Annotated in this window: 54 protein-coding genes and 1 pseudogene (1 of these 55 running past the window's edge); 47 read left to right on the top strand and 8 right to left on the bottom strand. The window is 43.1% G+C overall.

Features of this window, described 5'->3' with window-relative positions:
- Positions 1-435, top strand: the final stretch of a protein-coding gene (locus AB5916_RS06455; RefSeq protein ID WP_368189823.1) for a family 78 glycoside hydrolase catalytic domain. It extends 2,424 nt beyond the left edge of the window; only the last 435 of its 2,859 coding nucleotides appear in the window; the start codon falls outside the window, past its left edge; its stop codon occupies positions 433-435.
- 57 nt (positions 436-492) lie between these two features.
- Here the strand turns inward: AB5916_RS06455 and AB5916_RS06450 are convergent, their stop codons facing one another.
- Positions 493-1,494: a LacI family DNA-binding transcriptional regulator gene (locus tag AB5916_RS06450; RefSeq protein WP_368189821.1), complete on the bottom strand. Its 1,002-nt coding sequence runs from the start codon at positions 1,492-1,494 to the stop codon at positions 493-495.
- Positions 1,495-1,722: 228 nt separating this feature from the next.
- Between AB5916_RS06450 and AB5916_RS06445 the strand changes: the two genes are divergently transcribed.
- The 19 genes from AB5916_RS06445 (at position 1,723) to AB5916_RS06355 (ending at position 26,118) form a co-directional block, all read left to right on the top strand.
- Positions 1,723-2,628 (top strand): ribokinase, encoded by a 906-nt coding sequence (locus tag AB5916_RS06445; protein ID WP_368189819.1) that lies wholly within the window; start codon positions 1,723-1,725, stop codon positions 2,626-2,628.
- Positions 2,629-2,730: 102 nt separating this feature from the next.
- A complete protein-coding gene (locus tag AB5916_RS06440; protein ID WP_368189817.1) occupies positions 2,731-3,750 on the top strand; it encodes an SPFH domain-containing protein in 1,020 nt (339 codons plus the stop codon).
- Positions 3,751-3,752: 2 nt separating this feature from the next.
- Positions 3,753-3,956, top strand: a complete 204-nt coding sequence (locus AB5916_RS06435) for a PTS ascorbate transporter subunit IIC (RefSeq protein ID WP_158422061.1) — start codon at positions 3,753-3,755, stop codon at positions 3,954-3,956.
- A gap of 288 nt (positions 3,957-4,244) precedes the next feature.
- Positions 4,245-4,460, top strand: a complete 216-nt coding sequence (locus AB5916_RS06430; protein ID WP_368189815.1) for a hypothetical protein — start codon at positions 4,245-4,247, stop codon at positions 4,458-4,460.
- A gap of 117 nt (positions 4,461-4,577) precedes the next feature.
- Complete coding sequence (locus tag AB5916_RS06425) at positions 4,578-5,840, top strand: serine hydrolase (protein ID WP_368189813.1); 1,263 nt, start codon at positions 4,578-4,580, stop codon at positions 5,838-5,840.
- A 146-nt stretch (positions 5,841-5,986) separates the two neighbouring features.
- Positions 5,987-6,826: a S1 RNA-binding domain-containing protein gene (locus AB5916_RS06420; protein ID WP_158422062.1), complete on the top strand. Its 840-nt coding sequence runs from the start codon at positions 5,987-5,989 to the stop codon at positions 6,824-6,826.
- Positions 6,827-6,868: 42 nt separating this feature from the next.
- The gene (locus AB5916_RS06415) at positions 6,869-10,336 is read left to right on the top strand and encodes a DNA polymerase III subunit alpha (protein ID WP_368189810.1); all 3,468 of its coding nucleotides are present in this window, start codon (positions 6,869-6,871) and stop codon (positions 10,334-10,336) included.
- 346 nt (positions 10,337-10,682) lie between these two features.
- Entirely contained in the window at positions 10,683-11,687 is a 1,005-nt protein-coding gene (gene pfkA / locus AB5916_RS06410; RefSeq protein ID WP_158422064.1) for a 6-phosphofructokinase, read from the top strand.
- Between the two features lie 34 nt (positions 11,688-11,721).
- Positions 11,722-13,080: a TrkH family potassium uptake protein gene (locus AB5916_RS06405; RefSeq protein WP_368189808.1), complete on the top strand. Its 1,359-nt coding sequence runs from the start codon at positions 11,722-11,724 to the stop codon at positions 13,078-13,080.
- 10 nt (positions 13,081-13,090) lie between these two features.
- On the top strand, positions 13,091-13,738 hold the full coding sequence (locus tag AB5916_RS06400; protein WP_368189806.1) for a TrkA family potassium uptake protein: 648 nt from the start codon (positions 13,091-13,093) through the stop codon (positions 13,736-13,738).
- A gap of 18 nt (positions 13,739-13,756) precedes the next feature.
- Positions 13,757-14,548 carry a TrmH family RNA methyltransferase gene (locus AB5916_RS06395; RefSeq protein ID WP_368189804.1) on the top strand — a complete coding sequence of 264 codons (792 nt, stop codon included), beginning with the start codon at positions 13,757-13,759 and terminating at the stop codon, positions 14,546-14,548.
- Between the two features lie 12 nt (positions 14,549-14,560).
- Complete coding sequence (locus tag AB5916_RS06390) at positions 14,561-15,001, top strand: NfeD family protein (protein ID WP_158422067.1); 441 nt, start codon at positions 14,561-14,563, stop codon at positions 14,999-15,001.
- Positions 15,002-15,004: 3 nt separating this feature from the next.
- Positions 15,005-15,943 (top strand): SPFH domain-containing protein, encoded by a 939-nt coding sequence (locus AB5916_RS06385; protein ID WP_368189801.1) that lies wholly within the window; start codon positions 15,005-15,007, stop codon positions 15,941-15,943.
- Between the two features lie 60 nt (positions 15,944-16,003).
- Positions 16,004-17,005 (top strand): ornithine carbamoyltransferase, encoded by a 1,002-nt coding sequence (argF, locus tag AB5916_RS06380; protein WP_158422068.1) that lies wholly within the window; start codon positions 16,004-16,006, stop codon positions 17,003-17,005.
- A 74-nt stretch (positions 17,006-17,079) separates the two neighbouring features.
- The gene (locus AB5916_RS06375; protein ID WP_368189799.1) at positions 17,080-17,808 is read left to right on the top strand and encodes a biotin--[acetyl-CoA-carboxylase] ligase; all 729 of its coding nucleotides are present in this window, start codon (positions 17,080-17,082) and stop codon (positions 17,806-17,808) included.
- Between the two features lie 109 nt (positions 17,809-17,917).
- On the top strand, positions 17,918-18,262 hold the full coding sequence (locus tag AB5916_RS06370) for a DUF6145 family protein (protein ID WP_158422089.1): 345 nt from the start codon (positions 17,918-17,920) through the stop codon (positions 18,260-18,262).
- A 5-nt stretch (positions 18,263-18,267) separates the two neighbouring features.
- The gene (gene dusB / locus AB5916_RS06365; protein ID WP_158422070.1) at positions 18,268-19,239 is read left to right on the top strand and encodes a tRNA dihydrouridine synthase DusB; all 972 of its coding nucleotides are present in this window, start codon (positions 18,268-18,270) and stop codon (positions 19,237-19,239) included.
- Positions 19,240-19,266: 27 nt separating this feature from the next.
- Positions 19,267-20,481, top strand: a complete 1,215-nt coding sequence (locus AB5916_RS06360; protein WP_368189796.1) for a M20/M25/M40 family metallo-hydrolase — start codon at positions 19,267-19,269, stop codon at positions 20,479-20,481.
- Between the two features lie 357 nt (positions 20,482-20,838).
- Complete coding sequence (locus tag AB5916_RS06355) at positions 20,839-26,118, top strand: Ig-like domain-containing protein (protein ID WP_368189795.1); 5,280 nt, start codon at positions 20,839-20,841, stop codon at positions 26,116-26,118.
- 164 nt (positions 26,119-26,282) lie between these two features.
- On the opposite strand, the gene AB5916_RS06350 is transcribed toward AB5916_RS06355, so the two are convergent.
- From AB5916_RS06350 to AB5916_RS06340, 3 genes are all read right to left on the bottom strand, one after another.
- Positions 26,283-27,527 (bottom strand): lipopolysaccharide biosynthesis protein, encoded by a 1,245-nt coding sequence (locus AB5916_RS06350; RefSeq protein ID WP_368189794.1) that lies wholly within the window; start codon positions 27,525-27,527, stop codon positions 26,283-26,285.
- A 98-nt stretch (positions 27,528-27,625) separates the two neighbouring features.
- Positions 27,626-28,840 carry a Coenzyme F420 hydrogenase/dehydrogenase, beta subunit C-terminal domain gene (locus AB5916_RS06345; protein ID WP_368189793.1) on the bottom strand — a complete coding sequence of 405 codons (1,215 nt, stop codon included), beginning with the start codon at positions 28,838-28,840 and terminating at the stop codon, positions 27,626-27,628.
- 9 nt (positions 28,841-28,849) lie between these two features.
- Positions 28,850-29,941, bottom strand: a complete 1,092-nt coding sequence (locus AB5916_RS06340; protein ID WP_368189791.1) for a polysaccharide pyruvyl transferase family protein — start codon at positions 29,939-29,941, stop codon at positions 28,850-28,852.
- 430 nt (positions 29,942-30,371) lie between these two features.
- Between AB5916_RS06340 and AB5916_RS06335 the strand changes: the two genes are divergently transcribed.
- From AB5916_RS06335 to AB5916_RS06290, 10 genes are all read left to right on the top strand, one after another.
- Positions 30,372-31,319, top strand: coding sequence for a glycosyltransferase family 2 protein (locus AB5916_RS06335; RefSeq protein WP_158422076.1), 948 nt, complete (start codon positions 30,372-30,374; stop codon positions 31,317-31,319).
- A gap of 197 nt (positions 31,320-31,516) precedes the next feature.
- Complete coding sequence (gene greA / locus AB5916_RS06330; protein ID WP_158422077.1) at positions 31,517-31,999, top strand: transcription elongation factor GreA; 483 nt, start codon at positions 31,517-31,519, stop codon at positions 31,997-31,999.
- A gap of 73 nt (positions 32,000-32,072) precedes the next feature.
- Positions 32,073-33,998, top strand: coding sequence for a lysine--tRNA ligase (lysS, locus tag AB5916_RS06325; protein WP_368189790.1), 1,926 nt, complete (start codon positions 32,073-32,075; stop codon positions 33,996-33,998).
- Positions 33,999-34,380: 382 nt separating this feature from the next.
- Entirely contained in the window at positions 34,381-34,638 is a 258-nt protein-coding gene (locus AB5916_RS06320; RefSeq protein WP_288937077.1) for a DUF6462 family protein, read from the top strand.
- Positions 34,628-34,855: a DUF6462 family protein gene (locus tag AB5916_RS06315; protein ID WP_118519756.1), complete on the top strand. Its 228-nt coding sequence runs from the start codon at positions 34,628-34,630 to the stop codon at positions 34,853-34,855. The genes AB5916_RS06320 and AB5916_RS06315 overlap by 11 nt, the downstream gene beginning before the upstream one ends.
- A gap of 25 nt (positions 34,856-34,880) precedes the next feature.
- Positions 34,881-35,666: a ParA family protein gene (locus AB5916_RS06310; protein WP_288937081.1), complete on the top strand. Its 786-nt coding sequence runs from the start codon at positions 34,881-34,883 to the stop codon at positions 35,664-35,666.
- Positions 35,656-36,558 (top strand): ParB/RepB/Spo0J family partition protein, encoded by a 903-nt coding sequence (locus AB5916_RS06305; RefSeq protein ID WP_343019472.1) that lies wholly within the window; start codon positions 35,656-35,658, stop codon positions 36,556-36,558. Before AB5916_RS06310 ends, AB5916_RS06305 begins: the two co-directional genes overlap by 11 nt.
- A gap of 76 nt (positions 36,559-36,634) precedes the next feature.
- Complete coding sequence (locus tag AB5916_RS06300; protein ID WP_288937085.1) at positions 36,635-37,627, top strand: DUF6017 domain-containing protein; 993 nt, start codon at positions 36,635-36,637, stop codon at positions 37,625-37,627.
- 14 nt (positions 37,628-37,641) lie between these two features.
- Positions 37,642-37,938, top strand: coding sequence for a hypothetical protein (locus AB5916_RS06295; protein WP_343019471.1), 297 nt, complete (start codon positions 37,642-37,644; stop codon positions 37,936-37,938).
- A 7-nt stretch (positions 37,939-37,945) separates the two neighbouring features.
- The gene (locus AB5916_RS06290; RefSeq protein ID WP_343019470.1) at positions 37,946-38,350 is read left to right on the top strand and encodes a hypothetical protein; all 405 of its coding nucleotides are present in this window, start codon (positions 37,946-37,948) and stop codon (positions 38,348-38,350) included.
- Positions 38,351-38,413: 63 nt separating this feature from the next.
- Here the strand turns inward: AB5916_RS06290 and AB5916_RS06285 are convergent, their stop codons facing one another.
- Positions 38,414-39,367 (bottom strand): hypothetical protein, encoded by a 954-nt coding sequence (locus tag AB5916_RS06285; RefSeq protein ID WP_343019469.1) that lies wholly within the window; start codon positions 39,365-39,367, stop codon positions 38,414-38,416.
- A gap of 146 nt (positions 39,368-39,513) precedes the next feature.
- Between AB5916_RS06285 and AB5916_RS06280 the strand changes: the two genes are divergently transcribed.
- Together AB5916_RS06280 and AB5916_RS06275 are read left to right on the top strand one after the other, a co-directional pair.
- The gene (locus AB5916_RS06280) at positions 39,514-40,176 is read left to right on the top strand and encodes a hypothetical protein (protein WP_343019468.1); all 663 of its coding nucleotides are present in this window, start codon (positions 39,514-39,516) and stop codon (positions 40,174-40,176) included.
- A gap of 12 nt (positions 40,177-40,188) precedes the next feature.
- A complete protein-coding gene (locus AB5916_RS06275) occupies positions 40,189-40,389 on the top strand; it encodes a hypothetical protein (RefSeq protein WP_343019467.1) in 201 nt (66 codons plus the stop codon).
- 141 nt (positions 40,390-40,530) lie between these two features.
- On the opposite strand, the gene AB5916_RS06270 is transcribed toward AB5916_RS06275, so the two are convergent.
- The 3 genes from AB5916_RS06270 to AB5916_RS06260 form a co-directional block, all read right to left on the bottom strand.
- On the bottom strand, positions 40,531-41,184 hold the full coding sequence (locus tag AB5916_RS06270; protein WP_343019466.1) for a CpXC domain-containing protein: 654 nt from the start codon (positions 41,182-41,184) through the stop codon (positions 40,531-40,533).
- 65 nt (positions 41,185-41,249) lie between these two features.
- Complete coding sequence (locus tag AB5916_RS06265; RefSeq protein WP_343019465.1) at positions 41,250-41,774, bottom strand: ImmA/IrrE family metallo-endopeptidase; 525 nt, start codon at positions 41,772-41,774, stop codon at positions 41,250-41,252.
- Positions 41,775-41,857: 83 nt separating this feature from the next.
- Positions 41,858-42,316, bottom strand: coding sequence for a helix-turn-helix transcriptional regulator (locus tag AB5916_RS06260; protein ID WP_343019464.1), 459 nt, complete (start codon positions 42,314-42,316; stop codon positions 41,858-41,860).
- A 214-nt stretch (positions 42,317-42,530) separates the two neighbouring features.
- Here AB5916_RS06260 and AB5916_RS06255 point away from each other — a divergent pair, with 214 nt between their 5' ends.
- From AB5916_RS06255 to AB5916_RS06185, 15 genes and pseudogenes are all read left to right on the top strand, one after another.
- The gene (locus AB5916_RS06255) at positions 42,531-43,853 is read left to right on the top strand and encodes a DNA repair protein (protein ID WP_343019463.1); all 1,323 of its coding nucleotides are present in this window, start codon (positions 42,531-42,533) and stop codon (positions 43,851-43,853) included.
- Between the two features lie 14 nt (positions 43,854-43,867).
- Positions 43,868-44,284 carry a hypothetical protein gene (locus tag AB5916_RS06250; RefSeq protein ID WP_343019462.1) on the top strand — a complete coding sequence of 139 codons (417 nt, stop codon included), beginning with the start codon at positions 43,868-43,870 and terminating at the stop codon, positions 44,282-44,284.
- 37 nt (positions 44,285-44,321) lie between these two features.
- The gene (locus tag AB5916_RS06245) at positions 44,322-44,465 is read left to right on the top strand and encodes a hypothetical protein (RefSeq protein WP_368189786.1); all 144 of its coding nucleotides are present in this window, start codon (positions 44,322-44,324) and stop codon (positions 44,463-44,465) included.
- Between the two features lie 53 nt (positions 44,466-44,518).
- The gene (locus tag AB5916_RS06240) at positions 44,519-44,746 is read left to right on the top strand and encodes a hypothetical protein (RefSeq protein WP_173688227.1); all 228 of its coding nucleotides are present in this window, start codon (positions 44,519-44,521) and stop codon (positions 44,744-44,746) included.
- A gap of 436 nt (positions 44,747-45,182) precedes the next feature.
- Complete coding sequence (locus AB5916_RS06235) at positions 45,183-45,644, top strand: hypothetical protein (RefSeq protein WP_368189784.1); 462 nt, start codon at positions 45,183-45,185, stop codon at positions 45,642-45,644.
- An 860-nt stretch (positions 45,645-46,504) separates the two neighbouring features.
- Positions 46,505-47,122 (top strand): sigma-70 family RNA polymerase sigma factor, encoded by a 618-nt coding sequence (locus AB5916_RS06230; RefSeq protein ID WP_215707775.1) that lies wholly within the window; start codon positions 46,505-46,507, stop codon positions 47,120-47,122.
- A gap of 472 nt (positions 47,123-47,594) precedes the next feature.
- Positions 47,595-52,856 (top strand): SpaA isopeptide-forming pilin-related protein, encoded by a 5,262-nt coding sequence (locus tag AB5916_RS06225; protein ID WP_343019460.1) that lies wholly within the window; start codon positions 47,595-47,597, stop codon positions 52,854-52,856.
- Between the two features lie 68 nt (positions 52,857-52,924).
- Complete coding sequence (locus AB5916_RS06220; RefSeq protein ID WP_162290843.1) at positions 52,925-53,071, top strand: hypothetical protein; 147 nt, start codon at positions 52,925-52,927, stop codon at positions 53,069-53,071.
- Complete coding sequence (locus AB5916_RS06215; RefSeq protein ID WP_343019459.1) at positions 53,058-53,336, top strand: hypothetical protein; 279 nt, start codon at positions 53,058-53,060, stop codon at positions 53,334-53,336. The genes AB5916_RS06220 and AB5916_RS06215 overlap by 14 nt, the downstream gene beginning before the upstream one ends.
- A complete protein-coding gene (locus tag AB5916_RS06210) occupies positions 53,337-53,900 on the top strand; it encodes a PcfB family protein (protein ID WP_343019458.1) in 564 nt (187 codons plus the stop codon).
- Entirely contained in the window at positions 53,897-55,720 is a 1,824-nt protein-coding gene (locus AB5916_RS06205) for a VirD4-like conjugal transfer protein, CD1115 family (RefSeq protein ID WP_096240136.1), read from the top strand. The genes AB5916_RS06210 and AB5916_RS06205 overlap by 4 nt, the downstream gene beginning before the upstream one ends.
- A 126-nt stretch (positions 55,721-55,846) precedes the next feature.
- A complete protein-coding gene (locus AB5916_RS06200; RefSeq protein WP_005334815.1) occupies positions 55,847-56,062 on the top strand; it encodes a Maff2 family mobile element protein in 216 nt (71 codons plus the stop codon).
- 19 nt (positions 56,063-56,081) lie between these two features.
- Complete coding sequence (locus AB5916_RS06195) at positions 56,082-56,954, top strand: VirB6/TrbL-like conjugal transfer protein, CD1112 family (RefSeq protein WP_055195005.1); 873 nt, start codon at positions 56,082-56,084, stop codon at positions 56,952-56,954.
- Positions 56,955-56,976: 22 nt separating this feature from the next.
- Entirely contained in the window at positions 56,977-57,366 is a 390-nt protein-coding gene (locus AB5916_RS06190; RefSeq protein ID WP_343019457.1) for a PrgI family protein, read from the top strand.
- Positions 57,317-57,671, top strand: a pseudogene (locus AB5916_RS06185) (VirB4-like conjugal transfer ATPase); the annotation flags it as partial. The gene AB5916_RS06190 and the pseudogene AB5916_RS06185, both read left to right, overlap by 50 nt.

Below are 57,671 nucleotides of genomic sequence, written 5' to 3'. Positions count from 1 at the left end.
GAGGCTATGCAGGCTATTCTGCCAAATGGAGAAAGGGGAGACTGTTCTTATATACAGCCGGCATATTGTTCTATCGGTAACTGGATGGTAGAGGGAATGTGTGGTATTTCTGCGGCAGAACCTGGGTTTACCACGGTGAAGATTCGCCCATATTTTACAGACCAACTGGATTATGCAGAAGGAAAAGTTATAACGAAACAGGGAACGGTTATAAATCGCTGGGAGCATAAAGGAAATGAGATGATAATGGACACGGAAATTCCGGCAAATGCAACGGCGAAGATCTTTATTGAAAATACTTCTGCGGATAATGTCAAAGAAAGCAAAGGAAATCTGAGTGGATTTGAAGGCCTGCTTGATGTTGAAGAAAAAGATGGCGGCGTTTTGATTCATGTGGAATCTGGAGCATATCATTTCCGGTGGACAGTAAAGTAAAGAAAACGGGTGTCTGATCAGGCACCCGTTCTTACGATTTTTTAATGAACGTGTGATTCATTTTTTGACGGGACCGGTACTGCTTCGGATGATCAGTTCGGGCTGCATAGTAACAGATGTGCGTTCTGTGGAAGGATTCTGTATGGACTGAAGCAGAATATCTACGCAGCGGTCTGCAATCTGCTGAATTGGCTGTGAAACTGTAGTAAGAGGAAATCCCAGCGTAGAGATGATGGGAAGATTATCAAAGCCTACCAGGGAAATATCATCGGGTATCCGCAAATGGTGTTCCTGCAGATAATGATAAACACCAAACGCACACATATCATTATGGGTAAAAATAGCAGTTACACCTTTTTCCAGAAGATAGGGAGTATATTTATAACCGCTTTCAATAGTAAACATGCCCGGACAAATCAGTTCAGGATCAATGGGAATCCCGGCTTCTGTAAGAGCGGCCATATATCCGGTGGTGCGGTTCGCGTTTGTATTTGGAAAATCTGAACTTCCGGTAATTGTGCCGATCCGGGTGTGTCCCAGATCGATCAGGTGTTTAGTTGCAAGGTATCCGCCCTGATAATTATCTGTATTTACAGAATGACAGCCAAAAGTGGAAAGAGAATCCTCTAGTAAAACAATAGGAAGATTGTGGGATGTTATCTCTCGTATCAATGGGCGTACCTGGGAGGTGGATTCGTCCTGAGGAACCAGAGAAAGCATGATACCGTCCACTTTGGAATTGCGTAACTGTAGTAAATTTTTGCATTCCTGTTCAATAGAGTTATTAGAATCAAGGATAACCAGGTTATAACCGGCTTCCTGAACCCTGCGGGATACGTTTTTTATGATCTCTGTAAAGTAAAGGTTTCCCAGATCCGGAACGATCAATCCCAGATTATGGATGCTTTGCTTTCGCATATAACCCATTTCAAGTGCGATTCTAAGTACATTTTGCTTGGTTTCCTCGGATACACTGATAGGTTTGTTGTTTAATATTAAGGAACAGGTGGTAGAAGATACACCTGCTTTTGCTGCAATATCTTTTAATTTAACTGCCATGTTTACCTCCGGGGGATTATAGTTGCTGAAGCAGCGGGGGCATTATTAATAAGTGGAATCAGGGGAAAGATTGAGATTTTTAGGATTGTTTACGAAAGACTTTTGAACTTTTGCCCCTGATATGGTATTATTGGTAAAGAAATTAGTAAATTATAAAACTGGTTTAATTATCATAAGCCGGAAAAAAGAAAATGTCAATGAAATACGGGAATTGGGAGGGAATATTTTATGAAAATCATTTCATTTGGATCTATGAATATTGATAAGGTATATCAGGTGGAGAATTTTGTACTTCCGGGAGAAACCATACTGGCAGATGGCATCCATCTGAATGTAGGCGGCAAGGGTCTGAACCAGTCTGTGGCAGCGGCGAGAGCAGGCGCATGCGTAGTACACGCAGGAGCGGTAGGAAAAGATGGTGCTATGCTCACTGATTTTATGAAGGATGCAGGCGTGGATATTTCTCAGATTCAGGTGCTTCCAGGACAGAGCGGCCATGCTATTATCCAGGTAGATAGTACAGGACATAACTGTATCATCGTATATGGCGGCACCAACCGTGACTTTACTAAAGAATATATTGACAAGGTTCTTACAGAAAAGGGAGAGCCGGGGGACGTTGTGCTGATGCAGTATGAGGTAAATGAAGTTCCTTATATGATCCGGAGGGCACATGAACTGGGTCTGAAGGTGGCATTTAATCCGTCACCGATTCCAAAGTCCATGGAAGACCTGCCGTTGGACTGTGTAGATTATTTTATTGTTAATGAAGTGGAAGGTGCAGCGATCGCAGGGATTCAGGAGGCGAACCCTGATTACAAGAAAGTGCTGGAGATCCTTTCCGAGAAATATCCGGCAGCAGTAATCGTACTTACTCTTGGAGATGCAGGGGTTCTCTGCAAGAAGGGTGAGGAAACCTATACCCATGATATTTACCGTGTAAAGGCAGTGGATACTACAGCTGCAGGAGATACCTTCTGCGGATATTTCCTTGCAGGTCTGTGTGCTGGTGAGGACATTCCAAAATGTCTGGAAATGGCTTCTGCAGCTTCTGCAATCGCAGTGTCCCGTCCAGGCGCAGCACCGTCTATTCCGCTGTATCAGGAAGTGGTGGAGTTCTTAAAAGAAAGATAATATGGAGGGTCGTTGCAAAAGTCTCTATTGACAGCATGATATTAAAATGATATCATCAAAATATCAAAACATATTTGATATTTTAGGAGGAAGAAAAAGAAAATGAAAGAAAAAGTATTAAACAACAAGAAAAATGGCATGGCCATGATGCTTCTGTTTCTCCTGCTGTATGCAGTGGGGGTAGGAGCTATCGCATTTGGTGCGGTTCAGGAAGTGATCCCAGTTATGGTTGTTGGTATTGTATGGGTAGCTATAGGCTGGATCCCCTTTGTAGGATTGCGTGTCCTGAAGCCACAGGAAGCACTGGTATTGACCTTATTTGGTAAGTATATCGGTACTTTGAAGGAGAATGGTTTTTACTGGGTCAATCCATTTTGCAGCAGTGTGAATCCGGCAGCTAAGACAAAGCTGAACCAGAGCGGCGATGTAGACGGAGGTTCCGGGAAAGGTTCCCTGGCAAGTGTTCTTGGCGCATCTGCGAAAGAAAGCAGCGAAGTTCTGATCACAAATAATAAGATTTCACTGAAGATCATGACTCTGAACAATAACCGTCAGAAGATCAATGACTGTCTGGGTAATCCTATCGAGATCGGTATTGCAGTTATGTGGCGTGTGGTAGATACTGCAAAGGCTGTGTTTGATGTAGATAATTATAAAGAATATCTGTCCCTTCAGTGTGACAGTGCCCTGAGAAATATTGTACGGATCTATCCATATGATGTGGCTCCTAATGTAGACACTACAGGAGACGGTATCGCAGATGAAGGCAGCCTTAGAGGATCCAGTGAAGTGGTTGCCGAGCGTATCCGTAAGGAGATTCAGCAGAAGGTTGAGATCGCAGGACTTGAGATCATTGAGGCAAGGATCACTTATCTGGCATATGCACCGGAGATTGCAGCCGTTATGCTTCAGAGGCAGCAGGCATCTGCGATCATTGATGCAAGGAAGATGATCGTAGACGGTGCTGTTGGTATGGTGGAGATGGCACTGGACAGACTGAATGAGAATGGTGTGGTAGAACTGGACGAGGAGCGGAAAGCGGCCATGGTATCCAACCTTCTTGTAGTACTTTGCGGCAATCGTGACGCACAGCCTATTGTTAATTCAGGAAGTCTGTATTAATCGTGGCAGATACTAAGGCAAAGAAACAGATTCCGCTCAGACTTTCAGCAAAATTATATGATCAGATCGCTGCCTGGGCGGAGGATGATTTTCGTTCAGTGAATGGACAGATCGAGTATCTTTTGTCGGAATGCGTAAGGCAGCGCAAGAAAAATGGGAAATATGTATCCGAGGAACTGGATGTTCCCCCAGAACTGGATATATAAGAGATCGTATAATAGTTCTCCTTGGCTTTACCAGGGGTTAGGGTTATTATGTGGATAAATCGCAACGGCGCGGTGAATTGGTAAACTGCGCCTGTTGCGATTTTTTTATGTGTAATAGACAATTGTTCAGTAATGTTTCTATTGTATAAAAAATTATAGGACTTAATAATACGAGGCTATTAAGATTTATCTCAGTCGAGAAGACTCCCGCCTCTTTCAGGTGGTGAGTAACAGCAAGTTCATCTCAGTGGGAGTCCAATCTTCGACTGAGATAAACGCTCCGCGAGGATGCGCAGTGATTCTGTAAAGAATATGTCAGCTTACGCTGACCAGAATCACGCGCCAAGTCTCGCGACTGCTCGACTTGATGGAGTGATCGTAGAAGAGGGAGAGCCGAAAAAGCTTTTCCAGGATCCGAAAGATGCTCTTACACGGGATTTTCTTTCCAGATTCCGTAATCAAGAATGCTATACAGAAGTTTTGAGAAAAAGGCGTGTGAGATAGAACGCCTTTTTTTATTTCGTTTTTTATTTCGTTCCGAAAAATGCCTTGACTAAAACTGGGGAAAATAGGAAAATAAATAGAACTGATATTTTGTTTTACTTTAAAGCGGGGGAAATGATGAGTACAGGAAAAGAGAGAAAAAGAGCAGGCATATACAGGCTGTGTCTTCTGGTAATGCTGATACTGCTTCTGGGAGCGGCAGTGCCGGTTTCTGCAAAAGTGACCAGCGTAAAGAATATTGAAAAGGTTACAGGGGGCAGATTTACCGCCAGAAATGGAAATTGGTATTATTATGACAAAGATGGACAGATGGCAAAGGATTGCCTTTTATCTGTCAGGGGGAAAACATATTATTTTTCTGCGAAAGGGGTCAGGCAGTACAGCTGGCACAAGATCGGTACCAGGTGGTATTACTTTGGGAAGAAATCAGAAGGATACATGTATAAAAATGCATGGATCTACAAAAATGGAAAGAAGACCTATTATCTGCGAAGCGACGGCCGCAGAAGCCAGGGGTGGATCCGCAGCCGTTATACCTATTATTTTGATGCAAAGGGCAAGCTGACCACAGGAACGAAACGGATCTCCGGTGTGAATTGCAGGTTTGATTCTAATGGCAGGATGACAGGAAGCGGCCCGTCTGTTTCCCTTAGCAGTCCATGTGGGATCCTTGTAGAGGCTGACACTGGGAAAGTGCTTTATTCCAAGAACCCGGATCTGCGCCATGCAAATGCAAGCACCACCAAGCTGATGACGGCTATATTGGCTTTGGAGAATTGCAAATTAACCGAGAAGGTGACTGCATCTGCCAATGCAGCAGCCCAGGAGCCTACCAAGCTGTATCTGCAGCAAGGGGAAAGCTTTGTACTGAAGGATCTTCTTTATTCCCTGCTGATCCCATCCCACAATGATACAGCAGTAGCACTTGCAGAGCATGTAAGCGGGTCAGTACCTAAATTTGTAAAGCTGATGAATAAAAAAGCAGCAGTCCTGGGATGTAAGAATACCCATTTTGCCACACCAAACGGACTGGATGCAGGGATGGACCATTATACAACTGCCAGGGATCTGGCAAAGATCGCCTGTTATGCATGGAAGAAGCCTATGATCCGAAAAATCGTAAAACGGCAGCAAGGGACCATCACCAGCCTGAACGGCAATACCTATACCTTCCGTACCACCAATAAGCTTCTTGGCAATATGGACAGAGTATACGGGATCAAAACAGGCTATACCCGTAAAGCTGGCCATTGTTTTGTTGGTATGATCCAGGCCGGAAATGGAAAGACCTATATTTCCGTTACACTGGGAGGCCCTACAAGCGATGCCAGATGGGCGGATACACGCCGGCTTCTGCAATACGCAGACACACTTAAATAGTATTCTATTCAACCGCAAATTGGGGGAATGCTGCCAAAAGAGCAAAACAACAATTAGGCCCATGTGGATTGAGAGTATCTTTTACATTGTGTGTGTGCTATACTGACAATAATCATTTTCGTAAAAATATATAATAAGGAGAACCCATGATTGAATTAGGAAAAAAACAGACACTGACTGTAGTAAAAACAGTGGATTTCGGTGTATATCTGGCTGAAAAGGATGATAAAGAAGGCAAAGATTCTGTACTACTCCCTGCCAAACAGGTGCCTGCAGGCACGAAAGCAGGAGATGAGCTGACCGTATTCATTTATAAAGATTCCAAAGACCGTCTCATCGCTACCACCAGAGAGCCCATGCTTCAGGTAGGGCAGACTGCAGTTCTGAAGGTTTCCCAGGTGACAAGGATCGGAGCGTTCCTGAATTGGGGACTGGAAAAAGACCTTCTGCTTCCATATCATGAGCAGACCACCAGGATGCAGGAAGGGAAAGACGTACTGGTGGCTCTTTATATTGATAAAAGCCAGCGTCTTTGCGCTACCATGAAAGTATATCATTATCTTTCTACACGCACACCTTATGTGGTGGGAGACCAGGTAAAGGGCCGTGTATATGAGATCAGCGGTAATTTTGGTGTATTTGTGGCTGTTGATGACAAGTATTCTGCACTGATTCCTGCAAGGGAGGCTGCCGGGAAATACCGTCCGGGAGAGATTCTGGATCTGCGTGTAACAGAAGTAAAAGAAGACGGCAAGATGAATGTCACAGATCGCCAGAAAGCATACCTGCAGATCGAAGAGGATGCAGAGTCCGTGCTTAGCGTGATCGATGAATTTGCAGGGGTTCTTCCTTTTGATGATAAGGCGTCCCCGGAAGTGATCAAAAGAGAATTCGGCTTGAGCAAAAATGCATTCAAACGGGCAATCGGGCACCTTCTGAAAGAAGGCAAAATAGAGATTAAAGAGAGAAGAATATACAAAAAATAACAGAGGCAAGAAATAATATAAACAGGAAATGAGGTACACACAGTGGCTTTCACGCATCTGCATGTCCATACAGAATATAGTCTGCTGGATGGATCAAATAAGATAAATGAATATGTGTCCAGAGTGAAGGAACTGGGAATGGACAGTGCTGCGATCACAGACCATGGAGTTATGTATGGAGTGATCGACTTTTATCGTGCGGCAAAAGCGGCAGGCATCAATCCTATCCTTGGATGTGAAGTGTATGTGGCTCCCGGCTCCAGGTTCGACAGGGAAGTAGGAAGCGGAGATGACAGATACTATCATCTGGTGCTTCTTGCTGAGAATAACCAGGGTTATCAAAATCTGATGAAGATCGTATCCAAGGGTTTTGTAGAAGGTTTTTACTACAAGCCAAGAGTGGATCTGGAACTTCTGCGGGAGTATCATGAGGGGCTGATTGCCTTAAGTGCCTGCCTGGCTGGCGAGGTTGCCAGATATCTTCAGAAAGGGATGTATGAGGATGGCAAAAAGGCTGCCCTCAGATATCAGGAGATTTTCGGAGAGGGGAACTTTTTTCTGGAACTTCAGGATCACGGGATTCCGCAGCAGCAGATGGTCAATCAGCAGTTGATGCGGATGCACCAGGAAACAGGGATCCAGCTGGTTGCCACCAATGATGTGCATTACACTTATGAAACAGACGCAGATTCCCATGATATCCTGCTTTGCCTGCAGACCGGCAAGAAGCTTACAGATACAGACCGTATGCGTTATGAAGGCGGACAGTATTATGTTAAGTCAGAAGAAGAAATGGCAGCACTGTTTCCTTATGCGCCGGAGGCTCTGGAAAATACACACAAGATCGCGCAGAGGTGCCACGTGGATATTGAGTTCGGCAACACAAAGCTGCCCAGATATGATGTGCCGGATGGATATACCTCCTGGGAATATTTGAATAAGCTGTGCCGGGAAGGCCTGGAAGAACGATACGATCCGGTGACAGAAGAGTTGGAAAGCCGTCTGGATTATGAGCTTACCACAATCAAAAATATGGGATACGTGGATTATTTCCTGATCGTGTGGGACTTTATTAAATATGCAAGGGATCATGAGATCATGGTAGGACCGGGCAGAGGTTCTGCAGCTGGAAGCCTGGTTGCTTATACCCTGGGGATCACCCAGCTGGATCCTATCCGTTACGATCTGCTTTTTGAGCGTTTCCTGAATCCGGAACGAGTATCCATGCCGGATATTGATGTGGACTTCTGTTTCGAGCGCAGGCAGGAAGTGATCGATTACGTGGTTCGCAAATACGGTAAGGACTGTGTAGTGCAGATCGTTACCTTTGGTACATTGGCTGCCCGTGGTGTGATCAGGGATGTGGGACGTGTATTGGACATGCCTTATGCCCAGGTGGATACCATTGCAAAGATGATTCCCCAGGAGCTGAATATTACCATTGATAAAGCACTGGAAATGAATCCGGAACTGAAAAAAACTTATGACGAGCAGGAGGATGTACACCATCTGATCGATATGGCAAAGCGCCTGGAAGGACTTCCAAGGCATACCTCCATGCATGCAGCCGGTGTTGTGATCAGCCAGAAAGAGGTGGATGAATACGTACCTCTTTCCAGAGCCCAGGACGGCACCATTGTAGCTCAGTTTACTATGACTACGCTGGAAGAACTGGGCCTTTTGAAAATGGATTTCCTTGGGCTTCGTACATTAACAGTGATCCAGAATGCAGCGAAAATGGTGGAGAAAGATAAGGGGATCACCCTGGATATGTCCCACATTGATTATAATGACAGTAAGGTGCTGGCATCCCTTGGCACAGGTCGTACAGATGGTGTGTTCCAGCTGGAAAGTTCTGGTATGAAGAACTTTATGAAGGAATTGAAGCCTCAGAGCCTGGAGGATGTGATCGCCGGTATTTCCCTGTATCGTCCGGGCCCGATGGATTTTATTCCCCAGTATATCCGTGGCAAGAACCGTCCGGATACCATTCGCTACGACTGCCCGCAGCTGGAGCCAATCCTTAGCCCAACCTACGGATGTATCGTATATCAGGAGCAGGTTATGCAGATTGTGCGTAATCTGGCAGGCTATACATTAGGACGAAGTGATCTTGTGCGTCGTGCAATGTCCAAGAAAAAAGCTTCTGTCATGGAAAAAGAGCGGCAGAACTTTGTATATGGAAATGAGCAGGAGGGAGTGCCTGGCTGTATTGCCAACGGGATCTCTGAGAAGACAGCAAATAAGATCTATGATGAAATGACTGATTTTGCAAAATATGCTTTTAATAAATCCCATGCGGCAGCTTATGCAATCGTAGCTTATCAGACGGCTTATCTGAAATATTATTATTCTGTGGAATTTATGGCTGCGCTTATGACCTCCGTGATCGAAATGCCAGCCAAAGTGGCAGAGTATATTCAGGTATGCCGTCAGATGGGAATTCAGATTTTGCCTCCGGATATTAATAACGGAGAACGTGGCTTTTCTGTTGACCAGGGAAGGATCCGTTATGGCCTTTCCGCTATTAAAAGTGTGGGCAGGCCTGTGATCGAATCGCTGGTGAAGGAGCGCAGGGAAAACGGAATCTACCGTACACTGAGTGATTTCATTGAAAGAAACAGCGGGCAGGTGAATAAACGCGCCATCGAAAATTTTATCAAGGCAGGGGCACTTGACTGCCTGCCAGGCAACCGGCAGCAGAAAATGCTGGTTTACAGCCGGGTAGTGGATCATATCAGCCAGAATAAGAAGAACAGCATGGCAGGACAGATGAGCCTGTTTGACTTGGTTGGTGAAGAAGATAAGAAGGCTTATGAGATCAGTATGCCAGATGTGGGAGAATATGCAAAGGAAGTTATCCTGGCCTTTGAAAAAGATGTACTGGGGATTTATCTTAGCGGACATCCCCTGGAACAGTACAGAGGTATACTTGAAAAGAATATCAGTGCAAAGACCACAGATTTTCAGCCGGATGAAGAGACGGGACTTTCCGTGGTAATGGATAACCAGAAGGTTGTAGTTGGTGGTATGGTGACCGAGAAAACCATTAAATATACCAAGAATAATAAGGTGATGGCCTTTGTTACCCTGGAGGATCTGGTGGGTACTGTGGAAGTAGTGGTTTTTCCAAGGGATTATGAAAAGTATCAGAGCCTTTTGGATGAAGATGCCCGTGTGCTGATCCAGGGACGGGTATCCGCTGAAGATGACAAGGCCAGCAAGCTGATCCTGGAAAGGGTGCGTACCTTTGAAGAAGTGCCAAGGGAGCTTTGGCTGCAGTTTGATGACAGGGATGCATATGCAGACCGGGAAGCACATTTGATGGAAGAACTGAGAGCAGTTCCGGGCAATGCTTCCGTTGTGATCTATCTGAAGGATGTAAAAGCAATGAAAAAGCTGCCGGCCGGATACAGGGTAGCTTTGCAGGAAGAATGGCTGGAAAAATTCCGGAGGGAATATGGCAGTGAGAATGTACGCGTGGTAGAGCGTGCGCTGAAAAGCTTCTGATATGAAATTTGTAAAAAGCTTCTTATGAAGTATATCAGCTGGGAGTCAATCCCCCAGCTGATATAGCCTCCGGCAGGATTGCAGAGGTGCGCAGGAGAAGTATGTCATGCGATTGCATGACGCGCACCTCGCAGCAAGAATGCCGAGGCATTCTTGAATAAAAGTTTCTAATGTAAAGTTTATAAAAAGCTTCTGAAAAAAAACAGGGACAGAGTATTGAAAAAAACAGAAAGATGCTATAAACTAGTGCTGAATATGTGTAGAAAAGGATTAACCCCGAGATGCAGATTGTATCAGAGAGAATACAGGCATCTCAAGGAACTCAGAAGATGGAGGAGTAATTATTATGGCAGAGAAAAAAATTAAGACCATTGGTGTCCTTACCAGCGGCGGTGATGCTCCTGGAATGAACGCAGCAATCCGTGCAGTGGTAAGACGTGGACTTAGCAGCGGATTAAATGTAAAAGGTATACTGAAGGGATATAATGGACTGCTGAATGAAGAGATTATAGATATGACAGCGAAGGATGTATCCGATACCATTGAACGTGGCGGTACGATCCTTTATACAGCACGTTGTGCAGAATTCCGTACAGCAGAAGGTCAGAAGAGAGGCGCAGAGATCTGCAAGAAGCATGGTATTGACGGACTGGTAGTGATCGGTGGAGACGGTTCCTTTGCAGGAGCACAGAAGCTGGCTGCCCTTGGTGTGAATACCATCGGTGTACCAGGCACGATCGACCTGGATATTGCATGTACAGAGTACACCATCGGATTTGATACAGCTGTTAATACAGCTATGGAAGCAATCGATAAGGTACGTGATACATCTACTTCCCATGAGAGATGCAGTATTATCGAGGTTATGGGCCGTGGCGCCGGATATCTGGCATTATGGTGCGGTATTGCCAACGGTGCAGAGGATGTGCTGATCCCTGAGAAATACGACTATGATGAGCAGAAGCTGATCAACAACATTATTGAGAGCCGTAAGCTTGGCAAGAAGCATCATATCATCGTAAATGCAGAGGGTATCGGTAATTCCCAGGCTATGGCAAAACGTATCGAAGCAGCTACAGGTATTGAGACCCGTGCCACTATCCTTGGACACATGCAGCGTGGTGGAAGCCCTACATGTAAGGACCGTGTGTATGCATCTATGATGGGTGCAATGGCTGTAGACCTTCTGGTAGCAGGCAAGAGCTGCAGAGTAGTTGGATATCGTCATGGAGATTTTGTGGACTTCGATATTGACGAGGCACTTGCTATGCAGAAGAGCGTTTCAGAATATCAGTGGGAGGTTTGTAAATCCCTTTCCCATAATTATGACAAACATGGATTACAGAAATAGTTTTAGACGATGTTTACAGGAAAAATTTCATAAATTGAAAACAGCACAAATAATTGCCCTCAGCTTTGCGGGGGTAATTTTTGTAGGAGGATTTTTTCTCTGGCTCCCGTTTTGCACCGCACCGGGGGAAAGTACTTCTTTTGCAGATGCATTATTTACGGCTACTACCAGCGTGTGTGTAACCGGTCTGGTGACAGTGACCACAGCTACCCATTGGTCGACAATAGGCAAAGCGGCTATCCTTTTGCTGATCCAGATCGGAGGCATAGGAGTAGTATCTCTGGCAAGTATACTGTTTATTGGACTTCACAAGAAGATTTCCCTGAGGAACCGGAGGCTGATCAAGGAGTCCTATAACCTGGATCAGATGTCAGGACTGGTCAAAGTTGTGCGAAAAACTGTACTTTGTATTTTTGTTGCAGAAGGGACCGGCGCAGTGCTGTATGCATTTTGTTTTGTGCCTCAGTTTGGCTTCCGTAAGGGAATGGTCCATGCAGTGTTTACAGCAGTGTCAGCATTTTGCAATGCAGGGATCGATCTTCTGGGCGAGACCAGTCTGGCTCCCTATCAGGGAAATGTGCTGGTGAATCTTACCACTATGGCTCTGATTATTTCTTCGGGTCTTGGCTTTATTGTGTGGTGGGATATTTGGGCAAAAATAAAAAAGGCAAAACAGAATCACAAGTTGTCAGTGAAAAAAGTTTATGCAACTCTTCGTCTGCAAAGCAAGCTGGTATTAAAAACAACCCTGATCCTGGTTATTGGAGGTACGCTGTTGATCTTTTTGTTTGAAAGGAACAATCCGGATACTTTTGCAGGGATGTCTACAGGCAGGCAGCTGCTTGCATCTGCTTTTCAGTCTGTGACCACCAGGACCGCCGGATTTTTCACAACAGATCAGGCAGCATTTACCAATGCTACCTTTGTACTGTGTCTGGTACTGATGCTCATCGGAGGATCCCCTATGGGTACAGCCGGTGGTATTAAGACAACGACCATTGCAGTGCTAGTGCTTAGCATCCGGGCCAATCTTCGTGGTGATAAGGATGTGGAAAGCCACAATCGGAAGATTCGCAGCAGCTACATCCGTTCTGCCCTTGTGGTAGCAGGGATGTCTTTGTTGGTTTTATTGATCATGATTATGCTTCTGGCTGTAGCGATGCCACAGGCAGATCTGATGGACGTTATTTATGAATTAACTTCAGCCCTGGGAACAGTAGGTTTGTCCAGAGGGCTGACGCCACATTTGAGTCTGGCAGGGAAATACATTGTAATGCTGACCATGTATCTTGGACGTATCGGCCCTCTTACTTTAGGTGCAGCCGTGGTGGCAAGAGAACAGCGCAGATCAGAGAATATCCATCTTGCAGAAGAAGATGTGATGATTGGATAGGAGACATGACATGAAGGAAAAAAGCTATGCAGTGATCGGACTTGGACAATTTGGTATGTCAGTGGCAGAAACACTGGCAGAGTCGGATTGTGATGTACTGGCAATTGATGCAAGGGAAGAAAATATCCAGGAGATTGCAGATAAGGTTACTTATGCAGTTCGTGCAGATGTGCGTGAGCCTGAAGTTTTACGGGCTCTGGGTGTGCAGAATGTGGATGTGGCAGTGATCGCAGTGGCTGAGAATATGGAAGCCAGTATTATGGCCACTATGCAAGCCAAGGAGCTGGGAGTACCCTATGTTCTGGCCAAAGCCATGAATGTCCTTCACGGCAAGATCCTTGAGAAGATCGGCGCAGACAGGGTGATTTATCCGGAGCAGTCCATGGGACTTCGTGTGGCAAGAAATCTGATGTCCGGAGGTTTTCTGGATGTATTTGAGCTTTCCACTGAATTCAGTATGGCAGAGTTTCCTGTGCCGACGGAGTGGATAGGCAAAAGCCTGCAGGAATTGCAGCTTCGTGAGAGCCATGATATTAATATTATCGCCATCAAGGTAGGGAATGATGTGGAAATTAATCTGGACCCGGTGAAGCCGCTGGAAGCAGACTGGCATTTGATAGCTATAGGCAAAAATAAAGTACTGGAAAGACTGAACTAAGGGGAAGGTTCCTGATTTATGATAACCAGTGTGAATAACGGACAGATCAAAAATATAATACAGTTAAATCAAAAGGCAAAGGCAAGGAGAGAGCAGGGGCTGTTTGTGGCAGAGGGCAGGAAGATGTTCCTGGAAGCTCCGGCTGACTGGGTTTCCAGAGTTTATCTGGCTGAGTTTGTTACTGGGGATACTGAGCTGATGAGCCATGCCGAAGGCTTTCCTTGTGAAGTGGTTTCAGATTCCGTATTCAGACAGATGAGCGATACTCAGACACCGCAGGGTATCCTTACTCTTCTTAAGAAGCCTTCCTATATAGAAGAAGACATTTGGGGAAGCCGGGCAGCAGATCAAATACACCCACTGGTGATGGTGCTTGAGGATCTGCAGGATCCGGGCAATGCAGGAACGATCTTCCGTACAGCCGAGGGCGCCGGAGTGGACGGGATCTTTCTTACCAGAACCTGTGTGGACATTACCAATCCCAAGGTGATACGTTCCACCATGGGTTCTATTTACAGAATGCCTTTTCTATACGTGGAAAGTGTGGTATCATTAAAAGAACAGCTGGAAAAACATCATATCCGGCTTTTTGCAGCTCATCTGCAGGGCAGGAATACCTATGATAAAGAGGATTATCAGGGAGGAACTGCTTTCCTGATCGGTAATGAAGGAAAGGGACTTACGGATCAGGCGTCGCAGGCAGCGGATTGTCTGATACGGATTCCAATGAACGGGCAGGTAGAATCCCTGAATGCGGCCATGGCTGCCGGGATCCTTATGTATGAGGCTGCAAGGCAGAGGAGAGGATAAGGAGGAGATTCTATGCAGGAAGTCTTTATCTGGCTGGCAATACTTACTTTTTTTCTGGTAGCTGAAGCCGTGACGGTGCAGCTTACCACTATCTGGTTTGCAGGAGGTGCTCTGGTGGCTGCTCTTGCTGCAGGCATGGGAGCAGAAGAATGGCTGCAGATCATACTGTTTCTGGCTGTTTCTCTGATACTTCTGATTCTGGCCAGACCTGTACTAAAGAAATGTCTGAATAAGGGCATGGTCCGTACCAATGTAAACAGCCTGATGGGTCAGTCCGCAGTAGTGATCCAGAAGATTGACAATCTGGCACAGACCGGACAGGTTCGCATCAATGATATTGAATGGCTGGCAAGGACATCGGATGACAAGGAGATCATTCCTGAGAAGACGGTAGTTACCATCACGGAAGTCCGTGGGGTCAAATTAATTGTGAAGGTGAAAAAGGAGGATTAATTTATGGGAGGAATTTTGGCATTATTGGTGATTGTTATTCTGGCATTATGGGTGCTGGCATCCTGTATCCGCATTGTTCCCCAGGCTTATGCAGTTGTGCTGGAACGCCTTGGTGCATACCGTGCCACATGGGGCACTGGTGTACATTTTAAGGTGCCTTTTATCGAGAGAGTTGCCAGAAAGGTCAACCTGAAAGAACAGGTAGTGGATTTTCCACCTCAGCCTGTGATCACAAAAGATAATGTAACCATGCAGATCGACACCGTTGTATTTTTCCAGATCACAGATCCTAAGCTGTATGCTTACGGTGTGGAGAATCCCATCATGGCCATTGAGAATCTGTCAGCCACCACACTTAGGAATATTATCGGAGATATGGAGCTGGATGAAACACTTACCTCCCGTGAAGTGATCAATACCAAGATGCGTGCCTCCCTTGATGTTGCCACAGACCCATGGGGCATCAAGGTGAATCGTGTAGAGCTGAAGAATATCATCCCGCCGGCTGCGATCCAGGAAGCCATGGAAAAGCAGATGAAGGCAGAGCGGGAGAGACGAGAAGCGATCCTGATTGCAGAAGGAGAGAAGAAATCCACCATCCTTGTGGCAGAAGGTAAGAAAGAATCTGCGATCCTGGATGCTGAGGCTGAGAAGCAGGCTGCCATCCTTCGTGCAGAAGCTCAGAAAGAGCGTATGATCAAAGAGGCCGAAGGCCAGGCAGAAGCAGTACTTAAGGTACAGAAGGCAAATGCAGAAGGTCTTCGTATGATCAAAGAAGCAGGGGCAGACAATGCAGTTCTTACTTTGAAGAGCTTTGAAGCACTTACAAAGGTAGCAGACGGCAAAGCAACCAAGATCATTATTCCTTCTGAGATCCAGGGAATAGCAGGTCTGGCTTCTTCCCTGAAGGAAATTGTAACTGACGATAAGAAGACCGAATAAAGAATCTGACAAGGATAGATCCGGCATAACAGAGCAAAGACATACTACAGGAGAATGACTATGAATTTAAAAGGACGGAATTTTCTTACATTAAAGGATTTTACACCTGAGGAGATCATTTATCTTCTGGAGCTTTCAGCAGAACTGAAAGCAAAGAAAAAAGCAGGTGAGCTTACTGAGTATTACAAAGGCAAGAATATTGCCCTGATCTTTGAAAAGACCAGCACCAGAACCCGTTGTTCTTTTGAGGTGGCAGCACATGACCTTGGCATGGGCAGCACATATCTGGATCCTACTGGCTCCCAGATCGGCAAGAAAGAGAGTATTGCAGATACAGCAAGAGTTCTTGGCAGGATGTATGATGGTATTGAATACCGTGGATTTGGCCAGGATATTGTGGAAGAACTGGCAAAATATGCAGGAGTCCCGGTATGGAACGGCCTGACCAACGAGTATCATCCTACCCAGATGCTGGCAGATATGCTTACCATCCATGAGCATTTCGGACATCTGCAGGGGATCCGTCTTGTATATATGGGCGATGCCCGTTATAACATGGGTAATTCCCTGATGGTTGCCTGCTCCAAGCTGGGTATGCATTTTACAGCCTGCACAAACAGCAAGTATTTCCCTAATGATGAACTGGTGGCACAGTGCCATGAGTATGCAAAGGAATCCGGAGCAACTATCACTCTTACAGAGGATGTAGAGGAAGGTACCAGGAATGCAGACGTTATTTATACAGATGTGTGGGTATCTATGGGCGAGCCGGATGAGGTATGGGAAGAGCGTATCAAAGATCTTACACCATACCGTGTGACAAAGCATGTGATGGAGAATGCAGGAGAGAAGGCAATCTTTCTTCACTGCCTGCCCGCATTCCATGATCTTAAGACAAAGATCGGCAAGGAAATGGGACAGCGTTTCGGCCTTACCGAGATGGAAGTTACTGATGAAGTATTTGAGTCTGCACAGTCAAAGGTATTTGATGAGGCAGAGAACCGTATGCATACCATCAAAGCTGTGATGGCTGCAACACTGGGATTACCGGAAGGATTATAATGGATATTTTATACGATAAAGATACAATTTCAGCAAATATTCATACAAAATGGGCGGGTCAAACCGTCCATTTTGTGAAAAGAACAGATTCTACCAATCTGATGGCCAAGCGTCTGGCTGACAGGAAATTTCCTCACGGTACGCTGGCTGTGGCCGAGTATCAGAGTGCAGGAAGAGGACGGCTGGGCCGTTCCTGGCAGGCGCCACGGGGCACCTCGGTTATGATGAGTCTGCTGCTTTTGCCGGAGTTCGAGCCGAAATATGCTTCTATGCTTACCATTGTTATGGGATTGTCTGTAGCACAGGCAGTAAACAAGCTGGGATTTGATACGACTATTAAGTGGCCTAATGATGTGGTGGCATCCCATAAGAAGATTTGTGGGATCCTTACAGAGATGGCTGTGGAGGGCAACAAGATCCGCAACGTGGTCATTGGCGTAGGAATCAATATAAATATTAAGAAGTTTCCGGAGGAAATGGCAGATAAAGCTACTTCCCTTTATCTGGAAGCAGGCCATGAGTTTGACAGAAGCCTGGTTCCCGGCCTGGTGATGGAGGCTTTTGAGAAGAATTATGAGAAGTTTGCCAAGACCTGTGACTTAAGCCTTATAAGGGAAGATTATGAGGAACTGCTGGCCAATATGGATCAGCCTGTACGTGTGATCGCAGGGGAGGATTCTTTTGAAGGGATCGCCAGAGGGATCACGGACATTGGCGTATTGATCGTAGAGCGGCAGGATGGCACTTATACTACTGTGAATGCAGGGGAAGTATCTGTGCGAGGTCTTTACAGCTACGTATGATTAGTACAGTGAAAATTAAGGCAAGTCAATATGGTGGTTACTTAATATTCACTGTACTAGGGCAATGGATTAAATGAATCAGTATACATTGCAGGAGAGGAATGAACAGATGTATCAGGACAATATTGTGCTCTGTGGTGCAAGCGCATATGAGCAGAAATATTATTTTAACGAAGATTTTTCATCTCTCCCGGATCATGTAAAGAAAGAACTGCAGATCATGTGCGTTCTTTTTACAGAGGAGATCGGAGGGATTTTTACACTGGAGTTCGACCAGAACGGAGATCTTCAGTTTAAGACAGAGGCATTGGAGGCAGACGGACGATATGACGATATCGGCGGTGCGCTGCGGATCAAGCAGCTCCGTCAGCAGAAAAGTGAACTTCTGGAATCATTGGAATTATATTACAGGGTCTTTTTCCTGGGAGAAGATCCGGCTGGCATTAAGGAGTAGACTTCATGGAGCTCCGTTGGAAAATAGGCAATGTTGAAATAGAGAATCCTTTTGTGCTTGCCCCTATGGCAGGTGTTACAGATCTGGCTTTCCGCAGGCTTTGTAAAGAACAGGGAGCCGGCCTGATCTGCATGGAGATGATCAGCGCAAAGGCTATCTCCTATCACAATAAGAATACCAAGGCGCTGATGGAGATCGACCCGGTGGAGCATCCGGTATCCATGCAGCTTTTTGGCAATGAGCCGGAATTAATGGCTCAGGTGGCTGCCAGCATCGAGGAACAGCCTTTTGATATTCTGGATATTAATATGGGCTGTCCTGTGCCAAAGGTGGTGAATAACGGGGAAGGTTCTGCCCTCCTTAAGGATCCGGAAAGGATTTCCCAGATCATAAAGAGTATTGTGGCTGCCATCCATAAGCCGGTGACTGCAAAGATCCGTATTGGTTTTGAAAAAGAAGCTGTGGATCTGGCGGAAATCGCCAAACGGATCGAAGATGCGGGAGCCTCTGCCATTGCAGTCCATGGACGGACCAGGGAGCAGTATTATTCCGGTCAGGCTAACTGGGATGCCATCCGTAAGGTGAAGGAGGCAGTAAAGATTCCTGTGATCGGCAACGGAGATGTGACTTCTCCTTTGAAGGCAGAAGAGCTGATGAAGCAGACGGGCTGTGATGGGATCATGATCGGACGGGCAGCGGAAGGGAATCCATGGATCTTCCGGGAAATGAATCATTATTTTACTACTGGCGAACTGCTTCCGGGACCATCCAGAGAAGAGCTCTGCCAGATGATCCTGCGGCATGCAAGGGCGCAGATCGGCTTGAAGGGAGAATATATGGGTATCCGGGAGATGCGGAAGCATGTGGCCTGGTATACAGCAGGGCTGCCTCACAGCTCTGCATTGCGCCGGGAATCCAATAATATATCCTCTTATGAAGAGCTGGAGAAGCTGCTGGAGCTGATCCAACCGGAATAAGCAGGACGAACTGGAAAGGAGAACGGGATGGAACAGCTGAAAAATATGGAGATCATCCGGAAAGCATTTGCATATCTGAAGGAAGATGATGACCGTACCCTTAAGGAGCTTCTGGAATTGGTACAGATTCCGGCTCCCTCCGGTTTTGAGCAGGACCGGGCAGTCTGCATTATGGATAAGATGGAGAGGATAGGTCTGGACAATGTTGGTCTGGACCGGGTGGGCAATGTATTTGGCACCATTAAGGGGACTGGTAAAGGACCGGTGGTGATGATAGCAGCCCATACAGATACGGTATTTCCACAAGGCACTGACCTGACCATCAAAAAAGAAGGAACCCGGTATACATGTCCTGGGATCAATGATGATACAAGAGCTATTGCAGAGATCCTCAGCGTGGCCAGGGCTATGAAGGCTCTGGATATCCATGGGGAAGGAGATATTATCTTCTGCGCCAATGTATGCGAGGAAGGTCTGGGCGACCTGAAAGGTGTAAAATACATTTTCAGGGATCCACATGCCTGTGATGGTTTTATCACGGTAGATAATGTGGTTCCCGGTGGGATCATCCATACTGCCACCGGAAGCGAACGATATCTGGTAACATTTGCAGGACCGGGCGGTCACAGCTTCAGTGATTTCGGACTTCCCAATCCTGTTCACGCAATGGGAAGGGCCATCAGCCGGATCGCAGATTTTCAGGTAAAAAAGCTGCCTAAGACCACATTTAATGTAGGCGTTGTGGAGGGAGGTACTTCTGTAAACAGTATTCCTGAGAGATGCTCTATGCTGGTGGATCTGCGATCTGACAGTGCAGAAGAATTATCTGCATTGTCCGCACAGTTTAAGCAGGTGACAGAAGATGCTGTCAGCCAGGAAAATGCCCGGTGGGATACAAAAGAGAAGGTAACAGTGATCTTTGAGGAAAAAGGAAGACGTCCGGCAGGGGCTCAGAAGCCGGATGAGCTGATTGTCCGGGCAGCCTGGGATGCTACGAGTGCTGTTGGCTATACGCCGGTATTTCATGATGCATCCAGTACAGATGCCAATATTCCTATTTCCCTGGGGATTCCTGCAGTGGCACTGGGCCGTGCAGGAGATGGGGGAGATACCCATACGGTTCACGAATGGTTTCAGCCTGAGGGGGCTTGGCGGGCACCCCAGAAGGAACTGTTGCTTGTTCTGGCACTTTCCGGTTTTCAGGGATATAGGAAGTATCAGCTTCCGATAAGACACGCATAATTTGGGGGCGAGTCCCAAGGTCTTTCATCCACTTATGAGCAAGCTCAGGTGGATTTAGACCTTTTGATCCTGTCCTCATCATATAGATCAGAAATCTTGTAATCCTGTTTGTAAGTAAAAATAGCTTGCAGACAGGATTTTTTGTGCAGATTGTATAATGCAAATTCCGGATTATTGGTTGAAAAATGAATTTTATACCATTATAATGAATGTAACTAACCTGTTAAGTGAAAATATGCTCAAAGAGCGAATAACTATCAACAGCATAACTGGATCAACTGCAGGACAGTGATTTGATTATGTGCAAGCAGCGAAGCGGATGGCGGATATCCGCTTGACAAGAAAAGGAGGATGTGCATGAGACATAAGGAAGTATGGAAGCGTCTGGGCGCATGGACACTGGCCTTTTCCATGGTGGCAGGAAGCTGCCCATCTATGGCATTGGCTGAAGAAGCGGATCAGCAGATCGTGGATGTGGAGGAGTTGTCCGATCAGGAGCAGGCAGGAGAGGTATCACAGGCAGAAGAGATGCCTTCTGGGGAAACATCTGTAGAGGATGTGGAGGACGTGCCGGAGGATTCGTTTACGGCAGATGAGAGTACAGAGGAGCCGGCAGAGTTTACCTGTGAAGAGGTAGAGGATGTGGATCTTCTCAGTGATAATGCAGGAGAACCGGCAGAGGGAGAGAACCCGGCAGAAGGAGAAGAGCCAGATGACGGAGGCTCTGTCCACTATGAGCTGTATGCGGAATATGAAAGTGGAGACTGGCATATGTTTCCAGGCAGTGAGATGAAGATTTTCACATCTGTTTCTGAATGGTATGATGATAATGAAGGCGATGGCGGTGATGGAGAAGTCATCAATCTTGCGGAAACAGAACCTGACGTGGATACAGGAAATGGTGATACAGGAAATGGAGACGCAGGGAATGGTGATGGAGAGAATGCCATAGAATATGAGCTGGAGCTTTATAACGGTCTGGAAGACGGCACTCCATATGACAGCAGTCTGATTGATGTTACCATTAATCCTGAGGATAATTCTTTGCTTGTGAAAGCAAAAGAGGGTGCGGATGGTGGAACGGATATCTGCATCCAGGCAGTTACCGGCACCGGAGAGGAGAAAAGAACTCTGGCAACGAATCAGGTCTGGGTGGAGGTAAGATCTGCATATGATGTGCTTGCACCACAGAAGCTGCTGGACGATAACAGTGAATTAGGGGCAGGTAAGCAGCTGTATCTGTCTGGACTTAAGGTACTGCATTATACAGTTGGGGCAGAAGTACCCCAAGTACGGGAGGATGTACGTTTCCGACTGGGTGAGCTGGATGAGAAGCCGGATGAGAATATGTGGTATGTGAAGAAAGATGTAAGTGAGGGTGCGACAGATTTTCCTATAGTATACCGCAAGACAGCTGATCATGCAGATCTTTACATCGCGGCAGAGGCAAAGAATGATGCTGGTGAGTGGGAAGAAATCTGCGGCAGGAATTATAGTTTTGATGGTTTGGATTATGGGGTATGGCTCGAGGACAAGACCCTGCGAGGTGGAAACGATAGTACTTATGTATTTGACAATGAGGAACAGTATTGGGTAGAGCTTAATACCGAAAATCTGAAAGATAAAGACGGTTATGAGATCCGCTGGACAGTTGGCAAAAGGACAGAGGACGATGCGTCGTTTACTCCTTGCATTGGCACTGATCAGAATGCTTTCTGGACACCAGATGGTGACCATAATATGCTCTATATTGATGGCACTAGGTTTGCAAAAGAATACCAGAATCTGGAACAGGATTGGTGGTATGTGATTCGCGTAGAAGTTGTAGGATACCTTTATGCAGGAAATGAGATGCCAGTGGAAGAACTCATACTGTATACAGATGAAACAAATTTGGATCTTGCAGAATCTCGGTATGAGTACCATTTTGAGAATGACTATAGATCCATTCTTGTGGATCAGAATATCTGGATCAATAATCAGGGAGACTGCTATATAGAGGATGGCTCTAATCCTTATGGAGGTGATGGAACCTTCAGGATCACCGGTGTTGAACTGAAAGGCAATGACGATATTTTTGAAGTGACAGAACATGACGGTGGATGGAATCTTTATGCTAATCGTCCGGGTCGGGTAAAAGCGCTGATTTCCTATCTGGATTGTCAGGAAACCGAACAGGTACACGAGACAGAATTCTATGTAGAAAAGGATCTGTACAACCTGGATATTGCTTATCCTAATGATAATAATTCCATCCTTCCGGGAAATACTATGGAGCTTCCTGTAACACTGCATCATGAGTGGAGACACAGCGATGAAGAGATGGGCGGCGAAGACATTGAGGACTTCTCTCTGGAACTGCTTCAGGATGAAGATGGAGATCTGTATGATCCGGAGCTTCTGAAGGATGTTTCCTTTATCCAGAAGGATGGTAAAACATACCTTTATGTAGAGAGCACTGATGGCGAAGACCGAGGTGAGGCTTCCATCCGCATCCGGGCCTCCGTAAAGACAGATCAGGATGAACTCGTGCCTGTTGCTGAGAATGAGTTCTATTTTGAAGTGTGTGATGAATACGATTTTGTATCTGTAGCAGAAGAAGTTCCCAATATTCCAGTTGGCGGTACTCTGGATCTGAACAGTCTGGGGATCTCCACACAGCATGTAAAAGGTGATCAGGTAACAACAAGAGAAGATGTTGAATACACCTGGGAGGTTGACTGGAATCTTTGGTCCGCAAAATCTCCGGTGGGCAGAATATTCCCATGGTTTACCAGGATTGGGACTGATGGCACCAATGTGACGGTTATTGCGAACATCAGGAATGAAGATGGTCAGCTGGAGGAGATCGGCCGCAGGAATTTCTGGTTTGACGAGCTTGATTATTCCGTATGGTTCGAGAATCTTCGCGAGGAGGGCGGCACCTATGTATTCAACAACGAAGAGGATTATGTACTTCAGCTTAACACAGAGAACCTGAAGGATAAAGGTGAGGCACTTTACCGGATCGACTGGGAAGTAGGCACCCGGTCTGAAAACGATGGGGATCAGCTGGGAACGATCGATGCCGGATTCTGGAAAGTGGATGCAGAAGATGCTTCTAAGCTTCATGTGACTGGAAAGATTCTGTCAGAGATCCAGAAGAGTCTGCCGGATGGACAGTGGATCGAGATTCGTGTACATGTAAGAGCAGGAGCACCTGGAACAGATGGTACAGAGGTATTTGAGCAGAGAACAGGCATATACTCAAGATATGCCATAGAGGATTATCAGTATCCTAGCTATGGTACTCAGATGTTTAAGGGAAATCGTTTCTGGTTTAGCAAGGATTTCAATTGCTATGTGGAAAACAGTGAGCATCCGTATGGCGAACCTGTTCCTTGCAAGATCAAAAGAATAGTAGAGATAGAGAGTCTGGAGGAGGACGATCCTGAGCCATCCGTATCCTACGAAGAAAAGGATGACGGTTATCTCTTTACAGGAGTCAAGTACGGCGGTACCAGGGTGACAGTTGCCTATGATGATATTCACGGTGACGAGCAGACACATACCTTTGATATCTGGGTGAATGACACCATTTATTCACTGGAAGCTGAGTTTGAAACAGGCTGGCAGATGCTGAAAGGAGAAAGCCAGAATATCAGCTTCAAGGTGTACAAAGAAGTACAGGGCGAAGATGGTAATACTGAGAAAACAGAGGTACCTTCCAATGAATATTATATAGAGATGGACGAAGATTATCCTAGAAATCTTGCCTCTATAGAAATGGGCGATAATAAAGCAGTTGTGCAGGCAACAAAGAGCGAAGATGAAGGTCAATTTGGTATTGGCTTCAGGGCTATATCCAAGGCAACACATTTTGATGAGGTGGATCAAAAAGACTATCCGGACTGGGATGCTTATACTGATATCAACATTTCTGTAAGAAATCTGCATTACAATGTACAGCTGGAAGGCTGGGATAACAATGGTGATGCAGGTACTAAAGTAGGTTCTGTGGTAGATCTGAACCAGTATAATCCTACGGTTGAGTATGCAGGCATTGATCCTGAAACCGGCGAAAAGTTCACAGGCACACTGGATAATAAAAATGTTCGCTGGCGTGTGGAATATGATAGGGAGAAATGGGAAAGAACACCTGCTACTGCAGAGCAAGATATCCCGGCATTGGTACGTATATCAGGCACTGAAACTCAGATCGTACTGGTAGCACAGGAACTTCATAGTGACCGATATGGTAATGAATTCTGGGAAGATGTAGCAGAAGAAGAGATTTATTTCGACCGTATCTTAAACAAGGATCAGGATGTAACGATCTCTGAGCTGAGAGATCCGGAGTTTAGCAATAGCTGGATCTATAACAATGAGATTTGCATGCTGAATATTAAGATTCGGATGCCGGAGACGGCACCTACAGATAAGTTACCGGAAATTATCTGGAGTCTGTATGGATATCGAGGCGACGAAAAAATCATGATTCCTGGAGATAATTATGCAGTAAGTGAAGATGGCACCATGCTCACTCTCTATGGCGCAAAGCTGTGGAAAATCTATCAGGAATTGGGTATGCCGGGTGCTCTTTGGGTTCAAGCCGAAGTGAAGATGGGTGATGAACGGATCGGCGTGGATGAGGCTGCTGTTTTTGTAAGACAGTCAGAGGAAGCATGTGATCATCAGTGGAAAGATGAGACTGTTACCAATCCTACCTGTGGTGTAGACGGATTCAGTGTACAGCGTTGTGAGATCTGCGGAGATACAAGGGATCAGGTGCTTCCTGCAACAGGAGCACATACCTGGGGCGAATGGACAGTAACAAAGGCAGCTACCTGCACTGTAGCAGGAGTAAAAGAAGCAAAATGTGCAGTATGCAGTGCTACAAAGACAGAAGCGATCCCTGCAACAGGAGCACATACCTGGGGCCAGTGGGTAGTAACAAAGGCAGCAACCTGTACAGAGGCAGGAGTAAAAGAAGCAAAATGTGCAGTATGCGGCGGCACAAAGACAGAAGTGATCCCTGCAACAGGCGTACATACCTGGGGCCAGTGGACAGTGACCAAAGAGGCTACTTATGTGGATGCTGGTGAGCAGACAAGAGCCTGCAGCGTTTGTGGCGCAGCTGAAAAAGCACAGACAGAGCCTTATGTTCTTCCAATCAAGAGAAACCAGAAAGTATCTCTGGTGATCCCGTTGGCATCAAAAGATAGTATCAAGTCTGTGGCTTCTTCCAATAAGAAGATCGTAGCAGTTAAGAAGCTGAAAAAGAACACCATTCAGCTGAAGGCTTCCAAGAAGTCAACCGGAAAGGTAGTTATCACCATTGTAACAGCGAAGAAACAGAAGAAGACCATTCAGGTGAATGTACAGAAAGGCAGTGTAGCTGCATGGTCACTTACCGGTGTACCAGAAAAAGTGACACTGAAGCTGAAACCGCAGAAAAAGAAAGTTTATCAGCTGAAACCAGTTGTAACACCTGTTACCTGCAAGACAATGGTAACTTACAGTTCTTCTAATAAAAAAGTGGCAACTGTAAGCAAGACTGGAAAGATCACTGCAAAGAAAGCGGGAACAGCTGTGATCACTGTAAAGGTTGGCAAGAAGATCAGTGCCAAGTGTATTGTTACAGTAAAAAAGAAATAATTATGAGGCAAGGGATCACACCTGCAGCAAAGCCGCAGACAGATCCATGATATGCAAACAAACAGGGGACTGCAGATGCAGTCCCCTGTAATTCTATAAGGATATAAAGTGATTATTCAAAAAAGCAGCTGTTTGCGTATAGGACAGCCCATTGTAAAGAAAGATCAATGAGATAATGCTTTCTTTTTCTTCAGGATCACCCAGATCAAAATGGCAAAAAACATAATAAATAAAACAGAACAGGACAACAGATAATTAAGGGATGCACCCATGATCCCTAGCTTCTGTACCATAGCCTTTGCCGGGAGAATGGTGATCAGGGCAGTCAGTGCATATACCGGAAGGATGCAGCCTCCTTTACGGATGGCAATCAGGATATTGTAGATCATGTACACCTCAGCACCGATACCGCCGCCTATGAGAAGTACGATAAAGTGAAGCTTATAGGGAGAAAGATCTACTCCATAGATCAGCTCCAGCAAAGTCCTTCCAAGCAGATGCCCGGCAATGACGATACCACCACAGCAAAGGAAGATGATCCCGATGATACGGGCTACGTACAGAACAAATTTCTTCAGATCATTATCCCACCATAGTCCTGCAATAGTGGTGATCATAGGCTTGAATACAAATTCGCACATCAGCGTGATCACAAAAGAGGGCATAAATAAAATGCTGTAATAGGTCTGATATTCATCTGTCATTACATTGGACATGGCATACTTGGGTACATTGTAAAGCAGCAGGGAAAGAAAGGTACCTGCAAACAGCGGGGTACACATTTTCAGTAATTCCAGTACATGGGAGAACTGAAAGCTTCGTTTCGGCTGCCGGGAGGAAATATGCCGCACAGCCCAGGAATTTACCAGAAGACACAGCATCAGGGATGTAATGGCTGTTGCACCACAGGTCAGATAAAGATTCCTGGTGAAATAAAGTAGCAGAGTAAAGAAAACTGCGGAGTATACATTACGCACAGCCAGCATTTTCCCCATAAGCTCTACATGGTAGTTCTGCTGCAGATTGCCGTGAAATACATCCTCTACTGCATCGATCATCTTCATCATGATAACAAAAATGCTGATGGCAATGTATTCTCCTGAAAAGCTGTAGGCGCTGTAAATGACACCAAAAAGCATCATGGCAGCACAGGAAAATACACGGGACACTTTGTATTCAGAAAAAAGATATTTGTGATCCAGGTCAGTGGCCTGGAAGGTACGCATCCCATATCGGCCGACCTGGAGGAGCAGCTGTGCTGTAGCATAGCTAAGGGAGAAAAAACCGGCAAGTTCTACACCACATAGTCTGGTAACGATCAGCAGGTAAAGAAAGGAAGATGCTGAATAGCAGGTACTTCCGATCATATTCCACAAAAAGGCTTTTTTAACATTTTTTTCTTGATTCACGTATTCGATGGTAAGTCACATTCCTTTCCGGATATTTCTATTTGTAAGTCATGATTATTCTCGGTCTTTGCATTATTGTAAGTCATAATACTTCTCACTTATTTCTTTCTTACAAGAAGGGTTTTATACATTTTTCCAGCGAAACCGTAAAGACCGGTTTTGCGTAAAAACGGAGTAACCTTGCGGATCACTTTTGTAAGGAAGGAGCCTTGCATATATTTACGCATTATCATTTCCTTGTCGTTGCTTTCGGTATATTCATGCCAGAATGCAGCCTGCTTTGCAGGCGGTTTCGCAGAATATTCCAGATGAGGCTGCCAGCTGGCTTTTTTGGAAACAGACTGGTAATCTGCCTCTCCCTTTAGCTGATCAAACAGCTTTTGGCCTTTGGGAGTGTTTACAAGTACCAAATTCACGCCGCCTTCCACATCAAAGGTAACGCCTGCGTTTTCCACATTCCAGAAATCTCCAAGGGTAAAGTCACCTGGCCGCTTATAGCTGGTATAATGACAATGGAAGCAGGAAGGGCGGTTTCCATAAAGGCTGAGGAAGAAACGGTTGAAGGAAAAGTTCTCCATAACGCTTTCCAGATTGCCCTTTTCAAGGGTTACATCCATGACCTGCTTTTTCCAGGAAACCCGCTTGCTGCGCATGTTGATCCCTGTGATCCGGTCATCCTTTGCAATATATTTTTCTTTCAGAATTTTAAGATAATCCTTCCATAGCATCCGGCTTGGAACACCGTGACAGATATTGTCACAGGTATACAGGTTATCTGTAGGAATATGCCTGGTACGAAGGAATTTTTGAACGCCTGCGATCTGACAGGGAGTGCCGGTCAGCAGTACAGTTTTTCCAGATTTCAGATCCTGTGACAGGGAAACGTAAACTTCAGATAGGTCACTTTCTACATATTTGGAAGTGCAGAAAGCAGATGCCTCTTCCATGGACTGTGCCCGCATGTGAAGAACCTTATAATCCTTGTCAAAGGCAACTCCGTATACTACTCCATTCTGGGAAATGACCCACTTGGCCAGCAGTGTAAACATGCCGCCGGATGAACTTCCTTTCAGAATCTGGGGATCCCGGTTACGAAGTGCATAAATATCCGGGGAGGCATCCACACCTGTGAAAGTGTCTTCCATAGGACAGACTTTTTGACAAAGGCCACAATTTACGCATTTGGTCTCATCTACGATAGGATAATAAAAACCACATTTATCGTGCTTCATTGTAATGGCAGATTTGCCGCAAATGTTGGCACAGGCCATACACCCGCAGCAATCGCTTTTTTTTAGATTTTCGGTAAACATATTTGCAGATCAATCCTCCTGTTCCTTTACCAGGCTGCGAAGCTGTGCCAGGGATTCTTTACGGAATCGGGCGATCTCTTCATTGGCAAAGGTAAAATCAATAGGCTGGGTAAGCTCTTCATCACTTACGTTTTCGATGGTACGGTGGGAAAGGCCAACCATTTTCAGTAGCTGCTGTACCCTGCGGTTCATATGATGGCCATTGACCATGGCAAAAAAGTTGCGGTTAAAAAGCAGGGAATAAACCACACCGTGGAAAGAGTCAGAAACTACATATTCTGCGTTTTTGAAAAGCCCCATCCACTGGGCAGGGCCAATGGCGATCTTGCAGCTGCAGTTCATAAGGCCTACAAGTGGGAAAGGAATATAAACCACACGCAGGCCGGTTTTCTTTTTCAGGCGGCGCACAAAGTCCACCAGTTCTTTGTTGATCCCAAGCTGATAAACCAGGATATATTTGCTTTTACGTCGGGGCTCTTTTAATAAAGGTGTCCATTCGTCTGCTGTAAGAAGCAGGGTAGGGTCGCAGGTAATGCCAGGACGGCTGCCGGTGAGGCTCTCCACAATATCGGCACCATAATCCTCACGTACCAGAATCTGATCAAAATCTTTCAGCAGGGAGCTGTATTTCTTACGGTACTGTTCCGGTGGCTCATGCTCACCGATGCTAGCTGCATAGCTACATTTTTTCTTGCCTTTTTTTACAAAATCAAGGAAATAAGTTGTGTCGAAATTGGTCAGCTTATAGTCCCAGATCTGGTCACTGCCTGCAATGTAAATATCGTATTTGCCTGCCACAGCACCCATATTGCCTCTGGAAACCGGCTGGCTGTAGCGCATGTGCTTCCGGAATAGGTTGCACTGCCTCCGTCTAGGGATATAGCAGATGTGTCCGATGGCACCGTAAATATAATTGAAAAGTCCTTTTTTCTTAAGATTTACAAGACGGAAGGGATTGCTGATATAGTCGCAGCGGTAATCAATAATCTCTGGATAAGTGCCCATTTCTTTAAGCTTTCGCTGAAGGGCATAACTTTGGAGAATCGCCCCGTAATTGTCATAATCGTGGAATGTGATCACGCCTACACGCTTTTTGTTCATGTTTTTCCTCCATAATCATACGGCCTGGCCCATCCAATATCCATGTATTCGCTCATGAAGGCATAGCTTATTTATGGCTGTTGTCCGGGATCTTCATAGTAAAAATTAAGAGGCTTTGCATGTATCAGCCTCTTCTTTTGTTTTCTTTAACTATAACATAAGAAAGAAAAAAGTAAATAACAATTCCTGGCACAGGGGAATTTTTTGTTACAGTGAATGAGGTGAACGGCGATGAATTTTTGTTTGCTATTTATCTCTGGTATGGTATACTGTCAACAGATATATCAGCTGGGAGTCAATCCCCAAGCTGATATAGCCTCCGGCAGGATTGCAGAGGTGTGCAGGAGAAGTATGTCATGCAATTGCATGACGCGCACCTCGCAGCAAGAATGCCGAGGCATTCTTGAATTTTTACAATGGAGGTTTTTTCATGGCAGATAAAATAGCAGTTCTGATTCCCTGCTATAATGAAAGCAAATCTGTAGGGAAAGTTGTGCAGGATATGAAGGCTGCGCTTCCGGAAGCTACGATTTATGTATATGACAACAATTCTACAGATGGTACAGACCAGATAGCCCGTAAGGCTGGGGCAGTAGTGCGTTATGAACATCAGCAGGGTAAGGGCAATGTGATCCGCAGTATGTTCAGGGATATCGACGCTCAGTGTTATCTGATGGTGGATGGAGATGATACTTATCCGGCAGAGTATGCCAGAGAGATGTGTGACAAGGTGCTGAATGAAGGGACGGATATGGTGGTTGGAGACCGGCTTTCTTCCACATATTTTACTGAGAACAAGCGCCCATTCCATAATTTTGGCAATAGCATTGTGCGTGGAAGCATTAACCGTTTATTCCACAGTGGGATCAAGGATATTATGACTGGCTACCGGGCAATGAGTTACCAGTTTGTTAAGACATATCCGGTTCTTTCCAAGAATTTTGAGATCGAGACAGAGATGACGATCCATGCCATTGACAAGAATATGCAGGTTGATAATGTGATCGTTGATTACCGTGACCGTCAAGAGGGCAGCGAGTCCAAGCTGAATACATATACAGACGGATTTAAGGTGATCCGTACCATTATCCGTATGTATAAGGATTACAGGCCAATGCAGTTCTTTTCGTTGATTGCAGCCATTTTATTTGTTCTTGGTACCGGCTTTTTTATCCCTATCTTTATGAAATATTTAAACATGGGGGTTGTGACTAAGATTCCAAGCCTGATCGTGATCTGTTTTGTGATCCTGTCTGCGATCATCTGTCTGTTTTCAGGGATTATTTTATCTACCCTGGTGCAGCAGCACAAACAGAATTTTGAATTTCAGCTGCAGGAAGTGAATATGCAGTACAAACGTCTTTTTCCGGAAGGATAAAAACTGGGAAAACCTCACTTGACAAAAAGTGGGGTTTTCGTTATAATACAGAAATTGTGAATACACTGGGCTTTTTGTACCCTTTTTTATCTTGAAAAATACAGAAAAACAGTGAACAGACAATGAATGTAATAACCGGAGTGGCATAGATTATAAGAATAACAACGTATTATCCGGATTGAAAGGAAGTAAGGCAGATGGAAGAAAAGAAGAACTTACTAACTTATGCGGGACTTAAAAAACTGGAAGAAGAGCTGCATGATTTAAAGGTAGTAAAAAGAAAAGAAGTTGCGGGTAAGATTAAAGAGGCCAGAGAGCAGGGTGACCTGTCTGAGAATGCAGAGTACGATGCTGCAAAGGATGAGCAGAGAGATATTGAGGCACGTATCGAAGAGATCGAGAAGATCCTGAAGAATGCAGAGGTTGTTGTTGAGGATGAGGTAGACCTTGACAAGATTAATGTAGGCTGTAAGGTAAAGGTTCATGATTATGAATTTGAAGAAGACATTGAGCTGAAAATCGTTGGCTCTACAGAGGCTAACAGCCTTCAGGGCAAGATTTCCAATGAGTCTCCAGTAGGTAAAGCACTGATCGGTGCGCATACAGGAGATGTGGTTGAGGTAGAGATGCCCTCAGGTATTATGAAATACAAGGTTCTTGAGATTCAGAGAAACGTATAACACTTTATCTGCCGTTCAGAGGCGCAAGGCCCATGGGCGGCAGAAATTTTTAAGAAGATAGGGAGGCACGAAAGTGGCAGAGCAGAAGAAGCAGGAACAAGATTTAAACCAGCTGCTGAAGGTCCGCAGGGAGAAGCTTGCCGAACTGCAGGCAGAGGGAAAGGATCCTTTTAAAATCGTTAAATATGATGTGACACATCACAGCCAGGATATTAAGGATCAGTTTGAAGAACTGGAAGGAAAAGATGTAACAATTGCAGGACGTATGATGTCCAAGCGTGTAATGGGTAAGGCGTCCTTTTGCCATGTACAGGATCTGAAGGGCATGCTCCAGTCTTATGTGGCAAGAGACAGTATCGGAGAAGATGCGTACAAAGCATTCAAAAAGCTGGATGTAGGCGATATTATTGGTATTAAAGGCCAGGTATTCCGCACAAAGACCGGAGAGATCTCTATTCATGCTTCCGAGGTGACACTGCTTTCCAAGAGCCTTCAGGTCCTTCCGGAGAAATTCCACGGACTGACCAATACAGATACCCGTTATCGTCAGAGATATGTGGATCTGATCATGAATGCAGAGGTAAAGGATACATTTATCAAGCGTTCAAGGATCTTAAGTGCAGTTCGCCGTTATCTTGACGGACAGGGCTTTATGGAAGTAGAAACACCTATGTTGGTATCTAATGCCGGCGGTGCAGCTGCAAGACCTTTTGAGACTCATTTTAATGCACTGGATGAGGATTTCAAGCTTCGTATTTCACTGGAGCTTTATCTGAAGAGACTGATCGTAGGCGGTCTGGAAAGAGTTTATGAGATCGGCCGTGTATTCCGTAATGAGGGCCTGGATACCCGCCACAATCCGGAGTTCACACTGATGGAGCTTTATCAGGCATATACAGATTATCATGGCATGATGGATCTTACCGAGAATCTGTACCGTTATGTGGCACAGGAAGTTCTGGGTACTACCACCATCGTATACAATGGTGTGGAGATGGATCTGGGCAAGCCATTTGAGAGAATCACCATGGTAGACGCAGTTAAGAAGTATTCTGGTGTGGACTTTAATGAGATCCATACACTGGAAGAGGCAAGAGAAGCTGCAAGAGAGCATCATGTAGAGTTTGAGGAACGCCATAAGAAGGGTGACATCCTGAATCTGTTCTTTGAAGAGTATGTTGAGGAGCATTTGGTCCAGCCTACATTTGTTATGGATCATCCTATTGAGATTTCTCCTCTTACAAAGAAAAAACCGGAGAATCCGGATTATGTAGAACGTTTTGAGTTCTTCATGAATGGCTGGGAGATGGCAAATGCCTACTCCGAGCTGAATGATCCTATTGACCAGAGAGCACGTTTTGCTGCTCAGGAAGAGCTGTTCGCTCAGGGCGATGAGGAAGCCAATCATACAGATGAAGATTTCCTGAATGCATTGGAGATCGGTATGCCGCCTACAGGTGGTATCGGCTTCGGTATTGACCGTATGTGTATGCTCCTTACAGATTCCGCAGCTATTCGTGATGTGCTGCTGTTCCCCACAATGAAGTCACTGGACGCTGATAAGAAATCTGCGAAGTCAGAAAACAGCACTTCCACAGCAGCACCGGAGAAAGAAGAAGTTATCGACTTCTCCAAGGTAAAGGTAGAGCCTTTATTTGAGGAATTTGTTGATTTTGATACTTTCAGCAAGTCCGATTTCAGAGCTGTAAAGGTTAAAGCATGTGAAGCTGTTAAGAAATCCAAGAAGCTGTTACAGTTCACGCTGGATGACGGAACAGGCACAGATCGTACGATTTTAAGCGGTATTCACGCCTATTACGAGCCGGAAGAACTGGTTGGAAAGACACTGATCGCTATCACAAACCTGCCGCCAAGAGCTATGATGGGAATTGATTCTTGTGGAATGTTACTTAGTGCAATCCACGAGGAAGAGGGAGAAGAAAAGCTCCATCTTCTGATGGTTGATAACCACATCCCGGCTGGTGCAAAGCTGTACTAATCCAGAAAAAAGAGTTCGGTTTGGTAGTCATAGACGTCCAATCAGGAAAAGTGGTTCCACGGATTGACATGGAGCTACATGAAACGGCCTGGAGCTGTATAGATTGAAATAATGATGTATGGATTATAAGGAAACAGAATAGGGAGCTCTATGGATTCTTAACTGTTTGACTTATTTGTTTACAAGTAAAATATTGATTATTTTTGAGGAGCATTTTTCAAAAATAAAGTGTATAAAGGGACACTTCTCTTTTGGTAGAAATACCAATGGAAGGTGTCCTTTTTTTGTTGTCAGGCATAGCAATTATTCATTTTGGTGATATGCAGAAAATACATCCTTTCACGTACCTGCCAAATAAATTTCTGGAAACAAGGAGGAAGCCATGAAAAAACGAAAAACACCTGACTTGGAAAAATATCTGGAAGGAAAGAAACACAGATTTGTAAATTACACACAAGGAGCAAAGATTTATAAGATGTCCTACTGGCCTTTTGTCAGATTGGCAAAAAGAGCAGAAGCCAATTATCCGATTCGAAAGACAGCTATTGTGGATCTGAATATTCTGGATGATTTTTTAGAAGACAATCCTGAGGTTGTATCAGAATTAAAGAAGAGAAGGGGGAAGCGTTATGGGAAATAACCGAAGCAAGGTTCCGGATTTGGAAAAGCTTGTCAAAGGAGGGCGTAAGAAATTTGTCCGTTATGAGGAAGGGGCAATGCTTTATTCCATGGGAATCCATACATTTCAACAGTTAGCGAAAGATGCCAGAGCAGTATACCATGTCAAACGAATCGTGTTAGTTAATCTGGATCTTATTGATGAATATCTGGAAGCATTCCGTGATGAAGAATTTTGATGAAAGAATATAGGAGGAACAACATATGTGTAAAGTGATATCCATTACAAACCAGAAAGGCGGAGTCGGCAAGACCACCACAACCGTAAATTTAGGAATTGGCCTGGCAAGAGAAGGCAAAAAAGTGTTATTGATTGATGCAGATCCACAGGGAAGTCTGACAGCAAGTCTTGGATATGTAGAGCCCGATGAACTGGGAGTTACTTTGGCAACCATTATGACGAAAGTGATCAACGAAGATGAAATATCAGAGGAAGACGGTATTCTGCATCATCAGGAAAATGTAGATCTGCTTCCGGCCAATATTGAATTGTCAACTTTGGAAGTGACGATGGGAAATGTTATGAGCCGGGAGATGATCATGAAGGAATACATCGATACGATACGATCCCGATACGATTATATTTTGATCGATTGCTTACCTAGTCTTGGAATGATGACGATCAATGCATTGGTATCTTCGGATTCAGTTTTGATTCCGGTTCAGGCAGCCTATCTTCCAGTGAAGGGATTACAGCAGCTAATTAAAACAATTTCTATGGTGAAGAAAAGATTGAACCGGAGATTGACGATAGAAGGAATACTTTTAACTATGGTAGATTTCAGAACAAACTATGCGAAGGACATTGCAGCACTTGTGCAAGAAACTTATGGAAGCCAGATTGCGATTTTTAAAAATGTGATCCCAATGTCAGTAAAAGCGGCAGAGACAAGTGCAGAAGGAATCAGCATCTACACACACTGTCCGAAAGGTAAAGTATCTATGGCATATATGAATCTGACACAGGAGGTTATGAGTGATGAAAAATAGACCGGGTGAGAAAATTAAACTGGCAAGTCTTGATGAATTATTAGGTGTTGTTAATGAAGAATCAGCAATGGAGATTGAGATCAACAAAATCCATGCATTCAAGAATCATCCATTTAAGGTTCTTGATGATGAGAAGATGCAGGATCTGATTGAAAGTGTAAAGCTTAGTGGTGTACTGACACCGGTACTGCTTCGAGTGGACAGCAATGATGAATATGAAATGATCTCCGGTCATCGAAGATTACATGCAGCAAAAATGGCAGGACTTACTACCATCCCAGCTATCGTAAGAGAATTATCAGATGATGATGCCGTAATAGCGATGGTGGACGCCAACATCCAAAGGGAGGAGTTATTGCCGAGTGAGAAGGCATTTGCGTATCGAATGAAGTTGGAGGCAATGAAGAGAAAGGCGGGAAGGCCTAGCAAAGAAAATGCGGGACAAAATGTCCCGAATTTAACAACGGACATTATTGGTGAATCAGAAGGAATTAGTGGAAGACAAGTAAAAAGATTTATTCGTCTGACAGAGCTAATTCCAGAACTTCTTGATATGGTAGATAACAAAAAGCTGACTTTCACAGTTGGAGTAGATATTTCCTACATCGATAAAGAAATTCAGGAATGGATCTACGAGTATATTAAAGACACTGGCTTTATCAAACCACAGCAGATTACAGCTCTTAGAAATCAGCTGAATGAAGGTTCGGTTAATCAGGTGGGAATGCTAACGATTTTTAACAAATGTATGATGGTGAAGCCTCCATCAAGATCTATTACATTTTCAGAAAAGAAGCTGACGAAGTATTTTCCAGAGAGTTACAGTGCTGATGATATGGAACGGGTGATAGAATCCTTGCTGGAAAAATGGTCTCAAGAACAAAACGATTAAGTAAGAAACAGAAGAAGAAAAGAGACACAGAAGTTTAGAAAGAGGACTTCTGTACAGAAAACGAAAGGAGGAAGTTATGGATAAAAAGATGAAATTCAAATATTTTTACGGAACAGAAGCTGATCAGTTCAGCTTCTACCGTATACCAAAAGCATTATTTACAGACAGTTACTTTAAAGATTTATCAAGCGATGCTAAAATTTTATATGGACTGATGCTGGATCGTATGTCCCTGTCCATTAAAAATCAATGGTTTGATGAAAAAAACAGAGCATATATTTACTTTTCGATAGAAGATATTATGGAATTACTGAATTGTGGTCGAAATAAAGCGATCAAATCCATGCAGGAACTGGATGATGAAACAGGAATTGGTTTGATTGAGAAACGCAGACAGGGATTTGGAAAGGTGAACATTATCTACGTGAAAACCTTTATGCTGGAAAAAACGGAAGAGAAATCACTGGAGGATGAATTGAAGAAGTTTAAAAAACAAACTTCTGAGGAAAATGAGGAATCTACAGAAGTTTACAATTCAAACTTCATGAAGTCCCAAAATCAAACTTCTAGAAGTCCCGAAAATAAACTTCAAGAAGTTTACATTTCAAACCCTAATTATACTAATCTTAGTGATACTGAAATGAATTATAATAAATCTAATCAAATCGTATCTGCAGATGAGAATCGATCCGATGGCGATAATCCTACTGAGGAATATCAGGCTTATGAAAATTTGGTCAAAGAGACCGTTGATTATGAGTCACTGGAAGTAACCCATCATGACGATATGCGACAGGTTGATGAAATCGTGAACCTGATCGTAGAGACAGTGATGTGTAAAAACGACAAGATTTTGATTGCCAGCAACTGGTATCCGACAGCACTGGTGAAGAAAAAGTTTTTGATGCTGACTTATTCACACATAGAGTATGTCTTGCACTGTATGAGCGGGAATACAAGCAAAGTGAAGAACATCAAGAAATATTTACTGGCAGCTCTGTTTAATGCACCGTCCACGATGAACGGGTATTATCAGGCAGAGGTGAACCATGATATGCAGGACTGGTAAGATAGGAGGTACACATGTTTATTTTAAAACTTGCTGGGAAGATATTATTACTGCCGGTATGGCTGATCCTTTTTGTGATCGGCCTGGCAGTGAAAATGTCAGTACAGACTTATGCGGTTGTCAGGGGAATCCTGGGGTTTCTATTCACTTTGTTGATTATAGCGACTGCATACTGTTACCATGACTGGGTTCAGGTTGCATTCCTGTTGGTGCTGAGCACTATTCTGTATCTGATTCTGGTTGCAGGAGTGGTTGTAGATACTGTACTGGACATGACAAGAGAATCTATTATTGATTTTATTTTATCTTGAGGAGGATATGAAAATGAGTGAAAAAACTGATTTTATACAATTACCACCAATCAAAAAAGACACACCGTCCGAAGTGGTCTCAATGATCTGGCAATATTTGAAATTACCTGAGGAATCCAGAAAGAGAGTGACAGCAGATCTAATTGATGTGGATGAAAATTGTGAGAAGGAAGATTTTCAGATTCCGGATCTCTATGACATCGTTCCAAAAGAAGAAATTGCGGAATTTGAAGAAACTATGCGTAAAATTATAGCAGGAATTATCTCTCAGGCCAGCAGTGTTGCCACCTGGGTGTATGTGCAGAAATATGTGAAGCACAAAACTCTGGATGAAATGCTGCAAGAATGGAAAGGAGCAGGCCAGTTCATCATTGTCATGGATACCTGGTTCGAAAAATTGATGGCAGAATAATACGATAGTATGAATATGGAATCCCATGAATAGTAGTTTATACAAGCAAGAAATGAGGAGTAATTAAAACTCCTCATCTTGCATATTATAGAGCTTTACATCATAGCGTTTAGCCTGGTCATGAAAATAGTTTTGTATAAACCGATCAAATTGACCAGAACATCCCCAGTAAATACTTTCTATTTGTTTTAAATCAGAGAATACTGCTGACCAATGTTCATGCTCAATATCATTTAGGATACTTAGCGCATGCTGTTTATCATTATCATATATATCTTCTAATGTCATTCCTCTTGGAATGTACATATTATGATTATGAGCAGAATATTCATTAACTCTACCAATAAAAACATTTTTAGAAGGAAGTTCACTTTTAGACTGGCGAAGATTTTTTTCTTCCCGCAAGCATAGTTCATAAAAAAAAGTTGAGCATGCCATTCGATAATAACTTTCAGGAAATTTTGTATATAAATCGCTTGCAAGTAGTTTGTCCCAAAAATGAATTACTTTTTCGTATTCTGAATCTTCTTTTATTGCATAAACAAAATCATCAAATGCAAAATCACAAATATATACTTCTTCGTCAGACAGAAGATTTTCAACAGCTTTTTCTGATAGACCAGTTTTTTCACAGATATTTCTAACATCATAATTATCTGAAAAAATATCTGTTTTACCATATAGAAAATCCATTGACACATGAAAAACTAGACTATAAGCATACATATAATTGCTAGATACTTCCCATGGATTTTCCTTTAACATATCACGTTCAATATGCTTGGTTATTGCAGCAATATTTTTTGTCTTGTATTCGGAGTGTTTTTTGGGATAACCATTTGGAGCTACGTAATCATAGTAATCTTCGTAAAGGATATTTGCGAGTCTTGGTGCGTTGATTTTTGAAATGCATTTTTCTTTATCAGAGCAAATATCTATATAACGCTCATTAAGTAATTTATACATGGTGCGTTGGAAACCTTTTAAAGTACTGTATTCAGTTTCTTGGACCAACATAATATCTCCTTTCATTATAGACGACATATATGTCTATAAATGCTGATTGTATTATGAAAATAGACAATATATCGACAAGTAAGTATGCTATAGTTATAGCACAAAAGTAAATGAAAAACTAGATAGTTTTAGGAAAGGCGCATACCATGAGTATTAAAACTAAAAGACTAATCGATGAAAATCAAATTATTATGATTGATACTTGTTTTGCTATGAGTGAAGGATTTGCAGATTTTGTTGCGGAAATTGAGGAAGATTTATTGATATACAATAGAAAAATAGTTGTTAAAAGTATTGTAATGGCAGAACTTTATCGGCATATGGGGTCAAATGATGAACTTTTAAGGGCTAAAGCAACTAGAGCTGTTGATATTATCTGCATGAGAAGAAATATTTTTGAAATAGATGATAAACATATTACAGCAGAGGCTATTTTGAAAGGATTTGCGGATGTAGAATTCCTCACTGAATTTACTAAAAGCAGAATAAAATATAAAATGGCATTGCTTACGAACGATTACAAGTTAGGAAAAGATATCAATGAATTGAATAATCTTGAAAGTTGTTATGGAAAAAAAGTTGCGGTCTTTTGTTTGAATCGTAGTGGAAAATTAGAAGAGCGTCTTTATGAAATGGAAACTCCTACACTTGCTGAGGATATTGTTTCAGATTCTGTTTTTATAAAGAAAGAAGAAAATAAAAATTGGGTTCCGATGATTATATCTTCTGCTACATTTTTTATAGCTGGAATTGTGGCTGATAAATATGGGAAAAACATTACAAATAAGATTATAAAAGCAATTGCGTAGGAGGAATGAGTTATGAATGAGATGATTAAAAGAGATTGCGTTACAGATGTAATAAAAAATACAGACGTAAATATTTCACTTGAGGGATGGCCATGTACTGTTGCTACGATTGGAATTTGTGTAACAGTGGCATTTGTAGAGTGGTTAAAATATAATCAACCTGTTAAGAAGGTAGAAAAAGGAACCATCAATTTGGAAAGAAACGCTGCATAATTCATATATAATAGTTTTGAAATTTGCGTTGAAAGAAATAGACTAAAAAGATTACAATCAATAACGCCGGTGTAGGATTTTGATATCCAGTACCGGTGTTGTTGATTTCACAGGGGCTTGGGGGTGTAGCCACCAAATATACTATTCGTTTTCTGCTTCGGCAAGTTTGTTAAGGATCCACTCCCGATTGATAACAATGTCCTTATCATCTCGAAGATCCTTGAAATCATCGCAGTGTGAAGAAGCAAATTCATACATATTGTCAATGTCAACTGCACCAGTGATCTCACCCTTATTAATGATTACAAGAATATTTGTTCCATCGTCATCGACAGCAAAGCGCAGTTCATCAAATTCTTTATCAGGATCATTTTTGAGAATAGAATCTGTCGCAAGCAATTTAACAAGTTCCATTATCCTGTCATCCTTACCAGCATCAAAGATCTGGATCTTTTCAACGAGCTGATTTGCTGATGTCACAATCCGGTTTAAGTACTTTTTGGTACGAAAATCAGCCAAAGCATTTTTTTCATAAAATATTTCATATGTTTTCTCTACTTCTGATTCAGGAACCAGATAAATCATGACAAGATCTTCCATCTGGTGATAGAGTATAGGGTAGTTTAAACGGAAGGTCTCTCCACAGTTCGGGCAGGTATAAAGGAAAATAGATTGATTAAGTAGCTTCTCCTTCATTTCAGGATCCAGAACAGTATTAATGCTGTCCCAGACTTCAAAATTCCCATCATGATGGCAGGAAGGGCAGGTTATCTTTTCAATATGATATTTTGACATAAATGATCCCCCTTTCAGTGAGATACATCGATAGTTTTCTTATTATTGAATAATCTTATCTTTTATTATTTCGCCAGGAAATTGCTCTGTATCTCCATTGGCATATGATAAGCCTGGCCTCGTTTTGTCAGGCTGTATAATTTAAAGCTCATTAGTTCCGGAGTCGCATTCAATGAACTGCAGAGTCCGAAATAATCCAGGTCTTCGTTCTGAACCATCTCTTCAATGTCTTCATCTTCAATCAGTAGATCGGAAGCAAACAGATTGGCCTGGTATTCTGTATTATCCGTCATATTGTAGAGTGTATCATCTTGCATCGGAGCCATTTTCAGCTGGGAACGATGCAGGATGATATGTCCTAATTCATGGGCGGCAACGATCATCTTTTCTTCTTCTGAAAGGAAACTGCTGATCATGACATAGATTGTCTTGCAGCTCATAAAACAATATCCTTTCAGTGTCTTATATCTGGAAGTTTCCCCGACAACAATGTTCATCTGATCCATGATCTCAAAGGGATCCCTGGTGCCATATTTCTTGATTAATTTCTTTGTTTCTGTATATATGTAAGTGTTTCTCAAATAAATCACCTCAAAAGTAAAAAATAAAAAGGGCAGAAATATCCTTGTAACTATAAGGTAACAGATTAGGTGTACAATAATCCCGCCTTCTATTATTTTTCCTCTTGGTTTTTCAGATATTTTTTCGGTGTAAATTTCTTTGCACGTCTTTTGGAATCCAGATAAAGGCTCTGGATCTCATCCATAAAAGCTATTTTATCTTCGTCTGTCAGTGATCCACCAGCAAACATAGCTGCAGCCTGTTCCAGAATCTGCTGAGCCTGTTTGGCACCACGGTTACCAAACTGTTCGGATGCTTCTGTGATAAAAGCTTCATCCTCACTCATGAGATAAGAAACGTCACACTGTAATGCATCTGCCAGTTTCTGATACAGAACATTTTGTTTTGGAAAACGTCCTTCTACTTCCCAGGATCGAATGGTCCTATATGAAACACCAACCATACTGGCCAGTTCCTGCTGACTCATCTTTTTTTCTTTTCTTAATGATCTTACTTTTTCACCGAATGTCATAAACATACCTCTTTCTAAGCCTTGTCTTATAAGTTCCATTAGCCGCCTCAAGGCAAAACGGGAAATGTGTCTCCTAAAAATTAAAAATTAATCTTGACAAAGGGAAATATCTCTCCTATAATGTGAATCACAGATAAGGGAAACATCTTTCCTATAAGATACACAATATTTCCTCTTTTGTCAATGAATATGTGAAATGAATTTCCTGTAATTCAATGAAAACAGGAAGGATAGACAGTCATTGATAGTCAAAATGGGATACATGTTACAAAAAGAGGAAAGACGTATGGGAGGTGACAATGTGAGTCAGGATCAGACTTCTATTATCTGTATTGATCTGAAGTCCTTTTATGCTTCTGTAGAATGCGTAGAACGTGGGCTGGATCCATTTAAAGCAAACCTGGTGGTTGCAGATCCGACCAGATCAAAGTCTACAATCTGTTTGGCAATCACTCCGGCTATGAAGGCTCTTGGCATCAAGAACCGGTGCCGGATCCATGAGATACCGGATTGTGTGAAGTACATTACAGCTATGCCGAGGATGCAGCTGTACATGGATTATTCCGCAAAGATTTATGGAATCTATCTGCGGTATGTCTCAAAAGAAGATATCCATGTGTACAGTGTCGATGAATGTTTTATTGACATAACCAATTATCTACAGCTTTATCATCTCACTGCAAAAGAAATGGCGGTAAAGCTTATGCAAGCGGTCATGGAGGAAACTGGTATCACTGCAACTGCAGGTGTGGGAACCAATCTGTATCTTGCTAAGATCGCAATGGATATCGTAGCAAAGCATGTGGATGACCATATCGGAATCCTGGATGAATTCTCTTACAGAGAGCAGCTATGGGATCATAAACCATTAAGTGATTTCTGGAGGATTGGATCCCGGACAGAAAAGAAACTGGCTGGTTACGGGATTCATACAATGGGAGATATCGCAATGGCTTCTTTAAGATCTGAGGACTGGCTGTATAAGATGTTTGGGATTGATGCAGAGCTGTTGATCGATCATGCATGGGGTTATGAAACATGCCGGATGAGTGATATCAAGAACTATCATTCTGAGGAACACAGCCTATCGAATGGCCAGGTGCTGATGCGAAATTATTCTTTTGACGAAGCATTTGTGATCGTAAGGGAAATGACAGACAACCTGGTTCTGGATCTGTTTGAAAAGGGACTGGTAACAAGCTCCCTCACCTTATGGATCGCATATGACCACAGGTATGAGCATGAGGCATCCAAAGGAACCGTAAAACTCGAAAGAGGAAGTAATAGTTCCAAAAAGATTATAGATGCAGTTGAAGACTTATATTTCAGGATTGCAGACAGATATACTGGAATCCGAAGAATCGAGGTGTGTGCGAACAGGGTTACTTCTGAAAGTTATGTGCAGTACAGCCTGTTTGATGATCCTAAACAGACCGATAAAGAACGGCATTTACAGGAAGCAGTATTGAATGTAAAGCAGCGTTATGGAAAGAATGCGATCATGCGGGGATCCAACCTACTAGAGTGTTCTACTTATAGAGAACGCAACGAACAAATAGGTGGTCACCGTGCTTAGAGGAGGTGCAAAAAGTGCTGGCAAGTGCATATCAGCCGTATTTATATTTATCAAGACCGGTTTCCAGGAGACATCCAATGGATGTAGGACGCAGGGCAAAACAGTTTGCTCCATTTGCGGCACTTCGTGGATTGGATGAAACGATCCGGCAACAGGAAATCATTTACGAACCGAAAAGAGATTTATCCGACGAAAAGAAAAATGAGCTGGATATGAAATTAAGGATTCTGGCATATGGAATGAAGATACAGGCAACTTATTTTCAAAAGTCCTGGAAGAATCCATCAGTTGGTCAGTACCATACATTATCTGGAACCGTAGAATTTTTTGATACATCAGTCCACTTACGGATCGATGATACTGAGATTCAGATCCAGGATATCTGTGATCTGACTGGTGATGTATTTGAAACTATAGAAATACCGTGTTAATTAATCACAGCAGAATTTTTTATACTGGAAAGAGCGTGTGGTAGCTGGTGGAAGGATAAAAAAGGATGCACAGATCGACAAAGCAGATCTGATCAGAATAGAAATCGTGCTGTTCGTGCAGCTTTGGCACTTACGGAATGGATGGCATGATGCTCATAAGGCGGATTTGATTTCCCTTTGATCCGTTGAGTAATAAATGGAGAAATATCTTATTGCTTAAAGGAGGAAGCCTATATGGGATCAGGTGCTATTAAATGGCATGTACACTGCTCTGTATGCGGAGCATTTATTGAAAAGAGCGCACAAAGCGATTCAGAAGTGGAGTGCAAAAAATGTCGCAGTACATTGGAAATATTTGTAAATGATGATATGGTGTCGGTTCGTCCGATCCACATTCGTGATGAACAATTAAAGTCCAGGATGCGGACTTATTCCCGAAAGATGATGAATCAGGGATCATAACAGAATAGAATGAGCTGTCTGTGTAGTAAGCGTTGAATTTGGCAGGAACCATCAAGAACGCACCAGACAGTAAGAGTTTGTCAAGGAGCTGAACCTGACTGGAATCACTAAGAGCCCGGCAAAACATTTACGGATACACTGCAAGATCAGAAGTATTTTCTGATTTTGGAGATCGTTGAAATATTTGTTTTGCCGGTTTTTCTCTTTGACAGAAATAATATACTACATTAGGAGATACTTTTATATTCCTAGGAGTGATGAAAAATATAAGAGACAAGAGTAACAAAAATCTAAAAGACATTAATAGATTGACGAACACTAGCAACACATGCGTCAACAAAAAAAATAAGATTCATTTTTTTGTTGACACTGAAAAAGATAATGTGTATAATGATAAAAAAGAAAATTCTTAAAAAAATGAAAGGTGGTGCAAAGAATGATAAAGAGCTTATCAATGATGAAAAATGTTGGGGAGGTATGTGAACAGCTCCGAAGAAAAATGTATGGGAAGGATGCAACGGCAAAAGACTATAAAGATTCATTTATAATAAATAACAGCATCGATAATTTTAGTGGTAATCCGGAAAACTTAATGGAAGAAAAAATATCAGAACTGGATCAGTCACATGGAAAGACATCCAAGAGTGTTAATTTAAGAGCTGATAGTTATAAAAAACTAAATACATATTCCAAACTACTAAATATTCCAGAATCAGAGGTGTGTAGAAGGTTACTTTATTATGTGTTAGAAGCTGGTGTTGCTAATTCAGCTGACAAGACTCAATTGGTGACTTTGAAGAGCAAGGTTATTCTTTTACAAACGCAAATAGAGGAAAGCATGAAGACACTTTTTGAGATTATCGAAGAAATTGAAGAGATTGAAGAGAGGAAAAATTAAAGATGATTGCTATAAACCAACTTACCCTTGAAGATGTAAATCGGTTGAAAAATATATATGGAACGAATAATACTAGTGTTTCGGTGTCTACTACTGAAATAAAGCAGATGAAGGAAAGACTGGAGGTACTTTACCCTAATTGTAAGGTTCAGTGGAGCTTTGCTGAACGTATTTGCTTGAGAAATAAATCTCACTAGCCTTCCTGAATAAGAAAACGAGGTGGAAGCCTATATGGAATCAGGTATTATTAAATGGCACGTACATTGCACTGTATGTGGAGCATTTATAGAAAAGAGTTCAAATAGTAATTCAGAGATAATGTGTAATAAGTGTCACACCACTTTGGAGATATTTGTAAAGGAGGAGCTGGTGTCTATAAGACCAATTCACATTCGTGATGAACAATTAAAGTCCAGGATGCGGACGTATTCCCGAAAGATGATGAATCAGGGATCATAACAGAATAGAATGAGCTGTCTGTAGTAAGCGTTGAATTTGGCAGGAACCATCAAGAACGCACCAGACAGTAAGAGTTTGTCAAGGAGCTGAACCTGACTGGAATCACTAAGAGCCCGGCAAAACATTTACGGATACACTGCAAGATCAGAAGTATTTTCTGGTTTTGGAGATGGTTGAAGTATTTGTTTTGTCGGGTTTTTTTATGTTTTTAAATTTTTTATGTTTTAGACACTGTATTTTAGCCTCCTATCTTTTGTATATGTGAGGAGAAAAAATAAATGATCTAGGAGTCACGGACTCCCGTTCAAAAAAAACGGGTGAGTTCGTGGCTCCTTAGAATGCTCATTTTTAATGCTTTGTTCATGGACTGCCCGTAGCCGAAAGGCAGAAAGGCGGTCCATATGTTGACATTAAAAGAATTGAAGAAAGTAGTAAAAGTAGCAGATATGAAGGCGGATACTCCATCAGCAAAAGCGTTAAAAGAATCTGGAGCAGAGATTGTTGTAAAAGAAGTACTTGAGACAGATGCGTCGATTGCTGTCTATGAAAATGGCTATGTACTTTATCAGGAAGGAACAAAGACCACAGTATTTCCATTGCATAAATGTAGTGGCTATGAATATGAAAATGCCGATGGAACAAGAAAAAGAGTGAAGCGAGAGTTCTTTGATAATGAAAACTGGTATGTGCTTCCCTTATTAGTTGCATCTGACCGAATGATAACTAATCAAATCAAGATCGGCGATTATCACGGAATTATATCTTATTCTGTATTCGTGGAAGACCGGAAATATCTGATCGATCCAAGAAGGAACTGTCTGGACGATGTGATTGAAAAAGAGTTGATCAAAGAACTGTTGCAAACATTAACAGAAAGACAAAAAGAGATTATTTACCTGTATTTTTGGGAGCAGATGAATCAGATGGATATTGCGAAAAGTCTTGGAATCAGTCAGCAGACAGTAGCCGGAACTATAAAACGCTCGATTGAAATCATGAAAAAATATGCCAATCAATAAAAAATTTTAAAAAATTTCATTTTGGAACCTGTAAAAAGGCCGTTCATCTTTTGTATATGTGAGGGAGTTAAAAATGCTTCCTCCTGAACCTTGAAAAATGAATAGCCTGCCCGGAGTGATATTCGGTCTGAACATGCATAGAGCGAAAAGCTGCGTGTCTGCTAGAAGAAAACGTATCAGAGACGGAAACTGATATAGGAACGGATCCGGGAAAGAAAACAGGAAAACGCTTAAATCTTAAATCAAAAATAAAATGTCTGAATCTGAAAAGAGGATGACAGTAGAAATCGTGTGGCGGTATTTGTGATAAACAGGTACCGCCATATATTTGTGCTGTTATCTCAGCTTGTGCTGACTGTCCCAAATAGTGCAAATTTCAGGAAAGGAGGCGATCATCTTCGTATAAAAGATAATACGCAGACACGAACAGATAACCATACACAAAAAAATCAGAAAGGAAGGATTTAAGAGAATGAACGTGAAAAAGAAAGCACGCAGGGTGATGTCCGGTTTACTGACTGCAGTAACGGTTCTATCGACGGTACTATCTCCCGTTGTTGCCTATGCTTCTGATGATGCCGGATCTGTAAAAAAGATTCCGTATTATGAGGAGATCAAGGATCAGCTGGATGAAGATGAAGTGGTAACTGCAAAGGATTATGAGCTCAAGGTTGGAGACAATTTCGATGTAAAGAGTGATTATACCGGTCTTACGATCCAGGATGACAGCAAAGTAAAAGTTACATTTCAGGAAGCAAAAGATACGGATGGGAATGACTTTTCTACCGATTATGCCAATTCCTATAAGGCAGTCTATTATGTAGAACCACAGACAACGGATCACCCAACCTACCAGATCAATCGAAAGATCGTGGTAAAAGAAGCGGATCAGCAGAAAGATTCGCAGTCAGAAAGTTCTTCTGATCAGGATGCTGGTTCTTCCGATAAGACAGAAACAGAGGATTCTGAGGCTGACTCGTCTACAGAGGAAACTGGTGCTGCTGACACGGAGAGCAAAACAGAACTGGCAGAAAAAGAATTTGATGCAGAGATCGAAGCAACGGAGGATCAGGAGACCGTTGATCCGGAAACAGGGATCACACTCTCAGAGGTTATGCAGGAAGCGGTTGACCAGGAAGTTGCTCTTGCAGATCTTGAAGCAGGCGAAAGTATTACTTTTGATATGCCAATGATGCTTGCTTCCGGTGAAACAGGAACAAAATCAGTCACCGTCACAGCCGGTTCCTGGTACTATTACGCAGATTATGGATTAGGTTCTTATCTGACTTGTCCATATTATGTGAAATGGGGAAGCATCAATGCGACAGCATACTGTGTTGAACCATCCAAAAAAGGACCGGGAAATGGAACTTATACGATCCAGAAACTTGCCGATGGAAAGACACTTGCAAAGGTCTGCTATTACGGAACAAAAGCAAGTGATGAGAATGGTTTCTTTGATGAGAAACATCCGGATTTCCCGGCAGGAAAGAGATTCATTATTACTCATATCACAGCGGCATATGCAAATGGATCCAGTGACTGGGCATCCGGAACCAATGCGACAGGAAAGAACCTGGCAATGGAACTTTATAACTATTGTGTAAATATGCCGGACATTCCGTCTGTAGATATGAGCTTTTCCGAATCTAATGTAAAGGCTTATGTGGAAGGAAACAGCCAGCGAACAAGTGTGATCACATTCAAAGCAGATAAACTGCAGACGATTACATTTAAGCTGCCAAGTGGTGTAAAGCTTGTAAATGTGTCAACCGGTAAAACAAGTGCTGCAGGAGCAAGTGTAGAAATCAGTGGAGGTACACAGTTTTATCTGACAGCACCACTTGATCAGGCAGAGAGCGTCAGTGCTACATTTTCTTCTCAGATGAAGGGAAGCATTGATAAAGAATACTCTGCTTACAAGATTGTAACAGGATCCGGAACACAGGATCTGGCTCTTGTTTTCGGTGAAGGTGTCGGAAATGAGAAATATGTGGATTTTAAAGTAACCTGGACAAAAGAATGTAAGGTATCCATTGTAAAGAAAGACCAGGGTACAGGCAATGCACTGGCTGGTGCAGTGTACGGGATCTATTCCGATGCTGCATGTACAAAGCTGATCGCAGAGATGCCTGCAACTGATCAGAATGGTGCTTCACAGCTCACAATGGAAAAGACACAGGAAGTTGTTTATCTGAAAGAAATCTCTGTTCCAACAGGGTATCAGATCGATACAAAGCCTTATAATGTGACTCTTGCTATCGGAAAGACAACAACCAAAAATGCAACGGATAAGCGAACAAATGCAAAGCTAAACATTGCAAAACAGGATGCGGAGACAGGAAATGAAGCACAGGGAGATGCAACACTGGAAGGTGCGGTATATGGCCTTTATGCAAGGGAAGATATTGTTCATCCGGATGGAAGAACCGGAACAATCTATAAGAAAGACACCTTGATCACATCCCTGACAACGGATAAGAATGGCGAAGCATCTGTATCGGATCTGTATCTTGGAAAGTATTATCTGAAAGAGCTTAGTGCTCCGGTGGGATACGTACTGGATCCGACAGAACATGATGTGGACTGTACTTACGAAGGTGCTACTGTTCCGACAGTAGAAAGAACTTCTGTATGTAAAGAAACTGTCATCAAACAGCCATTCCAGATCATCAAGGCAGCAAACAACGGAAAGACCGATGCAGATCTTCTGCAGGGAGTTGGTTTTTCGGCATGGCTTGTCAGTGATCTGAAAGTAAAAGCAGATGGAAGTTATGATTTTGATTCAGCCAGACCAGTTGTACTGACTGCAGATGGCCAGACAGAAATGTTTACCGATGAAAAAGGATATGCAAGATCGATTCCGCTTCCATATGGAACTTATGTGGTAAGAGAGACCACAAGCAAACACAACTATGCACCGGTCGATGATTTTGTAGTGAAGATCACAGAGAATTATCCGGATACACCGCAGACATGGCGAGTGCTTCTGGATAAAGAATTCAAAGCAAAATTAAAGATCATCAAAAAGGATGCAGAAACACAGAAATCTGTACTCCTGGCCAATACTGAGTTCAAGGTATACGACCTGGATAATCAGAAATATGTGGAACAGACAACATCCTATCCGAAGCCAACGGTACACAAATCCTATTTCACAAATGAGGAAGGATACCTGGTACTGCCGAGAAATCTGAAACCTGGTAACTACCGGATTGAGGAAGTGATGGCACCCGATGGGTACACAATATCCAAAAACTATGTGACAGTTGCAGTTGATACAGATACTGCTTATCTGACCGATCCTGTCACAGGAGATGCAGTCATTGATGTGGAATATACCAATGCCCCGGTCAAAGGTCAGTTAAAGATCTATAAACAGGGTGAAGTGTTAAAGGGATTTGATAAGGACTTCCAGTATGAAATGGCTGGACTTGCAGGTGCTGAATTTGAAGTCTATGCGGCAGAGGATATCTATACTGCCGATCATCAGGTAGATGCAGATGGACAGAGAACTTTGTATTTTGCAAAGGATGCACTGGTGGCAACCGTTACAACGGATACAGATGGTTATGCAACTGTAAAGAATCTTCCACTTGGCAGATACTATGTCAAAGAGAAGAATGCACCGGACACTTATGTGTTAAATACTGTACCGGAAAATGTCGAATTTGCTTATGCAGATCAGGATACTGCAGTAATCGAGAAAGAAATCTCTGTCACAGATGAACGACAGAAAGTGTCGATTACGGTCGAAAAACAGGATGCTGAGACAGGCAATACAGTAGCCGGAGCAGTATTCGGTATTTATAACACAAAAGACATCCAGACGAAAGATGAAAAAGTGATCGTCAAAGCAGATACTCTTTTACAGGAAATGACTTCTGATGAAAAAGGTCAGGCAGCATGTACACTGGATCTTCCACTTGGAAGCTATTATGTAAAAGAACTGAAAGCACCAGATGGATTCGTATCTTCGGATGAAGTACTGAGATTTGATGCTTCTTATCAGGGGCAGGATGTACAGACAGTAACATTAAAATCCGTAAAGAAGAACCAGCCGACAACTGTTGAGATCACAAAATCAGATGCAACAACCGGTGTAGAACTGGATGGAGCTTATCTGAAAGTAACGGATAAAGATGGAAATGTAGTAGACAGCTGGACATCTTCCAAAGATGCACCGCATGTGATCAAATATCTGAAAGTGGGTGAGAATTATACTCTCCATGAAGAATTTGCACCACATGGCTATCTGGTAGCCAATGATGTGACATTCACAGTCAAAGATACCGGAGAGATCCAGAAAGTGGAAATGAAGGACGAGGTACCGGTTGGTGAACTCATCATCAACAAAAAGGGAGAATTCCTGGATTCTGTTACACTGGTCGATAAAGTCAAAGGTGTGGTGGAACACATTTTCAACTATGTGACCGGAAAGCTGACAGATGTTACTTTTGAAGTCTATGCTGAGGAAGACATCAAGGCTGCAGATGGCGTCAGTGACGATTACTATAAAAAGGATGAACTGATCGCAAAGATCAAGACAGATGAAACCGGTATTGCAAAACTGGAAAATCTTCCACTTGGTAAATACTATGTGAAAGAAACAGGAACTGCTTACGGTCATGTACTGGATGGTGAGATCCGTCATGTAGATCTGACTTACGTGGATCAGAATACACCGGTTGTAGTCTATGACAAAGACTGGCAGAACAACCGTCAGAGAGTAGAAGTCAGTGTACTTAAGAAGGAAAAAGATTCTGACCGTACACTGGAAGGAGCTATCTTTGGATTATTTGCCAAAGAAGACATTAAGTCTGAGACAACTGGTAAAGTCCTGATCGAAGCCAATGAGATCATTGAACTGAAATCTACGGATGAAGAAGGAAAGATCACATTTGTTGCAGATCTTCCAATAGGAGTCACTTACTATGTAAAAGAACTCTATGCACCGGATGGATTCGTAACCAACGATGAAGTAAAGGAATTTACTTTTGAGTATGCAGGTGAGAATCAGCCGACTGTAACCTATGATTTTACCTTTGAGAATCAGCCAACCGTTGTAGAATTTACCAAATCCAGTCTGACAACCGGAAAAGAACTTCCAGGATGTAAGCTGAAAGTGGTAGATGCCGATGGAAATATCGTGGATGAATGGACTTCCGGTAAAGAAGCACATGTGATCCGTGAGCTGACTGTCGGAAAAGAATACGCACTGGTTGAAACAAAACCGGCCGATGGTTATGTGACAGCTGAAAGCGTGAAGTTCACCATCAAAGATACTGCCGATGTGCAGAAAGTTGAGATGAAGGATGATGTGACGAAGGTGAAAATCTCCAAACGGGATATCGCCGGAAAAGAACTTCCGGGAGCAAAACTCACGATCCTTGATCAGGATGGAAAAGTTGTGGAAAGCTGGACCAGTACAGAGAAAGCACATTACATCGAAATGCTTCCAATCGGAAAATACACTCTCCGTGAAGAAACAGCACCGGATGGCTATCTGGTTGCAAAAGATGTGGAATTCGAAGTAAAGGATACTAGTGAAGTACAGCATGTAACCATGGTAGATGAGGAAAAACCGGCAGAAAAGACACCGGAAGGTGGAAAACCTGTCAGTGATTCACCAAAGACTGGGGATAACACCAATCTGTGGCTGTGGTTTATGCTTCTCGGCATTGGTGCGACTGGTACAGGAGCCCTTGCATTTATGAGAAAAAAGAAACACTAATCAAATAAGAATGAGCGTTCATGGAAACCGAAAGGAATCTGTGAACGCTTTTTTAGATGGGAGAAACCATGAGAAATATCATTATTTTTGTTGCTCTTCTGGGAGCAGCGGCAATATTTACAGTTTTGTATTGTCTCATTGCTGCCGGAAGTCAGGCAGAGAAAAAACTGACAGAAATCATGAGAAAAGAGGAAGAACAGAATGAAGACAAATAAAGATCTGATCATAGAACCAAATGCAGCTATAGAAGGAAGAAAGTACAGCGAAGAAAAGCCATGGTCCTGTAAGTACTGTTACTGGTGGGGAGGCAAAAAGAAAGGCTGTAACTTGAAGCAGTGCCATTATCTGCTTCCTGAAAAGAAAAAAGCAGTAAAAATAACACCATGTGGTGGCTGTCCGTATGGAAAACATGTTCCATGCATCGGATATTGTATTGCCCGTCTTCATTCTGAAATGAAAGGAAAGAAAGGACGTGGGTAATTGCAGGAAGAAGTAAATCAGAAAGTGATCAGCCTGAGCATCCAGGGAGTCAAGATCACTGCCAGTGTGCTAAAAGCAGCTCTTCGGAAGTTCCTGGAAATGGATAACCGCAGGAAACAGAAAGCAACGCAGGTGAAAATGGCAGAAAAGACCGGACGGGCTCAGGTGAAAGGAAGGGAAAAAGCCCGAAAAAAGATTGAAAAGAAAAAGCCACATGGAAAGCAGACCATCAAGCAGCTGAATGCACAGGGAGTACAGCTTTCCAACATAAAGATCACAGATGAAAATATCAAATCCTTTGACCGTGTGGCAAGAAAATACGGGATTGATTACAGCCTGAAAAAAGAAGTCGGTGCGGATCCACCGAAATATCTGGTCTTCTTTAAGGCTAAAGATGTGGATGTGATGACAGCGGCTTTCCGGGAATATGCCGGAGTAGAACTGAAAAAGAAACAGGTGAAGAAACCATCGGTCAGAAAGAAACTGCAGAAATCTGTAGAAAGAAAAGCAAAGCACCGCCAGCGTGTGAAGCAGAGACAAAAATCCAGAGGTCAGGAACGATGATGCGGGAGAAATTACAGAAGATCCAGATCAAACGGCTGGTGATCTTAAATCTCCCATATTTCTTTATCTTCTATGTAGCAGATAAAGGATCCTGGCTGTACCGGCATTGCCTGGGAGAAAGCATGGTCCAGAGACTTGGCGTGATGTTAGTCAATTTTCGACTGGCATTTTTAAGCTGGCTGCCAAGTATCGCTTTGCAGGACCTTACAGTAGGTGTTCTGGCTGCAGGTGCATTAAAACTGGTTGTCTACTATCGTTCTAAAAACGCAAAGAAGTTCCGGCAGGGTGTGGAGTATGGATCTGCAAGATGGGGAAACAGAAAAGACATCGAACCATTCATGGATCCGGTTTTTGAAAACAATGTCATCCTCACAGAAACAGAACGTCTGACCATGAACAGCCGACCAAAAGCTCCGAAGTATGCCAGAAATAAGAATGTGATTGTTATCGGTGGTTCCGGATCCGGAAAGACAAGATTCTATGTGAAGCCCAATCTTATGCAGATGACGGACCACGTATCCTATGTGGTCACCGATCCGAAAGGAACGATCATCGTTGAATGCGGGAAGATGCTGGTAAATGGAGGATACCGGATCAAGGTATTAAATACGATCAACTTTAAAAAGTCCATGCATTACAATCCGTTCCATTATATCCGGAGTGAAAAAGACATCTTAAAGCTGGTCAATACCATTATCGCAAATACCAAGGGTGAGGGCGAAAAATCAACGGAAGATTTCTGGGTTAAGGCCGAACGTCTATTGTATTCTGCACTGATCGGATACATCTGGTATGAGGCACCAGAGGAAGAACAGAACTTTTCTACTTTGTTGGAATTTATCAATGCCAGTGAGACCAGGGAGGATGATGAAGAATTTAAAAATGCAGTGGATGAATTGTTTGAAGAACTGGAAGCAGAAAATCCGGAACACTTTGCAGTAAGGCAATATCGCAAGTACAAGCTTGCGGCCGGCAAAACTGCAAAATCGATTTTGATTTCCTGTGGTGCCAGACTTGCACCATTTGACATTCAGGAACTAAGAGAAATCATGTCGTATGACGAAATGGAACTGGATATGATCGGTGATCAGAGAACAGCCATGTTTGTCATCATCAGCGATACCGATGATACATTCAACTTTGTGGTAGCAATCATGTACACCCAGCTCTTTAACCTGCTTTGTGATAAAGCGGATGATGAGCATGGAGGCAGGCTCCCTTATCATGTACGGCTGCTTCTTGATGAGTTCAGCAATATCGGACAGATTCCAAAATTCGACAAATTGATTGCTACGATCCGAAGCAGGGAAATCTCCGCTTCTATCATCTTGCAGTCACAATCTCAGCTGAAAACTATCTATAAGGATGCTGCTGAGACGATCACAGGTAACTGTGACACCGTTCTTTTCCTGGGCGGAAAGGAAAGCTCCACACTGAAAGAAATATCAGAAACCCTGGGAAAGGAAACCATTGATCTTTACAACACATCAGACACCAGAGGCAGCAACCGGTCCTATGGACTGAACTATCAAAAGACTGGAAAAGAACTGATGAGTAGAGATGAGCTGGCGGTCATGGATGGAGAAAAATGTATCTTACAGCTTCGTGGAGTCCGGCCGTTTTTAAGCAACAAATATGACATCACAAAGCACAAACGGTACAAAGAGCTTGCCGATTTCAATAAGAATAATGCGTTTGATGTCGAAAAATATCTGGCACACCGACTGGTGATGTCGAAAGATACAGAATTTGAAATGTATGAAGTAACTGTAACACAAGAAGATGTATCAGCGATTGAAGCTGAGGAAGGTGAGGATTGATATGAAAGAAAGAATTCGAGCCCCCTGCTACTACTGATAAGGATATAAAAAGGTCTGAATAAAAGGGAAAGGAGTAGAGCCAAACGCTTACAGACCATAAGAAAAAGCGTTTGTTCACACATGATTATGGCTTTTTTTAGCAGTGCAATCAATATCCTTCAGACACTGGTCGTTGCAATCGGTGCCGGTCTTGGTGTCTGGGGCGTAATCAACCTGATGGAAGGTTATGGAAACGACAACCCGGGTGCAAAATCCCAGGGAATTAAGCAGCTGATGAGCGGTGGTGGTGTTATCCTGATCGGAACACAGCTGATCCCGCTTCTGAGTGGATTATTTGGTTAAGAGAAAGGAGTAGAGATCCATGTTCAGTCAGATTTTTGATGCGATTGAGGAATGGATGAGGGAGCTCTTAACCGGGATGATCACTTCCAACCTGGACACGATGTTTACCGATGTCAATCAAAAGACAGGTGAGATTGCTACCCAGGTTGGACAGACCCCGCAAGGGTGGAACGGCAGCATATTCAGTATGATCCAGAATCTATCAGATTCCGTAATCATGCCGATTGCAGGTATTATTATCACACTCGTACTCTGCTACGAATTGATTTCTATGCTGACCGAGCGCAACAACATGCATGATATTGATACCTGGATGTTTTTCAAGTACTTCGTAAAAATGTGGATCGCTGTGTATCTGGTGAGTAACACATTTACAATCACAATGGCGGTATTCGATGTGGGTCAGCACGTAGTTAATTCTGCGGCCGGTGTTATCACAGGAAGTACCGCCATTGATATTTCTTCGGCATTGACGGATCTTTCCACAACACTGGAAAGTATGGAAATCGGAGAACTTGTTGTATTGGCGCTGGAAACCCTTATCGTCGGCTTCTGTATGAAGATCCTGTCTGTACTGATTACAGTGATCATGTATGGACGTATGATAGAGATTTACCTATATACCTCAGTTGCGCCGATTCCATTCGCAACTATGAGTAACAGAGAATGGGGACAGATCGGCACGAATTATTTCAGAGGACTCTTTGCCCTGGCTTTCCAGGCATTTCTGATGATGGTATGCGTTGCAATCTATGCAGTGCTTGTTGCAGGTATCCAGTATTCAGATAATCTGAGTTCTTCATTATTTGGCGTTATGGCTTACACAGTGATCTTATGTTACAGCCTCTTTAAGACGGCATCCTTAAGTAAGTCGATATTTAACGCGCACTAAATTACAGGAAGGAGTGAAAATCATGGCATATGTCAGCGTACCGAAAGATTTAACGAAGGTAAAGAATAAAGTGGCATTTAACCTGACCAAAAGACAGCTGATCTGTATTAGTATAGGTGCTGCAATGGGAATTCCAAGCTATTTCCTCTTGCGTAATGTGATGGGAAACAGTAATGCAGCAACGGTCATGGTGCTTTTGATGTTACCGGCATTTTTATTTGCCATGTACGAAAAAGACGGGATGCATCTGGAAGATGTTCTGATGCATATGATCCGGGTGAAGTTTCTTCGTCCATCCGTCAGAAAATATGAAACTGAAAACTATTATGAGACAGATCCGGAACAGATCAGACAGTCTCCGGATGCAGGAAAACCGAAAGGAGGAAAAACGGTTGCGAAAAAAGAAAAATAAGAAAACTGTCGCAGATACCGGATACAAAAAAGTAGACAGAAAAGAAAAAAAGAAAAAAGAAAAGCAGGAAGAGAAATGCAGGCAGAAAAAACTGTCCGTCCAGCAGTCGATTGCTTATAAGGAAATGGGAAGAGATGGGATCTGCAGGGTACAGGGAAAAACGTATTCTAAGTGTATCCGCTTCTATGACATCAACTATCAGCTGGCTCAGAACGAGGACAAAAATGCAATCTTTGAAAATTGGTGCGATTTCCTCAATTACTTTGATGCCAGTATCCATTTTCAGCTGAGTTTTATCAATCATA

This window comes from Blautia sp. 1033sp1_1033st1_G9_1033SCRN_220408 (assembly GCF_040929965.1).
GTDB lineage: Bacteria > Bacillota > Clostridia > Lachnospirales > Lachnospiraceae > Blautia_A > Blautia_A ammoniilytica.
This window is presented reverse-complemented; position numbering and strand designations above follow the sequence as displayed.

Excerpts from the sequence above, each read along its gene's own strand:
- AB5916_RS06390 (WP_158422067.1), top strand. The coding sequence starts at position 14,561 with ATGCAGGAAGTCTTTATCTGGCTGGCAATACTTACTTTTTTTCTGGTA.
- AB5916_RS06440 (WP_368189817.1), top strand. The coding sequence starts at position 2,731 with ATGAAAGAAAAAGTATTAAACAACAAGAAAAATGGCATGGCCATGATG.
- AB5916_RS06340 (WP_368189791.1), bottom strand. The coding sequence starts at position 29,941 with ATGAACAAAAAGCGTGTAGGCGTGATCACATTCCACGATTATGACAAT.
- AB5916_RS06445 (WP_368189819.1), top strand. The coding sequence starts at position 1,723 with ATGAAAATCATTTCATTTGGATCTATGAATATTGATAAGGTATATCAG.
- AB5916_RS06315 (WP_118519756.1), top strand. The coding sequence starts at position 34,628 with ATGGGAAATAACCGAAGCAAGGTTCCGGATTTGGAAAAGCTTGTCAAA.
- AB5916_RS06345 (WP_368189793.1), bottom strand. The coding sequence starts at position 28,840 with ATGTTTACCGAAAATCTAAAAAAAAGCGATTGCTGCGGGTGTATGGCC.
- AB5916_RS06280 (WP_343019468.1), top strand. The coding sequence starts at position 39,514 with ATGAGTATTAAAACTAAAAGACTAATCGATGAAAATCAAATTATTATG.
- AB5916_RS06295 (WP_343019471.1), top strand. The coding sequence starts at position 37,642 with ATGTTTATTTTAAAACTTGCTGGGAAGATATTATTACTGCCGGTATGG.
- AB5916_RS06230 (WP_215707775.1), top strand. The coding sequence starts at position 46,505 with ATGTTGACATTAAAAGAATTGAAGAAAGTAGTAAAAGTAGCAGATATG.
- AB5916_RS06275 (WP_343019467.1), top strand. The coding sequence starts at position 40,189 with ATGAATGAGATGATTAAAAGAGATTGCGTTACAGATGTAATAAAAAAT.
- AB5916_RS06305 (WP_343019472.1), top strand. The coding sequence starts at position 35,656 with ATGAAAAATAGACCGGGTGAGAAAATTAAACTGGCAAGTCTTGATGAA.
- AB5916_RS06240 (WP_173688227.1), top strand. The coding sequence starts at position 44,519 with ATGGGATCAGGTGCTATTAAATGGCATGTACACTGCTCTGTATGCGGA.
- AB5916_RS06395 (WP_368189804.1), top strand. The coding sequence starts at position 13,757 with ATGATAACCAGTGTGAATAACGGACAGATCAAAAATATAATACAGTTA.
- AB5916_RS06430 (WP_368189815.1), top strand. The coding sequence starts at position 4,245 with ATGCGCAGTGATTCTGTAAAGAATATGTCAGCTTACGCTGACCAGAAT.
- AB5916_RS06290 (WP_343019470.1), top strand. The coding sequence starts at position 37,946 with ATGAAAATGAGTGAAAAAACTGATTTTATACAATTACCACCAATCAAA.
- dusB (WP_158422070.1), top strand. The coding sequence starts at position 18,268 with ATGGAGCTCCGTTGGAAAATAGGCAATGTTGAAATAGAGAATCCTTTT.
- AB5916_RS06235 (WP_368189784.1), top strand. The coding sequence starts at position 45,183 with ATGATAAAGAGCTTATCAATGATGAAAAATGTTGGGGAGGTATGTGAA.
- AB5916_RS06215 (WP_343019459.1), top strand. The coding sequence starts at position 53,058 with ATGAAGACAAATAAAGATCTGATCATAGAACCAAATGCAGCTATAGAA.
- AB5916_RS06450 (WP_368189821.1), bottom strand. The coding sequence starts at position 1,494 with ATGGCAGTTAAATTAAAAGATATTGCAGCAAAAGCAGGTGTATCTTCT.
- AB5916_RS06270 (WP_343019466.1), bottom strand. The coding sequence starts at position 41,184 with ATGTCAAAATATCATATTGAAAAGATAACCTGCCCTTCCTGCCATCAT.
- AB5916_RS06355 (WP_368189795.1), top strand. The coding sequence starts at position 20,839 with ATGAGACATAAGGAAGTATGGAAGCGTCTGGGCGCATGGACACTGGCC.
- AB5916_RS06385 (WP_368189801.1), top strand. The coding sequence starts at position 15,005 with ATGGGAGGAATTTTGGCATTATTGGTGATTGTTATTCTGGCATTATGG.
- AB5916_RS06205 (WP_096240136.1), top strand. The coding sequence starts at position 53,897 with ATGATGCGGGAGAAATTACAGAAGATCCAGATCAAACGGCTGGTGATC.
- argF (WP_158422068.1), top strand. The coding sequence starts at position 16,004 with ATGAATTTAAAAGGACGGAATTTTCTTACATTAAAGGATTTTACACCT.
- AB5916_RS06285 (WP_343019469.1), bottom strand. The coding sequence starts at position 39,367 with ATGTTGGTCCAAGAAACTGAATACAGTACTTTAAAAGGTTTCCAACGC.
- AB5916_RS06200 (WP_005334815.1), top strand. The coding sequence starts at position 55,847 with ATGGCTTTTTTTAGCAGTGCAATCAATATCCTTCAGACACTGGTCGTT.
- AB5916_RS06320 (WP_288937077.1), top strand. The coding sequence starts at position 34,381 with ATGAAAAAACGAAAAACACCTGACTTGGAAAAATATCTGGAAGGAAAG.
- pfkA (WP_158422064.1), top strand. The coding sequence starts at position 10,683 with ATGGCAGAGAAAAAAATTAAGACCATTGGTGTCCTTACCAGCGGCGGT.
- AB5916_RS06335 (WP_158422076.1), top strand. The coding sequence starts at position 30,372 with ATGGCAGATAAAATAGCAGTTCTGATTCCCTGCTATAATGAAAGCAAA.
- AB5916_RS06360 (WP_368189796.1), top strand. The coding sequence starts at position 19,267 with ATGGAACAGCTGAAAAATATGGAGATCATCCGGAAAGCATTTGCATAT.
- AB5916_RS06400 (WP_368189806.1), top strand. The coding sequence starts at position 13,091 with ATGAAGGAAAAAAGCTATGCAGTGATCGGACTTGGACAATTTGGTATG.
- greA (WP_158422077.1), top strand. The coding sequence starts at position 31,517 with ATGGAAGAAAAGAAGAACTTACTAACTTATGCGGGACTTAAAAAACTG.
- AB5916_RS06255 (WP_343019463.1), top strand. The coding sequence starts at position 42,531 with ATGGGATACATGTTACAAAAAGAGGAAAGACGTATGGGAGGTGACAAT.
- AB5916_RS06195 (WP_055195005.1), top strand. The coding sequence starts at position 56,082 with ATGTTCAGTCAGATTTTTGATGCGATTGAGGAATGGATGAGGGAGCTC.
- AB5916_RS06425 (WP_368189813.1), top strand. The coding sequence starts at position 4,578 with ATGAGTACAGGAAAAGAGAGAAAAAGAGCAGGCATATACAGGCTGTGT.
- AB5916_RS06370 (WP_158422089.1), top strand. The coding sequence starts at position 17,918 with ATGTATCAGGACAATATTGTGCTCTGTGGTGCAAGCGCATATGAGCAG.
- AB5916_RS06220 (WP_162290843.1), top strand. The coding sequence starts at position 52,925 with ATGAGAAATATCATTATTTTTGTTGCTCTTCTGGGAGCAGCGGCAATA.
- AB5916_RS06225 (WP_343019460.1), top strand. The coding sequence starts at position 47,595 with ATGAACGTGAAAAAGAAAGCACGCAGGGTGATGTCCGGTTTACTGACT.
- AB5916_RS06260 (WP_343019464.1), bottom strand. The coding sequence starts at position 42,316 with ATGGAACTTATAAGACAAGGCTTAGAAAGAGGTATGTTTATGACATTC.
- AB5916_RS06420 (WP_158422062.1), top strand. The coding sequence starts at position 5,987 with ATGATTGAATTAGGAAAAAAACAGACACTGACTGTAGTAAAAACAGTG.
- AB5916_RS06310 (WP_288937081.1), top strand. The coding sequence starts at position 34,881 with ATGTGTAAAGTGATATCCATTACAAACCAGAAAGGCGGAGTCGGCAAG.
- AB5916_RS06300 (WP_288937085.1), top strand. The coding sequence starts at position 36,635 with ATGGATAAAAAGATGAAATTCAAATATTTTTACGGAACAGAAGCTGAT.
- AB5916_RS06190 (WP_343019457.1), top strand. The coding sequence starts at position 56,977 with ATGGCATATGTCAGCGTACCGAAAGATTTAACGAAGGTAAAGAATAAA.